This is a genomic window from Vibrio sp. R11-SG3-ISO3-SZ (assembly GCF_059834345.1).
Map to the genome: position 1 here is coordinate 1 of NZ_JCBDGX010000077.1, position 57,671 is coordinate 57,671.

The 57,671-nt window shown below is 49.3% G+C and carries 51 protein-coding genes and 4 tRNA genes (1 of these 55 running past the window's edge); 19 read left to right on the top strand and 36 right to left on the bottom strand.

All coding sequences use genetic code 11. The features are described 5' to 3' along the window. Window positions 1-1,688 (bottom strand): acyl-CoA dehydrogenase (locus AC6R1O_RS09635; RefSeq protein WP_500656930.1); only part of this gene is annotated, 1,688 nt, incomplete at its 3' end. Between the two features lie 321 nt (window positions 1,689-2,009). Here AC6R1O_RS09635 and lpcA point away from each other — a divergent pair. Together lpcA and AC6R1O_RS09645 are read left to right on the top strand one after the other, a co-directional pair. Next, window positions 2,010-2,585 carry a D-sedoheptulose 7-phosphate isomerase gene (lpcA, locus tag AC6R1O_RS09640; RefSeq protein ID WP_334554503.1) on the top strand — a complete coding sequence of 192 codons (576 nt, stop codon included), beginning with the start codon at window positions 2,010-2,012 and terminating at the stop codon, window positions 2,583-2,585. Window positions 2,586-2,620: 35 nt separating this feature from the next. Next, window positions 2,621-3,466, top strand: a complete 846-nt coding sequence (locus AC6R1O_RS09645) for a class II glutamine amidotransferase (protein ID WP_500626565.1) — start codon at window positions 2,621-2,623, stop codon at window positions 3,464-3,466. A gap of 82 nt (window positions 3,467-3,548) precedes the next feature. On the opposite strand, the gene AC6R1O_RS09650 is transcribed toward AC6R1O_RS09645, so the two are convergent. Continuing rightward, complete coding sequence (locus AC6R1O_RS09650) at window positions 3,549-5,264, bottom strand: proline--tRNA ligase (protein WP_500631717.1); 1,716 nt, start codon at window positions 5,262-5,264, stop codon at window positions 3,549-3,551. A 109-nt stretch (window positions 5,265-5,373) separates the two neighbouring features. Continuing rightward, entirely contained in the window at window positions 5,374-6,069 is a 696-nt protein-coding gene (tsaA, locus tag AC6R1O_RS09655; protein WP_500631716.1) for a tRNA (N6-threonylcarbamoyladenosine(37)-N6)-methyltransferase TrmO, read from the bottom strand. Window positions 6,070-6,188: 119 nt separating this feature from the next. Here tsaA and ykgO point away from each other — a divergent pair, with 119 nt between their 5' ends. The 3 genes from ykgO (at window position 6,189) to AC6R1O_RS09670 (ending at window position 8,819) form a co-directional block, all read left to right on the top strand. After that, window positions 6,189-6,314 carry a type B 50S ribosomal protein L36 gene (gene ykgO, locus AC6R1O_RS09660; RefSeq protein ID WP_005380299.1) on the top strand — a complete coding sequence of 42 codons (126 nt, stop codon included), beginning with the start codon at window positions 6,189-6,191 and terminating at the stop codon, window positions 6,312-6,314. Window positions 6,315-6,541: 227 nt separating this feature from the next. After that, complete coding sequence (locus tag AC6R1O_RS09665; protein ID WP_500631715.1) at window positions 6,542-8,128, top strand: AbgT family transporter; 1,587 nt, start codon at window positions 6,542-6,544, stop codon at window positions 8,126-8,128. Window positions 8,129-8,291: 163 nt separating this feature from the next. After that, on the top strand, window positions 8,292-8,819 hold the full coding sequence (locus AC6R1O_RS09670; protein ID WP_500656931.1) for a cytochrome b: 528 nt from the start codon (window positions 8,292-8,294) through the stop codon (window positions 8,817-8,819). A 119-nt stretch (window positions 8,820-8,938) separates the two neighbouring features. Here AC6R1O_RS09670 and AC6R1O_RS09675 read toward each other — a convergent pair whose 3' ends face one another. The 3 genes from AC6R1O_RS09675 to metN are packed head-to-tail and all read right to left on the bottom strand — an operon-like array spanning window position 8,939 to window position 11,478. Continuing rightward, on the bottom strand, window positions 8,939-9,748 hold the full coding sequence (locus AC6R1O_RS09675; protein WP_487901256.1) for a MetQ/NlpA family lipoprotein: 810 nt from the start codon (window positions 9,746-9,748) through the stop codon (window positions 8,939-8,941). A 28-nt stretch (window positions 9,749-9,776) separates the two neighbouring features. Continuing rightward, on the bottom strand, window positions 9,777-10,454 hold the full coding sequence (locus tag AC6R1O_RS09680) for a methionine ABC transporter permease (RefSeq protein ID WP_334554517.1): 678 nt from the start codon (window positions 10,452-10,454) through the stop codon (window positions 9,777-9,779). Then, window positions 10,444-11,478: a methionine ABC transporter ATP-binding protein MetN gene (gene metN / locus AC6R1O_RS09685; RefSeq protein WP_334554519.1), complete on the bottom strand. Its 1,035-nt coding sequence runs from the start codon at window positions 11,476-11,478 to the stop codon at window positions 10,444-10,446. Before metN ends, AC6R1O_RS09680 begins: the two co-directional genes overlap by 11 nt. Window positions 11,479-11,778: 300 nt before the next feature. Between metN and gmhB the strand changes: the two genes are divergently transcribed. The 5 genes from gmhB to treC all read left to right on the top strand — a co-directional run bounded on the left by gmhB (window position 11,779) and on the right by treC (window position 17,151). Beyond that, entirely contained in the window at window positions 11,779-12,330 is a 552-nt protein-coding gene (gene gmhB / locus AC6R1O_RS09690; protein WP_500626569.1) for a D-glycero-beta-D-manno-heptose 1,7-bisphosphate 7-phosphatase, read from the top strand. 73 nt (window positions 12,331-12,403) lie between these two features. Then, entirely contained in the window at window positions 12,404-12,736 is a 333-nt protein-coding gene (locus AC6R1O_RS09695) for an MliC family protein (protein ID WP_334554523.1), read from the top strand. 66 nt (window positions 12,737-12,802) lie between these two features. Then, window positions 12,803-13,750, top strand: a complete 948-nt coding sequence (gene treR, locus AC6R1O_RS09700) for a trehalose operon repressor TreR (RefSeq protein ID WP_500631713.1) — start codon at window positions 12,803-12,805, stop codon at window positions 13,748-13,750. Window positions 13,751-13,959: 209 nt separating this feature from the next. Further along, window positions 13,960-15,384 (top strand): PTS trehalose transporter subunit IIBC, encoded by a 1,425-nt coding sequence (gene treB, locus AC6R1O_RS09705; protein WP_500631712.1) that lies wholly within the window; start codon window positions 13,960-13,962, stop codon window positions 15,382-15,384. Between the two features lie 72 nt (window positions 15,385-15,456). Further along, window positions 15,457-17,151 (top strand): alpha,alpha-phosphotrehalase, encoded by a 1,695-nt coding sequence (treC, locus tag AC6R1O_RS09710; protein WP_500653631.1) that lies wholly within the window; start codon window positions 15,457-15,459, stop codon window positions 17,149-17,151. Window positions 17,152-17,348: 197 nt separating this feature from the next. Here the strand turns inward: treC and AC6R1O_RS09715 are convergent. The 4 genes from AC6R1O_RS09715 to AC6R1O_RS09730 all read right to left on the bottom strand — a co-directional run bounded on the left by AC6R1O_RS09715 (window position 17,349) and on the right by AC6R1O_RS09730 (window position 17,888). After that, window positions 17,349-17,433 (bottom strand) — tRNA-Tyr (locus AC6R1O_RS09715). A gap of 66 nt (window positions 17,434-17,499) precedes the next feature. Beyond that, window positions 17,500-17,584: transfer RNA gene (locus AC6R1O_RS09720), tRNA-Tyr, on the bottom strand. Between the two features lie 67 nt (window positions 17,585-17,651). Beyond that, window positions 17,652-17,736: transfer RNA gene (locus AC6R1O_RS09725), tRNA-Tyr, on the bottom strand. A 67-nt stretch (window positions 17,737-17,803) separates the two neighbouring features. After that, window positions 17,804-17,888: transfer RNA gene (locus AC6R1O_RS09730), tRNA-Tyr, on the bottom strand. A 267-nt stretch (window positions 17,889-18,155) separates the two neighbouring features. On the opposite strand from AC6R1O_RS09730, the gene AC6R1O_RS09735 reads away from it, so the two are divergent. Together AC6R1O_RS09735 and vexH are read left to right on the top strand one after the other, a co-directional pair. After that, on the top strand, window positions 18,156-19,226 hold the full coding sequence (locus AC6R1O_RS09735; protein ID WP_500630696.1) for an efflux RND transporter periplasmic adaptor subunit: 1,071 nt from the start codon (window positions 18,156-18,158) through the stop codon (window positions 19,224-19,226). After that, window positions 19,226-22,336, top strand: coding sequence for a vibriobactin export RND transporter permease subunit VexH (vexH, locus tag AC6R1O_RS09740; RefSeq protein WP_500630695.1), 3,111 nt, complete (start codon window positions 19,226-19,228; stop codon window positions 22,334-22,336). The genes AC6R1O_RS09735 and vexH overlap by 1 nt, the downstream gene beginning before the upstream one ends. 45 nt (window positions 22,337-22,381) lie before the next feature. On the opposite strand, the gene AC6R1O_RS09745 is transcribed toward vexH, so the two are convergent. Beyond that, entirely contained in the window at window positions 22,382-22,981 is a 600-nt protein-coding gene (locus AC6R1O_RS09745) for a DUF6198 family protein (RefSeq protein ID WP_487903187.1), read from the bottom strand. A gap of 438 nt (window positions 22,982-23,419) precedes the next feature. On the opposite strand from AC6R1O_RS09745, the gene glyA reads away from it, so the two are divergent. Beyond that, window positions 23,420-24,670, top strand: coding sequence for a serine hydroxymethyltransferase (glyA, locus tag AC6R1O_RS09750; protein WP_487903188.1), 1,251 nt, complete (start codon window positions 23,420-23,422; stop codon window positions 24,668-24,670). 104 nt (window positions 24,671-24,774) lie between these two features. Here glyA and AC6R1O_RS09755 read toward each other — a convergent pair whose 3' ends face one another. The 13 genes from AC6R1O_RS09755 to leuS form a co-directional block, all read right to left on the bottom strand. Next, entirely contained in the window at window positions 24,775-25,086 is a 312-nt protein-coding gene (locus AC6R1O_RS09755) for a hypothetical protein (protein WP_487903210.1), read from the bottom strand. A 174-nt stretch (window positions 25,087-25,260) separates the two neighbouring features. Beyond that, window positions 25,261-26,226 (bottom strand): lipoyl synthase, encoded by a 966-nt coding sequence (lipA, locus tag AC6R1O_RS09760; RefSeq protein WP_334555136.1) that lies wholly within the window; start codon window positions 26,224-26,226, stop codon window positions 25,261-25,263. A 25-nt stretch (window positions 26,227-26,251) separates the two neighbouring features. Next, window positions 26,252-26,902 (bottom strand): lipoyl(octanoyl) transferase LipB, encoded by a 651-nt coding sequence (lipB, locus tag AC6R1O_RS09765; protein WP_500633905.1) that lies wholly within the window; start codon window positions 26,900-26,902, stop codon window positions 26,252-26,254. Window positions 26,903-27,080: 178 nt separating this feature from the next. Then, entirely contained in the window at window positions 27,081-27,359 is a 279-nt protein-coding gene (gene ybeD, locus AC6R1O_RS09770) for a DUF493 family protein YbeD (RefSeq protein ID WP_334555138.1), read from the bottom strand. A 191-nt stretch (window positions 27,360-27,550) separates the two neighbouring features. Beyond that, the gene (locus tag AC6R1O_RS09775) at window positions 27,551-28,729 is read right to left on the bottom strand and encodes a serine hydrolase (RefSeq protein WP_500626577.1); all 1,179 of its coding nucleotides are present in this window, start codon (window positions 28,727-28,729) and stop codon (window positions 27,551-27,553) included. Window positions 28,730-28,819: 90 nt separating this feature from the next. Next, on the bottom strand, window positions 28,820-29,596 hold the full coding sequence (locus AC6R1O_RS09780; protein WP_334555140.1) for a septal ring lytic transglycosylase RlpA family protein: 777 nt from the start codon (window positions 29,594-29,596) through the stop codon (window positions 28,820-28,822). A gap of 2 nt (window positions 29,597-29,598) precedes the next feature. Further along, window positions 29,599-30,720, bottom strand: a complete 1,122-nt coding sequence (gene rodA / locus AC6R1O_RS09785) for a rod shape-determining protein RodA (protein ID WP_500630692.1) — start codon at window positions 30,718-30,720, stop codon at window positions 29,599-29,601. Then, window positions 30,720-32,606: a penicillin-binding protein 2 gene (gene mrdA / locus AC6R1O_RS09790; RefSeq protein ID WP_500633904.1), complete on the bottom strand. Its 1,887-nt coding sequence runs from the start codon at window positions 32,604-32,606 to the stop codon at window positions 30,720-30,722. The genes rodA and mrdA overlap by 1 nt, the downstream gene beginning before the upstream one ends. Window positions 32,607-32,613: 7 nt before the next feature. Further along, the gene (gene rlmH / locus AC6R1O_RS09795) at window positions 32,614-33,084 is read right to left on the bottom strand and encodes a 23S rRNA (pseudouridine(1915)-N(3))-methyltransferase RlmH (RefSeq protein ID WP_500633903.1); all 471 of its coding nucleotides are present in this window, start codon (window positions 33,082-33,084) and stop codon (window positions 32,614-32,616) included. A 3-nt stretch (window positions 33,085-33,087) separates the two neighbouring features. Beyond that, complete coding sequence (gene rsfS / locus AC6R1O_RS09800) at window positions 33,088-33,405, bottom strand: ribosome silencing factor (protein WP_334555144.1); 318 nt, start codon at window positions 33,403-33,405, stop codon at window positions 33,088-33,090. Between the two features lie 96 nt (window positions 33,406-33,501). Beyond that, entirely contained in the window at window positions 33,502-34,515 is a 1,014-nt protein-coding gene (gene holA, locus AC6R1O_RS09805; protein ID WP_487903192.1) for a DNA polymerase III subunit delta, read from the bottom strand. 20 nt (window positions 34,516-34,535) lie between these two features. Further along, window positions 34,536-35,156, bottom strand: coding sequence for an LPS-assembly lipoprotein LptE (locus tag AC6R1O_RS09810; protein WP_334555146.1), 621 nt, complete (start codon window positions 35,154-35,156; stop codon window positions 34,536-34,538). Between the two features lie 157 nt (window positions 35,157-35,313). After that, entirely contained in the window at window positions 35,314-37,887 is a 2,574-nt protein-coding gene (leuS, locus tag AC6R1O_RS09815) for a leucine--tRNA ligase (protein ID WP_500633902.1), read from the bottom strand. 129 nt (window positions 37,888-38,016) lie between these two features. Here leuS and AC6R1O_RS09820 point away from each other — a divergent pair, with 129 nt between their 5' ends. Then, on the top strand, window positions 38,017-38,487 hold the full coding sequence (locus AC6R1O_RS09820) for a zinc ribbon-containing protein (RefSeq protein ID WP_487903195.1): 471 nt from the start codon (window positions 38,017-38,019) through the stop codon (window positions 38,485-38,487). A gap of 13 nt (window positions 38,488-38,500) precedes the next feature. Here AC6R1O_RS09820 and lnt read toward each other — a convergent pair whose 3' ends face one another. From lnt to miaB, 5 genes are all read right to left on the bottom strand, one after another. Continuing rightward, a complete protein-coding gene (gene lnt, locus AC6R1O_RS09825) occupies window positions 38,501-40,033 on the bottom strand; it encodes an apolipoprotein N-acyltransferase (protein WP_500656932.1) in 1,533 nt (510 codons plus the stop codon). Window positions 40,034-40,050: 17 nt separating this feature from the next. Beyond that, complete coding sequence (corC, locus tag AC6R1O_RS09830; RefSeq protein WP_334555150.1) at window positions 40,051-40,950, bottom strand: CNNM family magnesium/cobalt transport protein CorC; 900 nt, start codon at window positions 40,948-40,950, stop codon at window positions 40,051-40,053. A 108-nt stretch (window positions 40,951-41,058) separates the two neighbouring features. Then, entirely contained in the window at window positions 41,059-41,520 is a 462-nt protein-coding gene (ybeY, locus tag AC6R1O_RS09835) for an rRNA maturation RNase YbeY (protein ID WP_500633900.1), read from the bottom strand. Further along, window positions 41,517-42,629 carry a PhoH family protein gene (locus AC6R1O_RS09840; RefSeq protein ID WP_500633899.1) on the bottom strand — a complete coding sequence of 371 codons (1,113 nt, stop codon included), beginning with the start codon at window positions 42,627-42,629 and terminating at the stop codon, window positions 41,517-41,519. Before AC6R1O_RS09840 ends, ybeY begins: the two co-directional genes overlap by 4 nt. 106 nt (window positions 42,630-42,735) lie before the next feature. Next, the gene (miaB, locus tag AC6R1O_RS09845; RefSeq protein ID WP_500633898.1) at window positions 42,736-44,160 is read right to left on the bottom strand and encodes a tRNA (N6-isopentenyl adenosine(37)-C2)-methylthiotransferase MiaB; all 1,425 of its coding nucleotides are present in this window, start codon (window positions 44,158-44,160) and stop codon (window positions 42,736-42,738) included. A gap of 276 nt (window positions 44,161-44,436) precedes the next feature. On the opposite strand from miaB, the gene AC6R1O_RS09850 reads away from it, so the two are divergent. Next, the gene (locus AC6R1O_RS09850; RefSeq protein WP_500633897.1) at window positions 44,437-45,600 is read left to right on the top strand and encodes a 2-octaprenyl-3-methyl-6-methoxy-1,4-benzoquinol hydroxylase; all 1,164 of its coding nucleotides are present in this window, start codon (window positions 44,437-44,439) and stop codon (window positions 45,598-45,600) included. 56 nt (window positions 45,601-45,656) lie between these two features. On the opposite strand, the gene crr is transcribed toward AC6R1O_RS09850, so the two are convergent. The 5 genes from crr to cysZ form a co-directional block, all read right to left on the bottom strand. Beyond that, window positions 45,657-46,166 (bottom strand): PTS glucose transporter subunit IIA, encoded by a 510-nt coding sequence (gene crr / locus AC6R1O_RS09855; protein ID WP_334555155.1) that lies wholly within the window; start codon window positions 46,164-46,166, stop codon window positions 45,657-45,659. A gap of 174 nt (window positions 46,167-46,340) precedes the next feature. Further along, the gene (ptsI, locus tag AC6R1O_RS09860) at window positions 46,341-48,065 is read right to left on the bottom strand and encodes a phosphoenolpyruvate-protein phosphotransferase PtsI (protein ID WP_500633896.1); all 1,725 of its coding nucleotides are present in this window, start codon (window positions 48,063-48,065) and stop codon (window positions 46,341-46,343) included. 195 nt (window positions 48,066-48,260) lie between these two features. Beyond that, the gene (locus AC6R1O_RS09865) at window positions 48,261-48,518 is read right to left on the bottom strand and encodes an HPr family phosphocarrier protein (RefSeq protein ID WP_334555157.1); all 258 of its coding nucleotides are present in this window, start codon (window positions 48,516-48,518) and stop codon (window positions 48,261-48,263) included. Between the two features lie 297 nt (window positions 48,519-48,815). Next, window positions 48,816-49,784, bottom strand: coding sequence for a cysteine synthase A (cysK, locus tag AC6R1O_RS09870; RefSeq protein ID WP_500628830.1), 969 nt, complete (start codon window positions 49,782-49,784; stop codon window positions 48,816-48,818). Between the two features lie 142 nt (window positions 49,785-49,926). Continuing rightward, window positions 49,927-50,670 carry a sulfate transporter CysZ gene (cysZ, locus tag AC6R1O_RS09875; RefSeq protein WP_500630681.1) on the bottom strand — a complete coding sequence of 248 codons (744 nt, stop codon included), beginning with the start codon at window positions 50,668-50,670 and terminating at the stop codon, window positions 49,927-49,929. A 185-nt stretch (window positions 50,671-50,855) separates the two neighbouring features. Between cysZ and zipA the strand changes: the two genes are divergently transcribed. The 4 genes from zipA to AC6R1O_RS09895 all read left to right on the top strand — a co-directional run bounded on the left by zipA (window position 50,856) and on the right by AC6R1O_RS09895 (window position 56,403). Continuing rightward, window positions 50,856-51,818 (top strand): cell division protein ZipA, encoded by a 963-nt coding sequence (gene zipA / locus AC6R1O_RS09880; RefSeq protein ID WP_500633895.1) that lies wholly within the window; start codon window positions 50,856-50,858, stop codon window positions 51,816-51,818. A gap of 148 nt (window positions 51,819-51,966) precedes the next feature. Next, complete coding sequence (gene ligA, locus AC6R1O_RS09885; RefSeq protein ID WP_500633894.1) at window positions 51,967-53,979, top strand: NAD-dependent DNA ligase LigA; 2,013 nt, start codon at window positions 51,967-51,969, stop codon at window positions 53,977-53,979. 508 nt (window positions 53,980-54,487) lie between these two features. Further along, window positions 54,488-55,561, top strand: coding sequence for a porin (locus tag AC6R1O_RS09890; RefSeq protein ID WP_500630678.1), 1,074 nt, complete (start codon window positions 54,488-54,490; stop codon window positions 55,559-55,561). Window positions 55,562-55,644: 83 nt separating this feature from the next. After that, on the top strand, window positions 55,645-56,403 hold the full coding sequence (locus AC6R1O_RS09895; protein ID WP_500630677.1) for a DUF2057 family protein: 759 nt from the start codon (window positions 55,645-55,647) through the stop codon (window positions 56,401-56,403). A gap of 89 nt (window positions 56,404-56,492) precedes the next feature. Here AC6R1O_RS09895 and AC6R1O_RS09900 read toward each other — a convergent pair whose 3' ends face one another. Together AC6R1O_RS09900 and AC6R1O_RS09905 are read right to left on the bottom strand one after the other, a co-directional pair. Beyond that, a complete protein-coding gene (locus AC6R1O_RS09900; RefSeq protein ID WP_500656933.1) occupies window positions 56,493-57,347 on the bottom strand; it encodes a co-chaperone YbbN in 855 nt (284 codons plus the stop codon). A gap of 132 nt (window positions 57,348-57,479) precedes the next feature. Further along, window positions 57,480-57,671 carry the 3' portion of a type IV pilin protein gene (locus AC6R1O_RS09905; protein ID WP_500630675.1) on the bottom strand. It continues 240 nt past the right edge of the window, so the window shows 192 of its 432 coding nt (coding positions 241-432); its start codon lies off the right edge, out of view; its stop codon occupies window positions 57,480-57,482.

Here is a 57,671-nt window from a genome sequence, read left to right on the forward strand (position 1 = left end):
GTAACACCCAGCCAGACACTGCGCACAAGGTTGCTCAGGGTAAAGCTGACGTGACCGGCAAGCGCGCTATCAAACTTATCAAGCGCATCGGAGGCGTCAGAGTAAGCCGCATTCATCTCTTCCAGCACAAACGGATGGCAACGAATCGCCCCTTGGCCAAAGATGATCATGGAGCGGGTGAGGATGTTGGCCCCTTCTACCGTGATGGCAATCGGGGAGCCTTGGTAGCCGCGCGCGAGGAAGTTCTTCGGTCCAAGACAAATGCCCTTACCACCGACAATGTCCATCGCATCGATGATGCTTTGCTGACCGCGGTGGGTGCAGTGATACTTCACGATCGCTGAGATGACCGAGGGCTTTTCACCCAAATCAATCCCCGCGACAGTCAGGTTGCTCGCCGCGTCCATCACATACGCGTTACCACCTAGACGTGCTAATGGCTCTTCGACGCCTTCCATCTGGCCAATCGGTTGTTTAAATTGACGGCGAATACGCGCGTACGCACCAGTTGCCAAAGCCGCCGTCTTAATGCCACCGGTTGAGTTCGACGGTAAGGTGATCCCGCGACCCACAGACAAACATTCGACCAGCATGCGCCAACCTTGACCGGCCATTGATGGGCCACCAATGATGAAATCTAAAGGTACAAACAGATCATTGGCTCGTGTCGGGCCGTTTTGGAAAGGCACGTTGAGCGGGAAGTGGCGATTGCCTATTTCCACCCCTTTTAGGTGTGTGGGAATCAGCGCGCAGGTGATGCCGAGTTCTTCCGTCTCGCCGAGTAAGCCGTCTGGATCGCGCAATTTAAAGGCGAGGCCGAGAACGGTGGCGACTGGGGCGAGCGTGATGTAGCGCTTGTTCCAAGTTAGGCGCATGCCGAGGACTTCTTTGCCCTCCCATTCGCCTTTACAGACAATACCGAAGTCTGGAATGGATCCCGCGTCTGAGCCTGCTTCTGGGCTGGTCAGTGCAAAACAAGGGATCTCTTTACCTTCGGCTAAGCGTGGCAAATAGTAGTTTTTCTGTTCGTCGGTGCCGTAGTGTTGCAGCAGTTCGCCCGGGCCCAATGAGTTAGGCACGCCAACGGTAGAAGAGAGCACGCCAGAGACGCCAGTGAGCTTTTGCAATACCAGCGACTGAGCGTAGGCAGAGAACTCAAGCCCACCGTACTGCTTCTTGATGATCATTGCGAAGAACTTGTTGTCTTTTAGGTACTGCCAAACTTGCGGTGGTAGATCGGCCAACTCGTGGGTGACCTGATAGTCGTTCACCATCGCACACACTTCATTGACGGGGCCATCGAGGAAAGCTTGCTCCTCGGCACTTAACGTCGGCGCTTTAATGTCGTGCAGCTTGTTCCAGTCTGGTTTGCCTTTAAAAAGCTCTGCTTCCCACCAAACCGTACCGGCATCCAACGCCTCTTTTTCGGTTTGAGACATGGCGGGCAGCACTTTCTTAAAGAGAGAAAGGGCTTTTTTACTGATCAGAGACTGACGAATCGATGGAACGGCCAAAACCGCAGTGGCGGCGATGTACAGTATCCAACTCAACGATCCTGCGCTGCCCCAGATGGAGAGCACGACCATCGTCAGTGTTAACGCAAACAGTGAAAGGATTAAGGAGCTGCGGTGGTATAAGCAGGTCGCCAGTACCACCGTAAAGCCTAATATTGAGAGCAAGATGTCCATGTGTATTTCCTTCTTCGACGCCCCAAAATGTAGGGTTAAGGGTTATACGTCGTTTATCTTATAAGAGGTCTAACCAGTTAGAGTGTAAACAACTCATTAATGAAATGTAAAACCCAATCGTGCTTAAAAAGTGATCTAAGTAGAGTGAAAATTCTAAAATTGTCGGTCCGTGCTGAATTTGTGGGCGAAGTAGGGGGAGGAATTGGCATTAGTTGACGCGCAGCTATCGACACTCTGGATGGTTCGAGTAAACTCGTAAACAATGGTATTTAGCTTTGTGGCTAAATCACCCCATCGAAGATAACAATTAGAGAATTCCCTATGTACCACGATCTGATCAAAAGTGAATTAACTGAAGCGGCGAACGTCTTGAATGCCTTTTTAAGTGATGAGCACAACATTGCTCAAATTGAAGCCGCAGCGAAACTCATTGCCGATTCATTCAAGCAAGGGGGCAAAGTGCTCTCGTGCGGTAACGGCGGCTCACACTGCGATGCGATGCATTTCGCCGAAGAGCTCACTGGACGCTATCGTGAAAATCGTCCGGGTTACCCTGGGATTGCCATTTCAGATCCAAGCCACCTCTCTTGTGTTAGCAACGATTTTGGTTATGACTTTGTTTTCTCTCGTTATGTTGAAGCGGTCGGTTCGGCTGGGGATGTTCTGTTTGGCCTCTCTACCTCGGGCAACTCAGGGAACATTCTTAAGGCGATAGAAGCGGCAAAAGCGAAAGGCATGAAAACCATCGCTCTGACGGGTAAAGACGGCGGCAAAATGGCGGGGGTAGCGGATATCGAGATTCGTGTTCCTCATTTCGGCTACGCGGATCGCATTCAAGAGATCCACATCAAAATCATCCACATTGTGATCCAATTGATTGAAAAGGAGATGGCGTAATTACGCCATCACGTTGACAGGGAGTGGTTTGAAGCATGTGTGAATTGCTCGGTATGAGTGCCAACGTTCCGACCGATATTTGTTTCAGTTTCACTGGCTTAATGCAGCGTGGGGGCAAAACTGGCCCGCACAGTGATGGCTGGGGGATCACCTTCTATGAGGGGAAAGGTTTTCGTAATTTCAAAGACCCTAACCCTAGCTGTCAGTCGAAAATTGCCGAGTTAGTGCAAAACTATCCGATTAAGAGCCGTGCGGTCATCAGCCATATTCGCCAAGCCAACCGTGGTGGTGTGAATCTGGAAAATACCCATCCGTTTACCCGCGAGCTCTGGGGGCGTTACTGGACTTTTGCCCACAATGGCCAGTTGACGGACTACCAACAGATGGACACAGGTCGGCATCGGCCAGTGGGGCAAACCGACAGTGAGATGGCGTTTTGTTGGCTGCTCAAGCAGATGGAAGATCGTTACCCACAACCACCGCACGACATGGTGGGGGTATTTCGCTTTGTGGCCATGTGTTGTGACATGCTCAAAGAGAAAGGGGTCTTCAATATGTTGCTCTCTGACGGAGAGTATGTGATGACGTATTGCACCAATCATCTGTATTGGATCACGCGCCGCGCGCCTTTTGGGCAAGCGACATTGATTGATGAAGATGTGACCATCAACTTTCAAGAAGAGACGACGCCCAACGATATTGTCTCAGTGATTGCTACTCAACCGCTGACGGACAATGAAACCTGGCATCGGATGAAGCCGGGTGAGTTTGGTATTTTTCACTTTGGAGAGCTGATTGATGGCAATGCGGATGCGCTGGTAGATGTGGCTTATGCCGAGAAGAAGGTCGCCAGTCAAGCGCCGACAGAGCCTTTGGAGTAGCGTCGCCATTGAGCAAACATCCAAAATAGAAAAGGTTGACGCTTTCACGTCAACCTTTTTTGTTTGTATCGCTTAAGCGGTATTAGCTAAGTTGTGCCTTGAGGTGCTCAATCACGTCAGCGATAGCGACTGGCGTCTTCTCTCCCGAGCGGCGGTTCTTGTACTCGAAGTTGCCTTCTTTCATTGAACGGTCACCAATCACGATAGTGTGAGGAATACCGATCAGTTCCATATCAGAGAACATAACGCCTGGGCGCTCTTTACGGTCATCGAATAGGACTTCGATACCCATAGCCGTCAGTTCAGCGTACAGCTTCTCAGCTGCTTCTTTCACTTCTTCAGACTTGTGCATGTTCATTGGTACGATCGCTACTTGGAAAGGCGCTAGAGCGTCTGGCCAGATGATGCCGTATTTGTCGTGGTTTTGTTCAATCGCTGAAGCCACAACGCGTGACACACCGATACCGTAACAACCCATCTCCAGGATGACGTTCTTACCGTCAGGGCCCAGCACGCCACAGTTCATCGCTTGTGAGTAAACATTGCCAAGCTGGAAGATGTGACCCACTTCGATACCACGCTTAAGCATTAGGGTACCTTTTCCACATGGGCTTGGATCGCCTTCGACAACATTACGCAGATCTTCAACTTGGCCAAGCTCAACGTCACGACCCCAGTTGATACCGAAGTAGTGCTTGCCATCAACGTTCGCACCCGCACCGAAGTCGCTCATTACAGCAACAGTGCGGTCAACGATGAATGGCAACTCAAGACCCACAGGGCCGAGTGAGCCAGGACCTGCGCCGATCAGGGCGCGAATCTCTTCTTCGCTTGCCATCTCTAGAGGAGCTGCAACTTGAGGAAGGTTTTCTGCTTTCACTTCGTTTAGTTCGTGGTCGCCACGGATGATTAGCGCGATGATGTCTGCGTCTACTTCATCAGAGGCTTTTACGAAAAGCGTTTTCACTGTCTTCTCGATAGGTAGACCGTGTTGCTCTACAAGCTCTGCGATGGTTTTCGCGTTTGGCGTATCCACCAGCGTCATCTCTTGAGTTGGCTCAGCGCGCTCACCAGCAGGTGCGGCCGCTTCGGCTTTTTCGATGTTCGCTGCGTAATCAGACTCAGTCGAGAAGGCGATGAGGTCTTCACCACTTTCCGCAAGTACGTGGAACTCTTGAGAACCACTACCACCAATAGCGCCAGAGTCAGCCAGTACTGGGCGGTACTCAAGACCCATGCGATCGAAGGCTTTACAGTACGCATCGTGCATTGCTTGGTAAGATTTCTCTAGACCTTCTTTGTCGATGTCAAAGCTGTATGCGTCCATCATGCAGAATTCTCGTGCACGCATTACGCCAAAACGTGGGCGACGCTCATCGCGGAATTTGGTTTGGATTTGGTACAGGTTGAGCGGTAGTTGTTTGTAAGAGCTCACTTCGTTGCGCACTAGGCTAGTGATCACTTCTTCCGCGGTTGGGCTTAGAACAAACGGACGCGTATGGCGGTCAGTAAAGCGAAGGAGTTCAGGACCCATCTTCTCGCTGCGGCCTGTCTCTTCCCATAGTTCAAACGGCTGAACAACGGGCATCAAGGTTTCGACGGCGCCTGCATTGTCGATTTCTTGACGAACGATGTTTTCGACTTTACGCAGCACACGCAGACCAGTAGGCAGCCAGGTGTATAGACCTGAAGCCAGCTTACGGATCATACCTGCGCGGAGCATGAGCTGGTGGCTCACGACCTCTGCGTCGTTTGGAGTCTCCTTAAGAGTAGAAAGAAGATAGTTACTGGTACGCATTCAATTTATCCGTTTAGTAAAGTTAGATACTCAAGCCAACGGGCTGAAGTATGAAGATCCCACAAAGGGAAAATGGTTAGCCGCTTATAATATCAGCCAAAGAGTGTTGTCAAAAGCTTTCAATCGCAGTAACTGTTATTAAGTTATCGTGAACGGTGAACTTGACGTTCAGATCGAACAAATTTACCGCATATTCCTTGTCGTCGGGCTTATTCTTTTTGTAGGCCGGACGAGGGTCTTGCGCCAGTACTTGTTCGATAACGGTTTTGACATACTCCGCATCGTGGTGCTTGTTGAGCGAGGCTAGCGCAGTCGAGGAGAAGTGGACTTGAGAGGTTTCAGGCTCTGCTTCCGCGTAGCCTCCTTTGGCCTCAGCCACTGAATCTGAGTAGGGGATATAGGGCTTGATGTCGATAATCGGGGTGCCGTCGACCAAGTCAACGTTGCCCAGATCCAGATAGATCTGATCGCCTTGCCTGCTCACCCCTTTGACTTCGACCGCCGACATGCCGATACCGTTAGGTCTGAATGTCGAGCGCGAGGCAAACACACCAATGCGCTCATTGCCGCCCAAGCGAGGCGGACGCACAGTGGGCTTCCATCCCGCTTGCAGATTCTGATCAAACAAAAACAGCAACCACACGTGAGAAAACTGCTCTAATCCACGCACGGCTTCAGGGCTATTGGCCGCCCCTTGCAGTTTGACGCGTGATCGCGCAGCAGGGACCAAGCGAGGTTGACGAGGAACGGCGAATTTCTCTTTGTAAGGGCTTTCGATAATGCCAATCGGTTCTATGGAATACATGGCTAAGGTCTTCAGTACGGATTGATACGGCAAAGTATCACAAATTTTGCTTGCTTTTCTTATTGATAATGATTATTAATTGACATGTTATAACATAACAATTAATGGAGAATTAAGAGATGAAAGTCGTGAAATCATTAAAGAGTGCAAAAAGCCGTCATCCTGATTGCCAAATCGTTAAGCGAAGAGGGCGCTTATACGTGATCTGCAAAACCAATCCTCGCTTTAAGGCGGTGCAAAAGTAACAAATGATTGATGGTGTTTATTTTATTTGTGGTTTTTTATGTTGTTATTTATCGTTTAATTAGTGATATTTTTCATTGTAAGCTAATTTTTTTGGTTGTTTGTTCTACTGTTTGATACGTTTTGTAACATTTAGGATTTCTAATTGACCTTCTTGTCGAGTACTCTGCCCAAGCTTTTGTGACAGCCCTGTCACAAAAGCGTAGGAAAAACGACAAGGAGGGAACAGATGAGTTCATCTGCTTCAATGAAACAAAGCTCGCCGAAAAAGCCTATTTTTACCCGCTTTCTTGACTCGGTAGAGTATTTGGGGAACCTATTACCCCACCCAATCACACTATTTGCTATTTTCTGTCTCGCGATTCTCGTGCTATCTGGCGTTGCCGGGTACTTCGAAGTGTCAGTCATCGATCCTCGTCCTGAAGGGGCAAGCGGTCGTGCCGCAGATGGAATGATTCATGTGGTCAGCTTACTGAACGCTGAAGGCCTTCAACTGATCGTGACCAACCTGGTGAAGAACTTCGTTGGCTTTGCGCCGCTCGGGACGGTATTGGTCGCCATGTTAGGTGTTGCGATCGCTGAACACTCGGGTCTACTTTCTGCCGCGATGCGCGGTATGGTGATGGGCGCGTCTAAGCGCATGGTTACTGTGACCGTGGTTTTTGCTGGTATCATTTCTAACACCGCATCTGAGCTAGGCTATGTGGTTCTGATCCCACTGGCAGCGATGCTATTCCACTCTTTGGGTCGTCATCCCTTGGCGGGCTTGGCGGCGGCGTTTGCCGGTGTATCCGGTGGCTACTCGGCGAACTTGCTTATTGGTACGGTGGATCCACTGCTGTCTGGTATTACCGAGACCGCCGCTCAGATGATCGACCCAACTTACACCGTCGGTCCTGAGGTGAACTGGTACTTTATGTTCGTCTCCACCTTCTTTATCGCTATTACCGGTGCCTTCGTGACTGAGAAAATCGTTGAGCCAAAACTGGGTAAATACAATGACGAAGAAGCGGCGGAAGATCTGTCTCAAGACAAAATGGGTAGCCTGACGGCTATCGAAAAGAAAGGCTTGAAGTTGGCAGGTATTGCGATCCTAGTGGTATCGGCGCTGCTGGCTTGGACTATCGTTCCAGAAGATGGCGTATTGCGCTCAAGTACAGGTACTGTCGCGGGTTCTCCGTTCCTTAAGAGCATCGTGGCGTTTATCTTTGTCTTCTTCGCGATTCCTGGCTTTGTTTACGGCCGCGTAGTGGGCACGATGAACAATGACCGTGACGTGATTGATGCGATGTCTAAATCCATGTCTTCAATGGGCATGTACATTGTCTTAGTCTTCTTTGCTGCGCAGTTTGTTGCATTTTTCAAATGGACGAACTTTGGTCAAGTGTTTGCCGTAGCCGGTGCCGGTTTCTTGCAAAATATTGGTCTTACTGGCCCAATGCTGTTCTTCGCCTTTATCTTGATGTGCGGCTTCATCAACTTGATGATCGGTTCAGCGTCAGCGCAGTGGGCGGTCACCGCACCGATTTTCGTGCCTATGTTGATGCTGGTTGGCTACGCTCCAGAAACGATTCAAGCGGCTTACCGTATTGGTGACTCAACGACCAACATCATCACACCTATGATGAGTTACTTTGGTCTGATCCTCGCTGTGGCAACTCGCTACATGAAGAATCTCGGTATCGGTACTCTCATCGCGACGATGCTGCCGTACTCAATCTGCTTTATCGTTGGTTGGAGTATACTCTTCTACGTATGGGTGTTCATCCTTGGTCTACCTGTTGGTCCAGGCGCGGCGACCTACTACACGCCGTAGTCGATAGATTCACACTTTCCCTTAGCCGAAGCGTTTGCTTCGGCTTTTTTTTGCCTGCTCTTTACGTTTTTTGCTCTTTACGTTTTTTTACTTAGAAGTCTCTGGATTGATGGCTAGGGTGACCAGATAATAGACAGCATACTTTTAATAAGAGACCGTCATTATGAGCAATCCACATTCTAAACCCACCCTCTTTTTTCACTGGTTAACGGGCCTTGGTTTTATTGGCGTGTTAGGCCTTGGCTTGTATCTTGAGCAAATGGAGCGAAGCCCAGCCAAAGGCGAGTTAATGGGGATTCACAAATCCCTTGGCGTGATTATTTTGCTGATCGCTGTGTTGCGCGTGGCGTGGCGACTCAAAGAAGGGACGATTGAAAGCTCGGCGGTGTTGACCCGAGTTCAAGAGATTCTAGCCAAGTCGATTCATGGCATTTTGATGCTGGCGACACTACTGATGCCTATCTCAGGCATCGCCATGAGCGTCGGCGGCGGGCGAGCACTGGAGGTGTTTGGCGTCGAGATCCTTGCTGCAGGGGAAAAAATAGAGTGGCTGCAATCGCTCGGGGGGGGCGTACATGGGTTTGCCCCTAAGATCATTATTGCGGCCTTGGTGCTCCACATTGCCGCGGCGCTTAAGCATCAATGGGTCGATAAGGATGGTACTTTGAGTCGTATGTTGGGGCGTAAATAATCCACAATGACAGGCTGATGGGAATGCATTTCGATCAGAGAATACCAAGATAGAAGAAGGGTCGACATGAACGTCGACCCTTTTTGGTATTTACTGTGTTATTGAGCGTTTAGGTCAGATTACCAACCTTTAACGACACCACCTTGGAAGATGTCTGAGGCAGCGTTGTACACTTCGTCAGTTTGGTAAGCTTTTACGAAGTTTTGTACATTCTCTGCTGAGACGTTGTTTTCACGCGCAACGATAAGGTTCACGTATGGTGACTCTTTATCTTCAACAAACACACCGTCTTTCTCTGGCGTCAGGTTGATAGAGCTTGCGTAAGTGGTGTTGATGACAGACAGCGCAACATCATCAAGAGAGCGTGGCAGCTGGGCAGCGTCTAGCTCAAGAATTGAGATGTTTTTTGGATTTTCAACGATGTCGCGTACCGTTGCCAGTAGACCAACGCCTTCACGCAGTGTGATCAGACCTTGCTGCTCTAGTAGAATCAATGAGCGACCTAGGTTAGTTGGATCGTTAGGAACGGCGATACGTGCACCCTCTTCGATCTCTTCCACAGAGGTCACTTGCTTAGAGTAACCCGCGATTGGGTAAACGAAAGTGTTACCTGCGATAGCCAGCTTGTAACTACGGTCAGCAATTTGCTGATCTAGGTATGGTTTGTGCTGGAACGCGTTGATGTCGATTGAACCGTCATCCAAGGCTGCATTAGGAGTAACGTAATCCGTGAATGTCACCAACTCTACATCCAGACCGAACTGCTCTTTCGCCACTTTTGCTGCTACTTCAGCAACTTGTGCTTCTGCACCCGCCATCACGCCGACTTTGATTTTGCTGTTGTCCGCTTCTTTTTCGCCACAACCAGACAGAACCAATGCAGATGCCGCAGCGGCAATCGCCAAAAGACCTTTAAGATTAAATTTCATGACCTTCTCCTTGTGAAATTCTTAATGTTTATCTGTGATCCACTCGGCGTACAATCGCATCGCCGATAGATTGAATAATTTGAACCAGTACGATGAGCATCACCACTGTCACAGCCATGATGACTACATCGTAGCGGTGGAATCCGTAACGTATCGCGACATCACCTAGACCGCCGCCGCCCACTGTACCCGCCATTGCTGAGTAGCTCACCAATGTCACCAAAGTGATGGTGACGGAGTTGACGATGGTCGGCATCGCTTCAGGAAGCAATACTTTACTGATGATTTGCATTGGCGTCGCACCCATAGATTGCGCAGCCTCGACCAAACCGCTTGGTACTTCCAGTAGTGCGCCTTCAATCAGGCGAGCGACGAATGGAATCGCACCAATCGTGAGCGGCACGATGGCGGCGGTGGTACCGATAAAAGTGCCCACCAACAGTTTCGTCACAGGGATGATGGCAACCATCAACACCAAAAACGGCACGGAGCGACCAATATTGACGATTGCGCCCAACACACCATTGAGTTTGGTGTTTTCTAGTAGGCCACCTTTTTTGGTCGTGTGTAAGATAACGCCGAGAGGGATACCGACAGCAAAGCCCACGATACCCGCGACGGCGACCATGTAGAGGGTTTCCCACGTCGCGCCAATCAATAGCTTACTGTTAAGCTCGAGCCACTGTGAAATCGTGTTAAAGGACATAGCCAAGCACCTCTACCTTTACATTGTGTTCACGCAGAAATTCGATTGCTGCGTTGTCGTCTTGCTCATTACCAAATAGCTCGGCGACCATCATGCCGAATTTTACGCCACCGGCGTAATCTAAGTCTGAACTCAGAATGCTGACATCGATATTGAATTTACGCGCAATTTGGCTCATCAGCGGAGCATCGACGGTTGCGCCAGTGAATTCAAGGCGTACCAGAGGGTAGCTGCCTTCAACGCGGCTGCTTTGCAAGCGAGCCTCGTAATCTTCTGGGATCGACAAGTCGAGCGTAGAGCGAATAAATTGGTGCGCAAGCTCGGTTTTCGGATGAGCAAAAATATCACCAACCGTGCCTTTCTCCACCAATTCACCACCACCGATGATCGCCACTTGGTGACAAATGCTTTTGACCACGTCCATCTCGTGAGTGATCAAAAGCATAGTAATGTTCAGCTTGCGGTTGATCTCTTTTAACAGCTCAAGAATCGATTGAGTGGTCGCGGGATCGAGCGCGCTGGTCGCTTCATCACACAGCAGCACTTTAGGATCTGATGCGAGCGCACGAGCGATCGCAACGCGTTGTTTCTGACCACCACTGAGGTTTGACGGGTAGCTTTCATGCTTATCAGCAAGGCCGACCAGTTTGAGCAGTTCGGTTACCTTAGTGGTGATGGCGTTTTTGTCTTTGCCCGCCAGTTCAAGTGGCAGTGCGACATTATCAAACACAGTGCGGGATGAAAGCAGATTAAAGTGCTGGAAAATCATACCGATATTGCGGCGTGCTTGGCTCAGCTGTGATTTAGACAGTGTCGTCAAATCAACACCATCAACCTTGATTGAACCTGAGGTGGGCGCTTCCAACATGTTCACGCAGCGAATCAGTGTACTTTTCCCTGCTCCAGAAGAGCCAATAACACCGAAAATCGTTCCTTGAGGAACCGTAAGGTTAATGTCTTTCAGCGCATGGATTTCCTTGCTGCCCTGATAAAACACCTTGTTGACTTGATTAATTTCAATCATCAGTTAACCCGCTTGCAAATAACTTGGTGAGAAGTCGATTATTTTGAACTACCTCTCATTTGGTAGACGATGCTATGGGTTTGCAGGTTTAGTGTCAATAGATATTTTTACGGCTAGACGTCCAAACGCCTTTTTTCACTCTCTTGCGCGGAGATTGTTTCGTCATGAGATAGATAAGAAAGAAATAACGCGGGCAAATGGCCTTATTCACCGGCGCTAAAGCGATAGCGCTCGCCTTGCTGCAATTCGCTCGTTTTAAGGTATAATTCGAGCCAAACACAGCAGACAGAGACACATATTTTGGCAAAACCAGCAGTCTTTCTAGATAGAGATGGCGTCATCAACGTTGACCACGGTTACGTGCATGATGAGCATGATTTCGAGTTTATCGATGGCGTATTTGAGGCGACGAAGCAACTCAAGCAGATGGGCTACCTATTGGTGCTGGTGACCAATCAGTCGGGTATAGCCCGTGGCAAGTTTAGCGAAGATCGCTTCTTGTCGCTGACGCAATGGATGGATTGGAACTTTGTCGATCACGGTGTCGAGTTTGATGGCTTCTATTACTGTCCGCATCACCCTGATTATGGCGACGATCGGGATTGCGAATGTCGTAAGCCAAAGCCGGGGATGTTCCAGTCAGCGCAGCGCTTTCTCGATATCGATATGGCCAAATCGGTCATGGTCGGTGATAAGGCGCAAGATTTGATGGCGGCAGAGGCCGCGGGGGTAGGGCAGAAGATTTTGGTCCGCTCAGGCAAACCGGTGACCGAACAAGGTGAAGCGCTAGCAAGCGTGGTGCTTGATAGTCTTGCCGATGTGCCGCACTATCTAACAAATACCGTTAACTAACAAATACCGTTAACCAATAAAACCATTGATGGGCAACAAGCAGTCATGGGCACAAACACTCAAGGAGTCGAGTATGAACAAGCATTTAGCCTTGTGGGCAGTCGCGGGATTGATGTTGGGCTGCGCGCAAAGCGAGCAGGCGAGCGCGCCAGTAAAATTCCATACCTACCAGTGTGATGAGGGCAAGCAGTTTTCAGCCGCTTACCTTTCTGGTGAAGAGGCAGCACTGGTTAAAGTAGAGGGCAAATCGCTGCGTCTAACCCAGCTACCCTCAGGTTCGGGCAGCCGCTACGCGCTAATGGACGATGGTCAAGAAGTGACGCCGGCTGTCAATTTGGCCATCAAAGGCAACGAAGCGCGTTTGAACTATCAAGATCAGCGCTTTACCCAATGTGTCACTGATTAAATCCAAGTTACCGCACCTCAATAGCCAAGGCCTTCGCCTTGGCATGGCTTTTAATGACGTAGGAACATGAGCAAAAAACTCACCATTGTTGATATTGCCAAGCTGTCTGGCGTCGGAAAGTCGACCGTCTCACGCGTGCTGACCAATGACCCGAAAGTCAAACCGGAAACCCGCGCCAAAGTGGAGCGAGTGATTCAGGAGTCGGGTTATGTGCCGTCCAAATCGGCGCAATCGATGCGTGGTGGGCGACAAAAAGTCGTTGGGGTGATCATCTCTCGTCTTGACTCCCCTTCAGAAAACAGGGCAGTGAGCAGTATGCTTGCCGTTTTGTATCAACAAGGCTACGACGTGGTGATCATGGAGAGCCAGTTTGATCGCCAGATGACCAATGAACACTTAGAGGTGTTGAAAAGACGCAATGTGGATGGCGTTATCGTCTTTGGTTTTAGTGATTTGGACGTCGCGCGTCTAGCGCAGTGGCAGGCGCGCTGTGTGGTGATCGCGATGGAGACGGACGTTGTCTCTTCGATCAACTACGACAACCAAGGCGTCATCACGCACGCGCTCAATCACCTCCATCAACGTGCGTGCCGAAATATCGCGTTTATCGGCGTCGATCCCAGTGATAAAACCACAGGTAAACTGCGTTTGGACGCCTACTTGAGCTGGTGTAAGCACAACCAGATCGCTCCTTGCTATCAAACCGGTCAGCTCAGTCATGACAGTGCTTACGCGTTGGTGGATAAGGTGTTGTCAGAGCGCACCGACGCGATTGTGTGTGCCAGTGACACCTTAGCACTTGGCGTCATCAAGCGTTTGCAAGAGCTCGGTCGTGACTCTGTCAACGTGACAGGCGTAGGCGGCAGCGAGCTGCTCTCTTTCCTATTTCCGAATGTCTTTAGTATCGACCCTGGTTACGCTCAAGCGGGTGAAAAAGCGGCTAACGTATTGATCAATAAGATCAATGGTAGTTCTGATCAGGTTCACATTACTCAACAACCCATCCAAATTTAACTATCTGAATCCGTTGGCAATTTCTTATTTAGTGTGATCATTTTCAATTTATGGGACTGTTCCCATTTTAATGTCATGCGCTTTTTGGGATTATAATGTCGAATTAATGGGAATGTTCCCATTAATATAATAACAATCAAACAGAGTCAGTTTGAATGTCTGCAATCGCAGACTAATATCAATAGAATCCAATTAGGGTGGAAATGGAAATGAGTAAGATAGCCAAGCATGACGTCGAACGTCTGATTGAGCGAGTTGGTGGACGTGACAACATCGCCAGTGTAAGTCACTGTTTGACGCGGCTACGCTTTGTGTTAAACGACACCGGTAAAGCCGATGAAAAAGCCCTTGAAGCGTTGCCAATGGTAAAAGGTTGCTTCACCAATGCCGGGCAGTTTCAGGTGGTGATTGGCACGGAAGTCGATGAAGTCTACAAAGTGTTGATTGAGCTATCCGGTCAATCTGCTGCGTCGAAAGAGGAAGCCAAACTCGCGGCAAGACAGAACATGAACCTGCTTGAGCGTGGCATTTCCCATCTTGCGGAAATCTTTGTTCCGCTGCTGCCTGCGATCATCACCGGCGGTCTGATTTTAGGTTTCCGCAATGTGATTGGCGACATCCGGATGTTTGATGGCCAAACATTGACGCAAATTAGCCAGTTTTGGGCCACGGTGCATAGCTTCCTGTGGTTGATTGGCGAAGCGATTTTCTTCTTCCTACCGGTGGGTGTGTGTTGGTCAACGGTGAAAAAACTGGGTGGTACGCCGATTCTGGGCATCACGCTAGGGGTAACCTTAGTCTCACCTCAGCTCATGAACGCGTATTTGATCGGTAAGCAAGTGCCCGAAGCGTGGGATTTTGGCCTGTTTGTGATTGAAAAGGTCGGGTATCAAGCGCAGGTGATCCCCGCGATGTTGGCTGGTGTCGCCTTGGCGTTGATTGAGACCAACTTAAAGCGCATTGTACCCTCTTACCTCTACCTTGTTGTGGTGCCGTTTGTCTCCATTATTCTCTCTGTCGTGTTGGCGCACTCCCTGATTGGTCCATTTGGCCGCGTGTTGGGTAACGGTGTCGCGTTTGCTGCTAAGGCTGCCATGACCGGCGACTTTGCGGTGATTGGCTCGATGATATTCGGCTTCTTGTACGCGCCTTTGGTGATCACCGGTATCCACCACACCACCAATGCGGTTGACCTGCAACTGATGCAAGAATTAGGTGGCACACCGATTTGGCCGCTGATTGCACTATCGAATATCGCTCAAGCATCAGCGGTAGTGGGCATCATCCTGATCAGCAAAAAACACGGAGAGCGTGACATCTCTGTACCTGCTGCCATTTCTGCCTACCTAGGGGTGACTGAGCCTGCTATGTACGGCATCAACTTAAAGTACAAGTTCCCTATGCTAAGCGCGATGATTGGCAGTGCGGTCGCGGCGGCGATTTGTGGCAGTGCTGGCGTCATGGCGAACGGTATTGGGGTCGGCGGCTTGCCGGGTATTCTCTCTATCCAGCCCCAGTATTGGAGCGTTTACGCGATGGCGATGTTGGTGGCCATTGCTCTGCCTGCCATGCTGACACTCTTCTTCTATAAACGTGCGCAGTCTAAAGGCGAACTTGAGCCTGCGAACGCATAACGCTGACGGAGCGGCCTTGGCCGCTCCTTATTCTCAGCGCCCCTTCTTTGTTACTGAAATTTTAGGCGTGATATGACACGAACAACTCAAGAGGCCAATTGGTGGAAAACTGCCACCATTTATCAAATCTATCCAAAAAGTTTTTGTGATAGCGGGGCGAAAGGCACCGGTGATCTCCAAGGGATCATCGCTAAGCTGGATTACCTCAAACACCTTGGGGTTGACGCCATCTGGTTAACACCGGTTTACCAATCACCTATGGTCGATAATGGTTACGATATTTCTGACTACTACGCGATCAATCCCGAATTTGGCACCATGGCGGACTTTGATGCGTTGCTCGCCAAGGCCCATCAGCGTGGGATTCGAATCATCATGGATATTGTTGTGAACCACACGTCAACAGAGCATGCGTGGTTTCAATCTGCCTTTGGCGATAAACACAGCCCGTACCGAGACTACTATATCTGGAAAGATCCGGTTGACGGACAAGCGCCTAATAACTGGCAATCCAAATTTGGCGGCAGCGCATGGGAGTTAGATGAGCCAACAGGGCAGTATTACCTGCACCTCTTTGCTAAAGAGCAGGCGGATCTCAACTGGGAAAATCCGCAAGTGCGCGCTGAAGTGAAAGAGATCATCAGTTTTTGGGCCAAAAAAGGGGTCGATGGTTTCCGTTTGGATGTGATTAATTTGATTTCCAAGCAGCAAGACTTCCCCAATGATGAGTGTGGCGATGGCCGCCGTTTTTACACCGATGGCCCAAAAGTGCACATTTATCTACAAGAGATCAGCGACGCCGTCTTTAAGCAATATGGCAGTGTGACAGTGGGGGAGATGTCGTCCACCACACTGGAACATTGTCAGCAGTACTCGTCACTCGATGGCCGTGAGTTGTCGATGGTGTTTAATTTCCATCATCTCAAAGTGGACTACCCCAATGGTGAGAAGTGGAGTCATGCACCGTTTGATTTTCTCGCTCTAAAGCAAATATTCAACCACTGGCAAACCGGGCTGAATGGCCAAGGGTGGGGCGCGCTCTTTTGGTGTAATCATGATCAGCCGCGTATCGTGAGCCGCTTAGGCGACGATCGCCGCTATCGAGTCGAGTCGGCAAAGATGTTGGCGGCCTCCATCCATATGATGCAGGGCACCCCTTACATATACCAAGGGGAAGAGATTGGCATGACCAATCCCAACTATGACTCGATCTCTCAGTACCGAGATGTGGAGAGCATCAACATGTACGACATCATGGTCAACCAACAAGGACTGAGCGAGCAAGCCATGTTAGCCATCTTGGCGCAAAAATCGCGTGACAACTCTCGCACGCCAATGCAATGGAATGGTGAGCGTAATGCAGGATTTTCCAAGGGCCAACCTTGGCTCGATATCGCCAGCAACTACCAAGAAATTAACGCCGAGCAAGCTGTCGCCGACAAAAACTCTGTGTTCTACTTCTATCAACGCTTGATTCAACTGCGTAAAGCGATCGCGGTGATCACCGACGGGGATTACCTTGACCTCTATCCTACCCACACTTCCGTGTTTGGTTATCAACGCCGTAATGGCAATCAAACGCTGATTTGTCTGAACAACTACTATGGTGAAGAAACGCAGTGCGAGTTACCCGATGCATTCGAGCTCGACAAGGCGCGTTATCTTCTTGGCAATTATGCCGATCATTCAGCCGATTGCTCACAGCCCGTCACTCGTCATCAGGTATTAAGGCCATACGAAACGCGGATTATTCTCAGCGAAGTGTAGAGCGAGAGATAACCCAAACCGAGCGTTACCCCCGCTTTTTGCCCTGCTTGTCAGGGCATTTTTCTATCGGCTAAATGCGAAGTGAAAAAAAGAAGCGGTGTTTGGAAAGGAACGCGACAGTATAGGAACGAAGAAGTATAGGAGCGCAGAAGTATAGATGCAAAAAAGCCAGCTCAATGAGCTGGCTTTCGTCAATATGGTGGAGGGGGACGGATTCGAACCATCGAAGGCAGTGCCGGCAGATTTACAGTCTGCTCCCTTTGGCCACTCGGGAACCCCTCCAGGTATTTTTATCCTTAACTGATGATTTCCCAACTCATCAATCAAGCGTGCTCGTTAGAGCGAATATGGTGGAGGGGGACGGATTCGAACCATCGAAGGCAGTGCCGGCAGATTTACAGTCTGCTCCCTTTGGCCACTCGGGAACCCCTCCAGGGTGTTTTTATCCTTAACCGATGATTTCCCAACTCATCAATCAAGTGTGCTCGTTAGAGCGAATATGGTGGAGGGGGACGGATTCGAACCATCGAAGGCAGTGCCGGCAGATTTACAGTCTGCTCCCTTTGGCCACTCGGGAACCCCTCCAGGGGTTTTTTATCCTTAACCGATGATTTCCCAACTCATCAATCAAGCGTGCTCGTTAGAGCAAATATGGTGGAGGGGGACGGATTCGAACCATCGAAGGCAGTGCCGGCAGATTTACAGTCTGCTCCCTTTGGCCACTCGGGAACCCCTCCAGGAATTTTTATACTTAACGGATGATTTCCCAACCCATCAATCAAGTGCGGAGCGAATCATAGCAAACTCGCCCAAGCTGTAAAGCCTTTTCTTAGCATTTTGAACTGAATGGTGCCTTTTTGGGCAAAGACGGAATTTATTCACCATAAAGGACACAAAAGTCGCGCTTCTCTTACTGTTTATTTCTCACTCTTTACATTACTTGACGTTGTATCTACGTATAAAGCGCTAGAATAAGTTGGGTTTAATTGGACTGAACTATCATCATGAAAAAGAAAATTTTTGTAAGTCTGTTGTCATTATCGATGTTGGCCAACACATCCGTCGCGTTCGCGCGTGGTCCGAGTATCAGTGTGATCACTGAGCCTGTGGATATTCATCAAGTATCGCAATCTCTTTCTCTGGTCGGCAAACTGAAAGCGGATCAATCGGTCACTATCGCCTCAGAAGTGGCTGGCAAAGTGGACACCATTGCGGTGCTGGCGAATCAAGAAGTTCAGCAAGGGCAACTGCTTGTTAAGCTTGATGACGATAAAGCACGCGCAGCGGTGGTGGAAGCGCAGGCTTACCTCAAAGATGAGCAGCGTAAACTCAAAGAATTTGAGCGTTTGGTGTCACGTAACGCCATTACGCAAACCGAAATCGACGCGCAAAAAGCGAGCGTCGATATTGCCAAAGCGCGCCTCGACGCTGCCAATGCCAATCTGAATGACCTCCATATTAGTGCTCCTTTTTCCGGTACGGTTGGCTTTATTGATTTCAGTCGCGGCAAATTGGTCAGCGTTGGCTCAGAGCTGCTGACGCTCGACGACCTCACCGTGATGCAGTTAGACCTTCAAGTGCCAGAGCGCTATTTATCGCAGATTTCACGTGGTATGAAGGTCAAAGCGACCAACGCGGCATGGCAAGGTCGCGTGTTTGAAGGCGAGGTGATCGGTATCGATTCGCGCATCAATGCGGAAACCTTGAACCTGCGTGTACGTATTCACTTTGATAACCCAGACAACCTGCTCAAACCCGGCATGCTGGTTTCCGCAGAGATGGACTTTCCGCCGATTGAAGCGCCCATTATTCCAGTACAAGCGCTTGAATATTCCGGTACGAAGCGTTTTGTCTACGTCATCGATGAGCAGGGTAAGGCCACCCGAACCGAAGTTTTACTCGGCGCGCGCATTGGCAACCAAGTGGTGATTGAACAAGGACTCGACATCGGTGAGAAGATCGTGGTGCAGGGCATTGTTAACATGCGTGATGGCGTGACCGTGAGTGAGCTTGGGCCGGATGGTAAGCCGCTCAAAAGCCAGGTTGAGCGTGCAGCACAAGAAGGGGCGAACTGATGCTGTTATCCGATGTATCGGTTAAAAGACCGGTTGCCGCCATCGTACTGAGCTTGCTGCTGTGTGTGTTTGGCATTGTGTCGTTTAGCAAACTGGCGGTGCGTGAAATGCCTGACATCGAAAACCCTGTGGTGTCGATCAGCACTCGCTACAGTGGCGCGTCCGCCACCATCATTGAAAGCCAGATTACCTCAGTGTTGGAAGATCAGCTCTCGGGTATTAGCGGTATTGATGAGATCTCCTCGACCACGCGCAACGGGATGTCGCGCATTACTATTACGTTTGAGTTGGGGTATGACCTCAACACCGGGGTGAGTGATGTGCGTGATGCGGTGGCGCGCGCCCAGCGCTCTTTGCCGGACGAAGCCGACGATCCTGTGGTTTTTAAGAACAATGGTTCCGGTGAGGCGTCACTTTACATAAACCTAAGCTCGTCTGAGATGGATCGCACCCAGTTGACGGACTACGTTGAGCGGGTATTGCTCGACCGTTTCAGCTTGATCACAGGGGTGAGCTCGGTCGATATTTCCGGCGGCTTGTACAAAGTGATGTACGTTAAGCTCAAGCCAGAGCTTATGGCCGGACGCGGCGTAACGACGTCGGACATTACCTCGGCGCTGCGCAGTGAAAACATTGAAAGCCCCGGCGGCGAGGTACGTAACGATCAGATCGTCATGTCAGTGCGTACCGCGCGCAGCTACAATCAGGCCGAAGATTTTGAATACCTGGTGGTCAAACGCGCCAGCGACAATACGCCCATCTATCTAAAAGATGTCGCCGATGTCTTTATTGGTGCCGAGAATGAAAACTCGACTTTTAAAAGCGACGGTGTGGTTAACGTCAGCATGGGCATTGTGCCGCAGTCGGATGCGAACCCCTTAGATGTGGCGACTTTGGTCCACAAAGAGGTCGACAATATTCAGCAGTTTCTACCAGCAGGCACCCGTTTGGCGATTGACTACGATTCAACGGTCTTTATTGAACGTTCTATCTCCGAGGTTTACAACACGCTATTTATCACGGGTGGTTTGGTGATTTTAGTGTTGTACATCTTTATTGGCCAAGCGAGAGCGACCTTGATCCCGGCCGTCACTGTGCCCGTTTCACTGATTTCTTCGTTTATCGCTGCGTACTATTTTGGTTTTTCCATCAACTTGATCACGCTGATGGCGCTGATTTTGTCAATTGGCCTGGTGGTGGATGATGCCATAGTAGTGGTGGAAAACATCTTCCACCATATCGAGCAAGGTGAGAAGCCACTGCTTGCGGCGTATAAAGGCACGCGTGAGGTCGGCTTTGCGGTCATTGCCACCACCTTGGTATTGGTGATGGTGTTTTTGCCGATCTCCTTTATGGATGGCATGGTAGGGCTTCTGTTTACCGAGTTCTCCGTGTTGCTGGCGATGTCAGTGATCTTCTCGTCACTGGTGGCATTAACGCTGACTCCGGTGCTTGGCAGCCATCTCTTGAAAGCCAACGTCAAACCGAATCGTTTCAATCTGTTTGTTGATCGCATGTTTGCCCGCCTCGAATCGGCGTACCGTGCTCTGCTGCGTGGCGCATTGAAGTGGAAATGGGCCGCACCTCTGGTGATCATGGCTTGTATTGGCGGCAGTTGGGGCTTGATGCAACAAGTGCCCGCACAGCTCACCCCCTCAGAAGACCGCGGGGTCATTTTTGCTTTTGCGCGTGGCGCGGATGCGACCAGTTACAACCGCATGGCGGCGAACATGGACATCATCGAAAAGCGTTTGCTGCCTCTTCTTGGACAAGGCTTCTTGAAGTCGTTCAGTATTCAATCGCCTGCGTTTGGCGGCAATGCCGGTGACCAAACCGGTTTTGTTATCATGATTCTGGAAGATTGGAATGACCGTGACATCACCGCACAAGAGGCGCTGGGTGAGGTGCGTAAAGCCCTATCAGGAATCGCCGATGTGCGCGTATTCCCGTTTATGCCAGGTTTTAGAGGCGGCTCGAGCGAGCCGGTGCAATTTGTTCTAGGTGGCTCGGATTACTCTGAGCTAAAAACGTGGGCGGAAAAACTGGAAGCGATCGCTGAAGCGTCCCCGTATATGGAAGGGGCAGACATTAACTACTCTGAGCGTACACCAGAGTTGGTCGTCTCGGTTGACCGTCAACGCGCAGCAGAGCTTGGGATCAGCGTTCAGGATATCTCAGACACTCTTGAGATTATGCTGGGCGGCAAAAGCGAAACCACCTTTGTGGAACGCGGCGAAGAGTACGACGTCTATTTACGCGGTGATGAAAACAGCTTCAACAATGCCGCGGATTTGAGCCAAATCTACATGCGTACCTCGGGCGGTGAGCTAGTGACGCTCGATGCCTTGACTAAGATTGAAGAGGTGGCGTCATCCACACGCCTGTCTCACTACAACAAGCAAAAAGCAATCACCATCACTGCCAACCTCTCGGACGGCTACACCTTAGGTGAGGCGCTGGACTTTCTTGATCAGCAAGCGGTAGATCTGCTGCCTGGGGATATTTCGGTCAGCTACTCGGGTGAGTCAAAAGACTACAAAGAGAATCAGTCGAGCATATTGATGGTGTTCGGTTTGGCTTTGCTGGTGGCGTATCTGGTGTTGGCGGCGCAGTTTGAAAGCTTCATCAACCCGTTGGTTGTGATGTTTACCGTACCGATGGGCGTGTTTGGTGGCTTCCTTGGTCTGGTGATTATGGGCGAGGGGATGAACATCTACAGCCAGATTGGCATGATCATGTTGATAGGTATGGTGACCAAAAACGGCATTTTGATCGTCGAGTTCGCGAACCAGCTTCGAGACCGCGGGTTTGAATTTGAGCAAGCGATTGTTGATGCGTCGGCGCGTCGACTTCGCCCGATTATGATGACGGCGTTCACCACGCTAGCGGGCGCTATCCCATTGATACTCTCGACAGGCGCTGGCTATGAAAGTCGCGTTGCGGTCGGTACGGTGATCTTCTTTGGTATGGCGTTTGCCACCTTAGTGACCTTGTTTGTCATTCCGGCCATGTACCGATTGATCTCGGCCAACACGCGATCACCGGGCCATGTTGAAGCGGAGCTCAACAAAGAGCTCAGCCAAGACGTCACGGTGCGTAAAGCGCATTAATGATTCAGCCCGCACGTTCGCGGGCTGTTTTTTTAGCGGTATTTTTTAACGGTATTGAACGGTGTAGCGCGTCGGTTTGTGGTTCATGGCGAGCACGAGGTTGAGTAAAAAAGCGCCCAGAATCGACAAGCCAATAATGTAAGGCGTCACAAAGAAGAACGAAGCGACTAAAATCAGCACATCAATCGCCAACTGAGTTTTACCCACTGAGATGGCGAAACGATCTTGAATCCATAAACAGAGCACGTTGAAACCGCCAAGGCTTGAGCGGTGACGAAATAGGATCAGCATCCCGAGCCCCATCAGCAAGCCACCCGCCAGCGCACAGTAAATCTCATTAATGGTCTCCAGTTTTATCACTAAATAGAGGTGGTCAGCGAAAATGGAGACCAGAGCACCTGAAATGGCACTATTGACCGCAAACCGAGCGCCAAACCGCTGCCAAGCGAGCGCGTAAAATGGCAGGTTCATGGCAAAGTAGAGTGTACCGAATGACCAAGTGCTGAATTGGCTGACCAACAGAGCGAGACCTGTTGTACCGCCAGTGAGTAGCTGAGCGGATTGGAGAAAGAATACCCCTTGAGCGACAAGAAATGTCCCGGTGAGAATCGCGATCCAATCTTCTTTACGTGAGTGTTTTTCCATCAATTTGAAACTTTCATCGGAAATAATGGCGCGCATACTAGTGAAAAAATTAGGTTTTCGGTAGCTTGAGAAGGAAATTTAAGGTAAACCTATGTAATCACTGTTTTACGGGGTGTAAAGGAGAAAATTGACACTCATTGATCGACGTTAACTGGGTTGAGCATCGGTGGCTGAGATCTCTGTGTATTGTGCAAGCAGAGCAGGATTCAGACAAAGTGATTGATTGACGTTATGTCGCGTATGAGAATCTTCGTAAAACATTATGAAAAAACTGCATGAGAAAAAGTGTATTTTTCTCTTTATGACCCAGATCAAATTATGTAGAATGCGCGTCATTAACCCGATGCAAACGTTTGCGTCAGCGTAAAAACGTTATTCTCAGGGTCGTAAGTCGGTTTTTTTGCCAATTTAAGTCTTAATCTGAGTCAGGAGATACAGATGCTAAAGCGTGATATGAACATCGCAGATTACGATGCGGAACTGTTCGCAGCTATCCAAGAAGAAACTCTTCGCCAGGAAGAGCACATTGAACTGATTGCTTCAGAAAACTACACCAGCCCGCGTGTAATGGAAGCTCAGGGCTCTCAGCTCACCAACAAATATGCAGAAGGCTACCCAGGCAAGCGTTACTACGGTGGTTGTGAGTACGTCGATAAAGCAGAAGCGCTAGCGATTGATCGTGCTTGTCAGCTATTTGGTTGTGAGTACGCGAACGTACAGCCTCACTCAGGTTCACAAGCCAACAGTGCTGTTTACATGGCGCTACTTAACCCAGGCGATACGGTCTTGGGCATGAGCTTGGCACACGGTGGTCACCTAACGCACGGTTCTCCTGTTAACTTCTCTGGTAAGCACTACAACGTCATTCCTTACGGCATTGATGAAGCGGGCCAAATCAACTACGACGAAATGGAAGCGCTAGCACTTGAGCACAAGCCTAAGATGATCATTGGCGGTTTCTCTGCGTACTCTCAAATCGTTGATTGGAAACGCATGCGTGACATCGCAGACAAAGTGGACGCGTACCTATTTGTCGACATGGCGCACGTAGCGGGTCTGATTGCCGCGGGCGAATACCCAACGCCAGTGCCTCACGCGCACGTTGTGACGACCACGACACACAAAACCCTAGCGGGTCCACGCGGTGGCCTTATCCTTTCTAACGCTGGCGAGGAGATGTACAAGAAGCTGAATTCAGCGGTCTTCCCTGGTGGTCAAGGTGGTCCTCTAATGCACGTTATCGCGGGTAAAGCGGTGGCGTTTAAAGAAGCGATGGAGCCTGAATTTAAAGCGTACCAAGGTCGCGTGGTGAAAAATGCCAAAGCGATGGTGGCTCAGTTCCAAGAGCGCGGTTACAAAATCGTGTCTAACGGTACAGAGAACCACCTGTTCTTGGTCGACTTGATTGACAAAGACATCACAGGTAAAGATGCGGATGCGGCACTAGGCGCAGCCAACATCACCGTCAACAAAAACTCAGTTCCGAATGACCCTCGCAGCCCGTTTGTGACCTCGGGTATTCGTGTGGGTACACCAGCGATCACTCGCCGCGGTTTCAGTGAAGAAGATGCGAAAGCGCTCGCGAACTGGATGTGTGACGTACTGGATAACATCGGTAACGAAGAAGTGATTGAAGCGACGAAAGCGAAGGTGCTAGAGATCTGTAAGCGTCTACCTGTTTACGCGTAATCTCACCGTTCGATATCGAGCCTGTTTTGCTGAGCGACGGCTGAGCGAAACAAAGAAAAACGCCCTTTATGTAAATACATAAAGGGCGTTTTTGCGTTTAGGGATTATTTAGAGATGCTGAGCAGGGTGCCAGATTTACACTTGAAGGAGTAATACTTGCTGCTTTCGCTGAACTTGCCGAGCCCTTCACCGTCGCAGTAATCAATGTTGATGTCGCGCATGGTTTCCAGCGTGTTCTCGCTGTCTAGCGCAAATTTAGACCCGTCGGAACAAATAATACGTACACGGCCGTCATCGCTGACTGAATAGAGATCGACTTCGGTATTGCACAGCTCAAAGGAGGCTTCACGAAAGTTGTCTTGTTTGGTATTGGAGGCGCAGCCAGAGGTGATTGTGACAACGGCAATCGCGGCCATGCTAAGTGCAGTTAGTTTCATCGTGTTCCCTTTGATTCATAATCTTTTCATTAGCTTAGAGAATCTCTCTTAGGCATTCAAGCTTTGGGGTGATTATTTGAGGCAATAAGTTGGACTAATAAAAAGGCTGACCTATCGGCCAGCCTAGATAAATTCGATGGGTTTTACGCTTTGTTAGCTGACTTCAATGCCTTGCGCTTGAAGGTCGGCATGGTAGGAAGAGCGAACAAAAGGACCACACGCTGCGTGAGTAAAGCCAAGCTCTAGAGCGATCTCTTTCAACTCATCAAACTCTGATGGTGGCACGTAACGTTCCACTGGTAAGTGGTGGCGGCTTGGTGCAAGGTACTGACCTAGCGTGAGCATGGTCACGCCGTGCGCACGTAAATCTTTAAGTACTTCGACGATCTCTTCTTTGGTTTCACCCAATCCCATCATCAAGCCTGACTTAGTCGGGACATCTGGATGCTGCTCTTTAAACTTGCGTAGCAGCTCAAGTGACCACTTGTAATTCGCACCCGGGCGCGCTTTACGGTACAGACGTGGCGCGGTTTCAAGGTTATGGTTGAAAACATCGGGTGGATTGTCTTTGAGTAGATCCAGCGCGACATCCATGCGGCCACGGAAATCCGGCACTAAGGTTTCAATACGAATGTGCGGATTGAGTGCGCGAATCTCGCGGTTACAATCGGCAAAGTGCTGAGCACCACCATCACGCAGATCATCGCGATCCACCGAGGTGATCACCACGTATTTGAGTTTCATGTCGGCGATGGTTTTCGCTAATTTTTTCGGTTCTTCGGCTTCTGGCGCGAGAGGTCGACCGTGGGCCACATCGCAGAATGGACAGCGGCGAGTACAAATCGCGCCAAGAATCATAAAGGTGGCGGTGCCGTGGTTAAAACACTCGGCCAGGTTTGGACACGAGGCTTCTTCACAAACGGAGTGCAGGTTGTTTTTGCGCATCGCTGACTTGATGTCTTGAATTCGTTGACTGTCTGAAGGCAGCTTGATCTTCATCCACTCAGGCTTACGCAGGACTTCCTTCTGCTCAGTCGGCATGTTCTTGACAGGGATCAGGGCCATTTTGTCAGCGTCGCGATACTTAACGCCTTTTTCCATTTGAATCGGTTTACTCATGCTTCTCTTTACTTCTCTTTACTTTTTATGGCGTTACTCGTGTGGTGCTAAATTCAACTTGATCATAACCAAGTAAAGTAACGAGCTCTTTTATCAGCGACTCTTCAACGTTAGGGAGAGAGGCCGCTGTGTTTAGCTGACGAACCTGCACCATTTCCATTCCGGCATAGCCACAGGGGTTAATGCGCAGGAAAGGTGACAAATCCATATCGACATTGAGCGCTAGGCCATGAAACGAGCAGCCTTTGCGGATTCGCAGTCCCAACGAACAGATTTTACGTCCGTCGACATACACGCCAGGTGCATCAGGGCGCGCGTTGGATTCAATGTTGTACGCTTTGAGCGTTTGGATAACGAGGTTTTCGATATGTGTGACCAAATCACGCACGCCGAGTTTTTTGCGCCGTAGGTTAATCAGAAAATACGCCACTAACTGACCAGGGCCATGGTAGGTCACTTGCCCGCCACGATCGCTTTGCACCACAGGAATATCACCGGTACTGAGCAAGTGCTCTGCTTTTCCCGCTTGTCCTTGAGTAAACACAGGATTGTGTTCAACCAGCCACACTTCATCTTGGGTGTCGTCGTTTCGGCTGTCAGTGAAGTCATGCATTGCGCGCCAAATCGGCTCGTAATCTTGTCTTCCTAGTCGTCTGACCACCAACTGGTTGTGCATAGCTGTGCCCGTTATCCATTAATAAAGTCGAAAGATTATAAACTGCTTCTGCTAAAGGCACTACAACCTAGCCACACATTTTTAACCTATCAGTTTGGTTAGAATAATTATCTATCTGATATTTAAAAAGAAAGCAGCTTGCGCTGCTTTCAAAAAAATTTTAATAAATCAAAAATAATTACAGAACCATGCGAACAATGTCGATCTCACCCAGTTCTTTGTACAGGGTTTCGACCTGTTCAATTGAGGTGGCGGTGATGTTGACGGAAACCGAGTGGTAGTTGCCTTTGGCGCTCGGTTTCACACTTGGGCTGTAGTCACCAGGAGCATGACGCTGGATGACTTCCAGTACTTTCTCTGGTAGCTCAGGTTTAGCGTGGCCCATGACTTTGTAGGTAAATGAGCAAGGGAACTCGAGTAAATCCTTTAGCTTTGCATCCGAATTAATAGTCAGCATATTGTTACTCCAAACTGGACTGTCGATTTTTGCAGCGGTGCATAGTACTGCGAAAATCATCAAACCTCAACCGAGCCTAATTAACGGCCACGTTAGGCGGTTGGCGTACCGACCGCGGGCACATTAGACTGCAGTGATAAAAATAGAAAAGCCGCCCTTGGCGGCTTTAAGCATGACAGTAGGGTTAGCCTTTATAGGAAGCTTTTAAAAAGCATCACTATGTAGTCCCACATGCGGCTGAACAAACTGCCTTGCTCGACACTTTCCAGTGCCAGCAGTGGGTATTCAGCCACATCTTCGCCTTCAAGTTGATAGTATAGCTTACCAACGACGTCACCCTTGTTAATGGGGGCTTCAAGCTCTTTTTCAAGGACAAAGCTGGCTTTCAGCTCTTTCGCTTGACCACGAGGTAGAGTCACAAAGGTGTCTTGATCGAGACCGAGCTTCACGGTGTCTTTGTCGCCCATCCAAATCTTCTCTTCGACAAAGGTTTCCCCAGCCTGGTGCGGCGCGACGGTTTCAAAGAAGCGGAAACCGTAGCTCAATAGCTTTTTGCTCTCCGATTTGCGCGCATTGGCACTTTGTGTGCCCATCACTACAGCGACAAGTCGCATTTTTCCTTCGGTCGCAGAGCTCACGAGGCTGTAGCCTGCGTTGCTGGTATGGCCGGTTTTAATGCCGTCCACGCTCATACTTTTATCCCACAGCAAGCCGTTTCGGTTGTACTGAGTAATGCCGTTGTAGGTGTAGCTCTTCTCTGAGTAGATGCGGTACTCTTCCGGAACATCACGGATTAGGGCTTGGCCCAATAGCGCCATGTCATACGGTGTGGAGTAGAGATTTGGGTTATCGAGGCCGTGAACGTTAGCGAAATGCGTGTTGTCCATGCCCAGTGAGTTTGCCCAAGCGTTCATCAAGTCTACAAATGCATCCTCAGAACCTGCAATGTGCTCGGCCATCGCGACACAGGCGTCGTTGCCCGATTGAATAATGATGCCACGGTTCAGGTCTTCCACTTTGACTGTGGTGCCGACTTCGATGAACATTTTTGATGACTCAGGGAAGTTCTTCGCCCAGGCGTTTTCGCTGATGGTGACGTCATCATTGAGGTTGATGTTGCCACGTTCAAGTTCTTGACCAATCACATAGCTGGTCATCATCTTGGTCAGGCTTGCCGGTGAAAGCTTGGTATTCATCTCTTTCTCAGCAAGGATTTTGCCTGAATGGTAATCCATCAACACGTAGCCCTTAGCGGCAATTTGCGGCGCGTCAGGCACAACAATCGGCGAGGCAATCGCTGAATTCGCGAGGGTTGCACAAAGTGCAACGGAAGAGACAAAAACAGATTGAGTTAGCGTTGTTTTTTTCATATCAAAGTCAGAATTATTTTTCACTGTCCATATGTTAACAGAAACAATCACTCAAACCAGTGCAAGGACGACCACACACTGGGTTGAGGACTACTGGTTGCGAATAAAGGCGCTGGAGTAACCCAGCTCTTTCACTTGTTCTAATGTTTGCTCTGTGAGCAAGTAGTCTTTAAAAGGACCTAAAAAGACACGGTGAATTTTATCGCCCGAGGTGACGTGGCTTTTCACCGACAGTTTTTGACTCAGATCTTGCGCTAAAGTTCGCACGCGATCTTCATGTTGTGAAGAGGCGACCTGGACAACATAACTGGGCTGACTTTTTTTCTTCAGCTCTGAGTCCGGCTTTTCTGAGGTGATCACTTCGATCTCCACATTGGCCACACCCGTTTTCACCACGTCTAGTTTGACCGCCGCCGCGTAACTGAGGTCGATAATTCGTCCCTGATGAAACGGTCCACGGTCATTGACGCGGACGATGGTGGTTTTGCCATTGTCTAAATTGGTCACTTTGACGTAGCTCGGCAGAGGCAAGGTTTTATGGGCCGCCGTCATTGAGTACATATCGTACACCTCACCATTGGAGGTGAGATGACCATGAAACTTTTTGCCGTACCAAGAGGCTTGTCCCTTTTGCTTAAAGCCTTCGGGCTCTTTGATGATCGAATAACTTTGGCCGCGCAGGGTATAACTTTTATTGCCGCCTAAGCTGTAGGGCTCATATTGCGGGTGTGCATCCTCAATATGGTCGACAGAAATTGGTTTCGATGGCGCGACGTCATCCTCGATGCTGTAGCGTTTGGAGGATGAACAGCCTGCAAGCACCAGGAGCGATGCCAACATGACGAAAATAGGGTGCGTAATGGCCATGATTAGGTTGCCTTTGAAAATGCTTTTCTATGGGTATGGATCGACATCAATATGCCAAAACCCGCCATGAGCGTCACCATCGAGGTGCCACCATAGCTGATTAACGGTAACGGCACGCCAACCACGGGCAAAATGCCACTCACCATACCAATATTGACAAATACATAGACGAAGAAGCTTAAAACGATACTGCCTGCCATCATACGACCAAAGGCGGTTTGGGCTTTACTCGCTAAAAACAGACCTCGACCAATAATAAACAGATAGAGACTGAGCAGTACTAAGATGCCGATCAATCCCCACTCTTCGGCGATCACCGCAAAAATAAAGTCGGTGTGGCGCTCGGGTAAGAACTCTAGCTGAGATTGAGTACCTTGTAACCACCCTTTACCGTTAATTCCGCCTGAGCCGATGGCTATTTTACTTTGGATTATGTGATAGCCAGCGCCAAGTGGATCGGATTCTGGATTGAATAGGGTGCGCACGCGAACTTTCTGATACTCGCGCATGAGGAAAAACCACAAGATCGGTAAAAAACCACCAACGGCGCACAGCGCGGCGAAAATAATGCGCCAACTGATCCCGGCAAGGAAAATCACGAAAATCCCCGATGCTGCGATGAGAATCGAGGTGCCAAGGTCGGGCTGTTTAGCGATCAAAATCGTTGGCACGAACACCATCACCAGTGATGCAACCAAGGTTTGAAAACTCGGTGGCAGGGCGCGTTTACCGATATAGCGGGCCACCATCAGCGGCACCGCCAATTTCAGTAACTCTGAGGGCTGAAAACGCACAAAGCCCAAGTTGAGCCAGCGCTGCGCGCCTTTAGAGGCCTCGCCAAAAAACAGTACGCCAAACAAAAGGATGACGCCACCGATAAACATGACAGGCGCTAAGGCTTCATAGGTTCTGGGCGGCACTTGAGCGAGCAGCAACATCACACCCAGTGACAGCGCCATGCGCATCGCTTGGCGGTCCATCATTGCCAGGTTTTGACCACTGGCGCTGTACATTACCACTAAGCCAAAACCCATTAAGACGAGTAGACCAAGTAGCAAAGGCAGATCGAGGTGAAAGCGCTCAAAGAGCGCCCGGTTTTGACCGGTGGCTGGATTGAAATCCATTATTGTGCCGCCTCCTGTTTTTTCTCAACGAGAACATGATCAAACACGCTACGGACCACAGGTCCCCCTTGTGATGAGCCGCCGCCGGCATTCTCTAGCACTATGGTAACAATCACTTCAGGATCCTCCAGTGGCGCAAAGCCAGTGAATAAGGCATGATCTCGCAGGTGCTCGGCCAGCTCTTCTGCGTTGTACTCTTGATCTTCTGCAAGCCCAAACACCTGCGCGGTACCGGATTTACCCCCACTGACGTACTCTGTGTTGGTAAAGGCGCGTCGCGCGGTGCCTTTCTTACCGTGGTTTACCAAACGCATCCCTTCAATCGACATCTCCCAAAATTTGTCCTTCACGCCGGTGATGGGTGGGTAGGTGTCGATGTCGGCCAGTTGACGTTTTGCAAACTCCTCACCATTGTCAATGGTGGCACGCAATAGGTGCGGGGCGATGACTTTTCCACGGTTAACCAGCACAGACGTCGCCTTGGCAATTTGCATAGGCGTTGCGGTCCAGTAGCCTTGACCGATACCAACAGGAATCGTATCCCCTTGATACCAAGGCACGCGATGCCGTGCCATTTTCCATTCCCTGGTTGGCATGTTCGCTTTGCTCTCTTCGTGAATATCGATGCCGGTATAGTCGCCAAAGCCGAACATCATCATCCATTGAGAGATGCGATCTATACCCATGTCGTAAGCGATTTGGTAGAAGAACGTATCGACGGATTCTTCTATCGATTGCACGATGTTCACGCGGCCATGTCCCCAACGCAACCAGTCACGAAAAGGTTTCGTCTTCGAATTGGGTATCTTCCAGTAGCCAGGATCGTTGCGGGTGGTGTAGGGGGTGACGACACCCTCTTGCAGCGCCGCGACAGCCATAAATGGTTTGATGGTAGATGCTGGCGGGTAGATACCCAGCGTCGCGCGGTTGACCAACGGACGATTCTTATCGGTCAATAGCGCGTTGTAATTTTTGCCTGAAATACCATGCACGAAGGCATTAGGATCGTAACTTGGGCTTGAGACCATAGCGAGCACGCCATTGTCGTGTGGATCAAGCACCACGGCACTGCCACGTCGGTCAGCGAGTAACTCGTGGATGTAGAGCTGCAAGTCGATATCAAGGTTGAGCACGATGTCTTTGCCGGGCTCAGGTGGCACGTATTTCAAAGTACGAATTACGCGCCCACGGCTGTTGACTTCCACCTCTTGGTAGCCGGCAATACCATGCAGTACGTCCTCATAGTAGCGCTCGATGCCGAGTTTACCGATGTCACGAGTGGCTTGGTAATTGGCGTCTTTCTCTTCACGTATCAAACGCTGCATATCACGATCGTTGATTCGAGAGACGTAGCCAATCACGTGAGTGAGCACTTCTCCATAAGGGTAGTGACGTTTGAGCGCCGCGTTCACGGCGACACCAGGAAACTTGTGCTGATGCACGGAAAACTTAGCCACTTGTTCTTGAGTGAGCTGAGTAAGAATCGGCACTGATTTGAAGCGGCGAGTTTGACGACGCTCGCGCTCAAAGCGTTCAATCTGATCGTCTGTGATGGTGACGATGCTTTGTAATCGACTCAGGGTATCTTCCATATCGTCGATTTGCTCTGGGGTGATCTCGAGGCTAAATACTGGGCGGTTTTCTGCCAGCAGCTTGCCGTTTCTGTCATAGATCAAACCACGATTGGGGGCGATCGGCACCACTTTGATGCGGTTGTCGTTAGATCGAGTTTTGTAATCTTGGTATTGATTGATTTGGATGTTGTAGAGGTTACCAACCAGTAGCCCCATCATGACAACAATGCCTAAGAAAGCGACAATAGCACGGCCTTTGAATAGCCGCGCTTCTTCCTGATAATCCCTAATTTGGCTACGCTTTCGCAACATCTATTGGTTATTCTCGATGATATGGGTGGTTGGCGGTAATGCTCCACGCTCGGTACAGGCTTTCTGCCATCACAATGCGTACCAGAGGGTGAGGCAAGGTTAACGCGGACAGTGACCAGCTTTGATCCGCGGCGGCTTTGCACGCAGGGGCTAAGCCTTCTGGGCCACCGATCAAAATCGATACGTCACGACCATCTAACTTCCAACTCTCCAGTTGTTCTGCAAGTTGGGGTGTGTCCCATTTTTTACCAGGAATATCGAGAGTAACAATTCGGCTGCCTTTTGGCACGGCGGCGAGCATGGCTTCGCCCTCTTTTTGCAAAATCCTTGCAATGTCGGCGTTTTTACCTCGTTTTACTGCTGGAATTTCCACCAACTCTAAAGGCATATCGTGAGGGAAACGGCGGCGGTACTCTTGAAATCCCTCTTCTACCCATTTGGGCATTTTGGTGCCGACTGCGATGAGTTGAAGTTTCATCGATCAGCTCCAGAGTTTTTCCAGTTGGTAAAGCTCGCGCTGCTCTTCTTGCATGACGTGAACAATGGTTGAACCCATATCCAGCACCACCCATTCACCTAGATCTTGGCCATCAATACCGAGTGGCACTAGGCCGGCCAGTTTGGACTCTTTTGCAACGTGATCAGCGATGGACGAGACATGACGCTTCGACGTGCCTGTGCAGACAATCATAAAATCGGTAATGCTAGATTTTCCTTGTACGTCGAGCACAGTGATGTTTTGCGCTTTCATGTCGTCGGCTTTGTCGACAAGAAACTCGTTAAGCTGTTCTAGTTGCAAGTGTTGTTCCTCTCTTGTTTGGATGAGCGTATGGCTAGCGGCGATGACAGGGTTCTGCACGGCCTATTCTGTTGGGGCCGAAGTATACCACGCATTTCAAATGTGCACTTGTGGCAAGCAAATTTCCAGACTCAGTTGATGTATTTGTGGCCAAGGGCTCTGCTCATATTGCGTTTTGGCAGTCAGTTCAATCTGGGCCAGCAGTTGCAGGAGGCGCATAAGGCGCGCAGTATCCAACCTTTGCAAAGCGCTAGAATAGAGCGGACGTTTGGAGGACCAAACTTTGTAGCGTTCCAGCACTTGCGCCAATGGCAGGGTTTGCATCAGAGATTTCATCGCCAGTAGTTGCTCAAGCTCTTTTTGAACCGTGCGGACAAGGATCACAGCCTCGACGTCTTCCGCTTCAAGCTGGCGCAAAATACGATCGGCGCGATTGGCCTTGCCTGCCAGCAGGGCATCAATCCAATGAAATGCAGTGAAGTGATTGTGACGGCTCAGCGACTCTTCAAGTCGTACTAAGGTCAGCTTGCCATCGGGGTAGAGCAGAGCAAGTTTCTCTAGGCTTTGCGTCAGAGCGAAGAGGTTTCCCTCGTGCCACTGAGCAAGCATCTTGGTCGCTTCGGCATCCGGCTGCAAGCCTAGGGCGCGGCAGCGAGTTTGGACAAATTGGGGCAATCTGGCTAAATCAGGCGTGACGCAGCTGACCCAGCATCCCTGTTGGTTGAGCGTCTTAAACCACTTGGCGTTTTCTTGGGCTTTGGTCAGTTTGGTGCCGATGATGATCAACAACAGATCGCTGTGAAGAAGCTCGGCAATGGCCAGTAGTTCTTTGGCCATTGCGGCATTGACACCCGACTCTGGAAGTTCCAGCTCGATCACTTGCCGGGCGCTGAATAGGCTCATCGCTTGGCACGCATCATAGACGGGCGCCCAGTCAAAGCGGCTGTCGACCGTATAGCGGTGACGCTCTTCAAAACCCGCTTCACGGGCTTTGGCGTGTATGGCTTGGCGAGACTCTTGAATCAGCAGCGGCTCGCTGCCGAATATCAAAAACAGCGGATCAAGTTGGTGGTTTAGGTGCTGAGCTAACCTATCTGCAAAAATTCTCATGCGCGATAACGAACTCGGGATTACTCAGTGACCGGAGCGGGCGCATCATCGCTGTAAAAGGTCTTGACGCGATATTGCTCTTCTTGCGCTTTGAGTTGTACTTGTTCTTCGTTCTCTAGCTCGATTTCGTTGGCTTCGATATCGGCTTTAAGGCGTGCCATTTGGCGAATGATTTGGGTGGCTGCGAGTTTGCGCATCTCATCTTCGATCATGTCGCGTTCAACCGATTTCGCTAGCGCTGACAGCGGGTTATCCAGGTAGCTACGGGTGACGCTCGTAGAGAAGGTTTTGGTGCCAAGATCGGGCACGGTAACGCGATAGGAGGCACGGAAGGTGAGCTCTTTCTCCGCCGCACGCGTGTTTTGGTAAAGCGAGAGGGTGCGCTCGCCAACGCCTTCACTGATCAGGTGCAAATTGGCGATGTTTTCCGCCGGTGGCACGATCTCGATTTCACTCATGCGTAGCTGCGCTTTCATCATGCGGGTAAAGGTGCTGTATTTGTCGTAACTGGTCAATGACATCTTATCGAGCTCCTCTGGGACCGAGTAATCACCACGTAAGTGGAAACCACAACCAGCAAGAAGCGAGGCAACCAACAGTGCGCTGGTTAGCTTAACGGATGAGATTGAAAATAGACGCATGAGTGAACGGCTCTTTGGTTGAGAATACTAATAGTATGAACGAAAGTGTTATAGACCACAGTGGTTGGATAACTTCGGTGAGCGCTCTGTCAAAAATAAAACGCTCATCGAAGTTAAGCAGGGCACTAGGCCCTGCTTAAGACTCGAACTAATGGGATTAGTTCGCCACGATGTTGAGAAGTTTGCCCGGGACGTAAATCACTTTACGAATCGTCAAGCCTTCTGTGAACTTGGTGACGTTCTCATCACCTAAACCGAGTGCTTCCACTTCTTCTTTGCTGGCATTGGCCGCCACAGTGAGTTTGGCACGTAGTTTACCGTTGACCTGAACGACGATCAGTTTCTCGTCTTCAACCAGTGCTTTCTCGTCATGTTGTGGCCAAGCCGTGTTGTCGATGTCTGTGATGTTGAGCGCATTGCCCATTTCAAAACAGATGTGCGGAGTGATAGGGTAAAGCATTACGACCACGGCTTTCAGTGCTTCATCCAAAATCGCACGATCTTGCGCTGAGTCTTGTGGCGCTTTTGATAGCTTGTTCATCAGCTCCATGATCGCCGCAATAGCGGTATTGAAAGTTTGACGACGTGCAACATCATCGGTCACTTTAGCAATGGTTTTGTGGACATCACGACGCAATGCTTTTTGGTCACCCGACAAGGAAGACGCATCCACTGCTTCAGCTGCGCCTTTTGATGTGTGCTCATTGACCAGTTTCCACACGCGTTTCAGGAAGCGGTTCGCGCCTTCTACACCAGACTCTTGCCATTCCAATGTCATATCGGCTGGCGAGGCAAACATCATAAATAGACGTACAGTGTCAGCGCCGTACTTGTCGACCATCTCTTGTGGGTCAATGCCGTTATTTTTCGATTTAGACATCTTAATCATGCCTGAGTGCGTCACATCACGGCCCGCGTTGTCTTTGGCTGAAATAATGCGACCTTTACCGTCACGTTCGACAGCCACATCGGTCGGCGCTACCCACTCTTTACCACCTTTTTCGTTCTCAAAGTAGAAGGCGTCTGCCAGTACCATGCCTTGACATAGCAGTTGCTTGAACGGCTCGTCAGAGGTGACGTAACCAGCATCACGCAGGAGTTTGTGGAAGAAGCGAGAGTAGAGAAGGTGCATACACGCGTGCTCGATACCACCAACGTATTGATCAACTGGTAGCCAGTAGTTGGCTTTTTCAGGATCAAGGATGTCGTCCGCTTGTGGTGAACAGTAACGCGCGTAGTACCAAGATGATTCCATAAAGGTATCGAAGGTGTCTGTCTCACGCAGCGCAGGTTCGCCATTGAATGTGGTCTTCGCCCACTCTTTGTCGGCTTTGATTGGGCTTGTTACGCCGTCCATGACCACGTCTTCTGGAAGAATGACTGGCAGTTGGTCAGCAGGGACAGGGTGAACTTCGCCATCTTCCGTGGTGACCATTGGGATTGGTGCGCCCCAGTAACGCTGACGAGATACACCCCAGTCACGCAGACGGAAGTTAACAGTTTTAGTCCCTTTGCCTTCAGCTTCTAGTTTCGCTGCGATTGCGTCGAATGCCGCTTGGAATTCTAGACCGTCGAATTCACCAGAATCGAACAGTACGCCTTTTTCTGTGTAGGCCGCTTCAGAGATGTCGAGCTCACTGCCATCAACGGGTTTGATAACCGGTACGATATCGAGACCGTATTTGGTCGCAAACTCGTAGTCACGTTGGTCGTGCGCCGGTACCGCCATAACTGCACCTGTACCGTAATCCATCAGGACGAAGTTCGCCACAAAGATTGGCACTTCACGACCGTTCAATGGATGAATAGCAGTAAGGCCCGTCGCCATACCTTTCTTCTCCATGGTCGCCAGTTCCGCTTCCGCGACTTTGTTGTTCTTACACTCATCGATAAACGCAGCAAGCTCTGGGTTGGTTTGAGCCGCCAGAGCAGCAAGAGGGTGACCTGCCGCGATGCCCACGTACGTCACACCCATGAGTGTGTCAGGGCGTGTTGTGTAGACTTCTAGGTCTTGTTGACCCTTGACTTTAAATTTGAGTTCAACACCTTCAGAGCGACCGATCCAGTTGCGCTGCATGGTTTTCACCATTTCAGGCCAGCCGTCTAGATTGTCGAGATCGTCTAGTAGCTCTTGAGCGTATTCAGTGATCTTGATGAACCACTGTGGAATTTCTTTTTGCTCTACAGGCGTGTCACAACGCCAGCAGCAGCCATCTTCAACCTGCTCGTTGGCAAGAACGGTTTGGTCGTTTGGACACCAGTTAACAGAAGAGGTCTTCTTGTAAACGAGGCCTTTTTGATAAAGCTTAGTGAAGAACTCTTGTTCCCAACGGTAGTACTCTGGCGTACATGTCGCGAACTCACGGTTCCAGTCATAACCGAAGCCAAGAAGCTTAAGCTGGTTCTTCATGTATTCGATGTTTTCGTAAGTCCAAGGCGCTGGTGCCGTGTTGTTTTTCACCGCCGCGTTTTCAGCCGGAAGACCAAATGCATCCCAACCGATAGGCTGCATGACGTTTTTGCCTTGCAGACGTTGGAAACGAGAGACCACATCACCGATGGTGTAGTTACGCACGTGACCCATGTGTAGACGACCACTTGGGTAAGGGAACATAGACAGACAGTAGAATTTTTCTTTATTTGGGTCTTCACTTACAACAAAGGTCTTGTTGTCATCCCAGTGCTTTTGAACTTTCTGTTCAATATCTTGCGGGTTGTATTGCTCTTGCATCGATGATATCCGGTTATCTTGGAAATTGTGAGTTCAGTTCGAACAGACATAAATAGATCGTCATAGAATACCTAAAGGAGAGGTGCACAACAATAGCGGAAATTCTGGATTATTCCTAAGGAGGTCACCATGGCAAAACAGAAAGCCGGTTATGAGGAGATGTTTGAGGATGTTCTCGAAGCCCTCAAACATAGCCCGGAAGAAGTCAACCATGTGCTAGAGACATCAGGTAAGGTGGTCGAGGCGGCGAACGATTTAACTAAAGACGAATTGGCGCTGGTTTCCGCCTATGTCAAATCAGACTTGAAGGAGTTTGCCGACAACTATGACCGCTCGAAAAGCAGCCCTTTCTATCTGATGATTGCAGACTCGATTTGGCAAGGCTTGCTTGAGATAACCGATCGAACCAAAGTGGAGTGGGTGGAGCTATTTACAGACTTGGAGCACCAAGGACTTTATCAGGCCGGTGAGGTGATAGGGCTTGGGGTGTTGGTCTGTGACGATTGTGGCCACAAAACCGAATACAACCACCCCACTACTATCATTGCTTGTACTAAATGCGGTTGCAAAGGCTTTACGCGGCAAGCGCTACAACCTTAACCGCGTGGTTGTTTTACTGAGTGATGGGGCGTTCGCCCCGTCTTGAAGACAGAAATGCCCCCAACAGACTCAATGCCGCCCAGCAATACAATGGCCACGTACCCCATTGATGATACGGCGTTTGCCCTGTGGTGGAACCCACTTGTGTAGTGAGCACTGCGGTTTCAAACTGCGGGATTTGCGCGGTGATCTTTCCTTGATAGTCTGTTACCGCCGTGACGCCATTATTGGTCGAACGAATCACAGGCTTACCCAGTTCTAACGCACGCATTCGTGCGATTTCCATGTGTTGCAGCGGGCCAATCGAGTGACCAAACCAGGCGTCATTGGAGAGAGTCAAAATGAAGTCGGTCTCATCGTTCACGTTTTGCCTTACTTGGTCGTTAAAGATGATCTCATAACAGAGCGCGGGCGCGAAATGGCGACCGTTGGCGTACACGTTGGGTTGGATAAACGCGCCGCCACTGAAAGAAGACATCGGCAGATTAAAAAAAGGAGCCAGTGGGCGTAGTATCTCCTCAAAAGGCACGAACTCACCAAAGGGTAGAAGATGATGCTTGTGGTAGCGATCGCTGAGATCATAACGGTACTCATCACGCCCAGACTTACCTAAGGTCAAGATGCTATTGAAGAACTGACGCTGCTCACCCATATTGACAACGCCGGTGATCACGGCGCTGTCGTTCATCTTCGCCGCTGAGTCTAAGTTGGAGAGAAAAGAGGCGATTTCAAATTCAAACGCAGGAATCGCCGCTTCTGGCCAGATGATGATATCGGCATTCCAGTTTTCACGGGTCAAATCGGTGTACTTCATCATGGTCGGCCAACGTTGACTCGGAACCCATTTGATTGCTTGGTCAATGTTGCCCTGAATCAACGCAAAACGAGTGCTGCTATCTGGATTTGGCGTTACCCACTGTGCACTGCGCAGACCGAAGCCTGTTGCGAGAATGACAAAGGGAACCCACAGGATTGACCATTGGCGGCGAAGCCACGCAAAGGCTAGGGCACTCGCGCTTAACACACACAAAAGGGTAATCAGCTCAACGCCACCTAGCGGGGCGAACTGGGCAAGCGGGCTATCGATTTGACTGTAGCCGAGCCACAACCATGGAAAGCCAGTCATTACCCAGCCTCGTAACCAATCCATAATCAGCCAAAGAGCCGGAAAGGCAAAGAAATAGCGGCGCCTTGAGAGTGCAGGAAACCACTTATTTATCAGGTAACAGGCGAGTGCCGAATAGAGAGCGAGATAGCCGACCAACAGCGCCATTAAAAACAGACTGGCGATTTTGGGCATGCCGCCGAAGGTATCAATACTGACATGCACCCAGCTGATGCCGGTGGCAAATTGACCAAGTCCCCAAGCATAACCAATCGCAAAACTGCGTTTACTCGACTGCTGGTGGATGAGAAGCAGCAGCAGTGCAGGGCTGATAATCGCTAAGGGCCACAGTTGATAAGGTGCAAAAGCAAACGTGGTTGCGGCGCCAACAAAAACGGCCGCGAACGGCCGTTTTAGGCGATGAATGAGGGGATTCATCATGGATGTGATCTCTAATACTACTCTTGAGTAGGCTCAGGTTGAGCGTCTTCTTCTGGGATAGTCACTTGAAGTTGCAGTACGCGGCGGTTGTCCGCGGCGGTGACTTTAAAGCTGTAGTTGTCGATTTCCAGCACTTCCCCTCGTGAAGGCAAGTGACCGAACGCCGTCATGACTAAGCCTCCTACAGTATCGACTTCCTCATCGCTGAAAGAAGTGCCGAATGTGGTGTTAAAGGTTTCGATCGTTGTCAGCGCCTTCACCGCAAAGGTGTGTTTGCTTAACTTGCGGATATCGATCTCTTCCTCATCGTCGAATTCATCTTCGATTTCACCGACGATCTCTTCCAAGATGTCTTCGATCGTCACCAATCCAGACACACCACCGAATTCGTCGACGACAATCGCCATGTGGTAACGCTCTTCACGAAACTCTTTAAGGAGTCGGTCAACGCGTTTACTTTCAGGAACAACCACCGCAGGGCGGATCACTTCCTCAATGTTAAATGGCGAGCTGTCAGAGCCTAAGTATTTTAATAAGTCCTTCGCTAGTAGGATGCCTTCAACGTGGTCTTTGTCTTCACTAATGACAGGGTAGCGAGAGTGCTGCGCATCGGTAATCAGCATCACTAGCGCATCCAAATCGTCATTGCGGTCAATAGTGACCATCTGAGAGCGAGGCAGCATGATATCACGCACTCGCATCTCGGAAATCTCCATGACACCTTCGAGCATGTCGCGGGTGTCATGGTCAATTACGTCGTTTACTTCCGAGTCGCGGAATACTTCCACTAACTCTTGGCGATCTTTTGGGTCGCCCTGGAAGATTTGGCCCAGGCGTCCGAAGAAGGACTTTCTACTCGGACCTTCAGATTTTTCTTTCTTACCTTCTAAGGCAGAGGGAGAATTGTCGTCGTTCATTGTTTCTCATTTTAGTCACGCTACCAAAGTGTGGTAGCTCACATGGCACTCGCGCTCATGGAGGTGATTGAGCGTCGAGTGACGATGCTGAGTGCCGAAAGCCGACACTCAATCTTCCATTTCATAAGGATTGGCGATGCCCATTTTGTCTAGAATTTCAATTTCCAGTGACTCCATTTCTTCGGCTTCGTCATCCTCAATATGATCATAACCTAGCAGATGCAAGCTACCATGTACAACCATATGCGCCCAATGTGCCATCAAGGGTTTACCTTGTTCATTGGCTTCTTGTTCAACCACTTGGCGACAGATAATCAGGTCGCCCAGCAAATCCATCTCGATACCCGGTGGTGCTTCGAAAGGAAAAGACAACACATTGGTTGGCTTGTTTTTGCCGCGATATTCGTGATTGAGCTGTTGGCTCTCTTCACTATCTACGATGCGAATCGTCACTTCCGCATCCGGTTGAAAAAGGGTGACCGCGGCGTTTAGCCATTGGCTAAACTGCTCGAATGTCGGTAGACCCGTTTCTTGTTCGACCGCGAGTTGCAGATCGAGTTCGATACTCATGACTCTTTACTCTCAGTCGAAGGGGTAATGTGCGCCTGTGGCGCAGACGCGACCTGAGTTTCGAGCAGTTTCGCTTCGCGCTCTTCACGGCGACGCTTTTCATACTCTTTGCGCTCTTTTTGATCTTGCGCTTCCCATTTTTCATAGGCGTTGACGATACGAGCGACGACAGGGTGGCGAACCACGTCATCAGACTGGAAGAAGTTAAAGCTGATCTCCTCAACGTCACTGAGCACTTCAATCGCATGACGCAGGCCAGACTTCGCGCCGCGTGGTAAGTCGATTTGCGTGACATCACCGGTGATCACAGCCCGTGAGTTAAAGCCGATACGAGTCAAAAACATTTTCATCTGTTCGACTGTGGTGTTCTGGCTTTCGTCGAGAATGATAAACGCATCATTCAAGGTTCGGCCGCGCATGTACGCAAGCGGCGCCACTTCAATGACATTACGTTCAATCAGTTTCTCGACCTTCTCAAAACCGAGCATCTCAAACAGCGCATCGTAAAGTGGGCGCAGATAAGGGTCGACTTTTTGGCTCAAATCACCCGGCAGGAAACCGAGCTTTTCACCGGCTTCGACCGCAGGACGCGTGAGTAGAATACGGCGAATTTCTTGGCGCTCTAATGCGTCGACTGCAGCGGCGACCGCAAGGTAGGTTTTACCCGTACCGGCAGGGCCAATACCAAAGCTGATGTCGTGCGTCACCATGTTGACGAGATACTGGGCTTGGTTTGGCGTACGTGGTTTGATTACGCCCTTCTTCGTTTTGATGAAGACTTCTTTGCCATGCTCAATATTCGACTCAAGATTTTGCTCAAGGACGCCCGTTTCTTTGATCGCAAGATGGATTTCGTCAGGCTCAATATCAGGAATGGTGCCACGTACTGGCGCCGTGTTGACGTAGAGTGTTTTGACGATTTCAAGCGCTGCCGCGGCAGTATGAGGCTTACCTACGATGGTAAAAAAGTTGCCTCGGTAGCTGATCTCTACCCCTAAACGTCGCTCAAGGTGTTTGATGTTGTCATCGAATGGACCGCATAGACTGGCGAGTCGGCGGTTATCTGAAGGTTCTAGATCGATTTCTAGCGTAACGATTTTATTGCTCAAAGTTGCCTCACATAATTGGCCATTTAAGAAAGCCCGATTGAGACCGGGCTTCCAATGGCGACAGTTCCTATTACTAAGATGGCTACTTAGTTAGGCATTTTCAAGACTAAGGCGTAAAGGTTGCTACACCTAGCTCATCTTCGCGTTTGGTTTTTGCCATCATCTGTGTCGGTGAAATGACGCTGCGCAGATCCATCTCTTTCTCTGTGCGGATGATTTCACCACGTAGCGAGTTGGCAAACACGTCAGTGATCTTAACATCAACAAACTGACCGATCAGTTCGGCGTTGCCTTCGAAGTTCACCACTCGGTTGTTCTCTGTACGAGCGCGAAGCTCCATTAGATTCTTTTTCGATGGCCCTTCAACTAGCACACGTTGCTCAGTGCCAAGCATCAAACGCGAATAGCGCATCGCTTGACTGTTGATCACTTGCTGCAATTCGTAGAGGCGCTCTTTCTTCTCTTGCTCGGAGATATCACACGGGTAGTCCGCCGCTGGTGTACCAGGACGTGGTGAGAAGATAAAGCTAAAGCTCATGTCGAAGTCGACATCTTTAATCAGCTTCATGGTGTCTTGGAAGTCTTTGTCTGTTTCACCTGGGAAGCCGACAATGAAATCTGAACTGATTTGAATGTCAGGACGCGCTTTACGTAGCTTGCGAATGATCGATTTGTACTCGATAGCAGTGTGCGGGCGCTTCATCATCGTCAAGATACGATCGCTGCCGCTTTGCACGGGTAGGTGCAAGAAGCTAACAAGCTCTGGCGTGTCTTCATAAACCGCGATAATGTCATCGGTGAACTCGAGCGGGTGGCTGGTTGTAAAGCGGATGCGATCAATGCCATCGATCGACGCGACCAGACGGAGCAATTCAGCGAAGCTGCAAATCTCACCATCATGAGTAGGGCCACGATAGGCGTTTACGTTTTGGCCAAGCAAGTTGACTTCACGTACGCCTTGCTCCGCTAACTGGGCGATTTCAAACAGCACGTCATCCATAGGACGGCTGACTTCTTCACCACGGGTGTATGGCACCACGCAGTAGGTACAGTATTTCGAGCAACCTTCCATGATAGAGACGAACGCCGTTGCCCCTTCAGCGCGAGGCTCAGGCAGACGGTCAAATTTCTCAATTTCTGGGAAGGAGATGTCCATCACTGGCGCATCATCGGATTGCGACTGCTTGATCATTTCTGGCAAGCGATGCAGAGTTTGCGGGCCAAAAATGACGTCAACGTAAGGAGCACGCTCACGGATGTGGTCGCCTTCTTGAGTGGCAACACAGCCACCAACGCCAATCACCACATCTGGCTTTTTATCTTTCAACGTTTTCCAACGGCCGAGCTGGTGGAAGACCTTTTCTTGCGCCTTCTCACGGATAGAACAGGTGTTCAGTAGCAACACGTCTGCTTCGTCTGGTTCTTCTGTGAGTTCATAGCCGTTTGCGGCATTCAGGAGATCGGCCATTTTTGATGAATCGTACTCGTTCATCTGACAGCCCCAGGTTTTTATTAGCAGTTTCTTACTCATGTTGTTCGCTCGATCGTTAGTTTAAATTAAGGGAGCAAATCGCCCATTGGTTCCAGTTGGCCAAGGTATTGAGTGACTCAATTGGCCGATTTTTCACCGCTTGTGCGGCGTTAAGCGGCGTATTGTACTGCTTTCAATGGCGAGTGACCAGAAGCAATTCTAGCCTAGTGGTTACAAGGGTTTGCCCGTATCCCCATCAAGGTTTTTAGTTACAAATTGGCACTCAAACCGTACAATCGAAAATAGCCTTTGAATCAATACGATGAAGTACAAACTATGAACAAGTATGATGTGGCCGTGATTGGCGGAGGAATGGTAGGCGCAGCTGTCGCGCTCGGGTTTGCGGAGCAAGGTCGACGTGTCGTGGTGATCGAAGGGAAGGCACCGACACCGTACGCACCGCAACAAGCGATGGATGTCCGCGTCTCCGCGATATCGAATCATTCGGTTGCCCTGCTTGAATCGCTAGGGGCATGGCAAGCCATTCAGTCGATGCGCGCCTGTCCTTACAAACGTCTAGAAACGTGGGAGCATCCCGAATGCCGGACCCGCTTTCACAGTGACGATGTCGCTTGTGATCAATTGGGCTACATCGTTGAGAACCGCATCATTCAATTGGGGCTCTGGTCGCAGTTCTCTGCATGGCCGAATCTGGCGTTGCGCTGCCCCGTGACGGTCGAGCACATCGAATATGGCCCAGTGAATCAAGTGACGCTATCAGACGGTGAGGTTATCGAAGCCGGGCTGATTGTCGGGGCCGATGGTGCTCATTCTCGCGTCAGACAGAGTGCAGGCATTGGCATCACTGCTTGGGACTACAGGCAGCATTGCATGCTGATTAATGTCAAAACCGATCTCCCTCAACAAGACATCACTTGGCAGCAATTTACGCCGTCGGGACCGCGCTCATTTTTACCTCTATGTGGTCATCAAGCCTCTCTGGTCTGGTACGACACACCAAAGCGTATTCGTCAGTTAAAGGCGATGACGCCGCTTCAACTTGCCAGCGAAATAAAGACTCATTTTCCTGCTGAGCTTGGCGGTATTGAGGTGATCCAGTCTGGCTCATTCCCGTTAACTCGCCGCCATGCACAGCGCTACTATACGCCCCACTGCGTCCTGGTTGGGGATGCCGCGCACACCATCAATCCACTGGCAGGGCAGGGGGTGAATCTCGGCTTTAAAGATGTGGAGGCTTTGCTGAACGTGACGCGCGATCATGAAGAGATTCTTTTGTCGCACTTAGCGCAATATGAACGTCGTCGTCGACCTGATAATTTGCTGATGCAAACCGGGATGGATCTGTTTTATAAAGGGTTTAGCAATGACAAGGTACCGCTTAAGTGGATAAGAAATGCGGCGCTGAAAGTGGCAGAACACTCTGGTCCCATCAAACATCAAGTATTGCGTTATGCGTTGGGTATGGACGCTTCACTCTAGCGCAGAAAACAAAAAACGCAGCGTAAAGCTGCGTTTTGTTATTCTCGTGACGCTAATTACTTAGTCACACGTAGAACAGGTGTTTCACCAACAGTGACAGAACCAGACAGTTTGTTCAACTCTTTGATTTCATCCATGTTAGAAATAACAACAGGTGTTAGCGTTGATTTTGCTTTTTCTTCTAGAAGTGCTAGATCGAACTCAATGATAGTGTCACCAGCTTTCACTGTTTGACCTTCTTCAGCGATACGCTTGAAGCCTTCGCCTTTCAGTTCAACGGTATCGATACCGAAGTGAACAAAAAGCTCAACACCATCGTCAGACTCGATAGAAAACGCGTGGTTTGTTTCGAAGATCTTACCGATAGTACCGTTTACAGGAGCAACCATTTTGTCGCCTGCTGGTTTGATTGCAATACCGTCGCCAACGATTTTCTCAGCGAAAACCACATCAGGCACGTCTTCGATATTTACGATTTCACCAGAAAGTGGCGCGATGATCTCGATTGCACCAGCGTCAGCGCTGTCATCTGATACTAGCTTCTTAAGTTTGTCAAACAGACCCATTGTGTCATGCTCCTAACGTTTAATTTAATTCTGTCGAATTATAGTATACCAATCTCACGAGATAGACGACTATTTTTAGTCGTCTATCTCCTTCTTACCTAAACAGATTCGTTCATTACAAACGCCTGATTAGGCAACAAGGCTCCCCCCAGATCGGAGATTGGTATTAGCCGGTTATAGTGATTTTTCAGCGATGAACTTATCAACTACCGCTTCAATTTCAGCCGCTGTTGGTAGAGACAGTGCCTCTTCCGCCATTGCTTTCACTTCCGCGTAGTTTGAGTTACGAATCACTTTCTTCACTTTAGGAATAGAGATGCCGCTCATTGAGAACTCATCCAGCCCCATACCTAATAATAGTAGCGTTGCGCGCTCATCGCCCGCTAGCTCACCACACATACCTGTCCATTTGCCTTCCGCGTGCGATGCATCAATGACTTGCTTGATGACCGTAAGAACCGCTGGTGACAGTGGGTTGTATAGGTGAGAAATCATTTCGTTACCACGGTCTACCGCGAGTGTGTACTGGGTAAGATCGTTGGTACCGATTGAGAAGAAGGCCACTTCTTTTGCAAGGTGTGGTGCAATCGCTGCCGCTGCTGGTGTTTCCACCATGACACCGATTTCGATCTCTTCATCAAATGCCAGACCTTCTGCACGAAGCTCTGCTTTGTATTCTTCAATCGCCGCTTTCAGTTCACGAATCTCTTCTACAGAGATGATCATTGGGAACATGATGCGCAGCTTACCGTGTGCAGATGCACGTAGGATGCCACGCAGCTGGTCGCGTAGGATTTCACGACGGTCTAGGCTGATACGTACAGCGCGCCAACCCAAGAATGGGTTCATCTCTTGTGGGAGATCCATGTACGGTAGGTCTTTGTCGCCACCGATATCCATAGTACGGATGATAACGGCTTCGCCGTTCATCGCTTCTGCCACTTCTTTGTACGCTTGGTACTGCTCTTCTTCTGTTGGTAGCGCATCGCGGTCCATGAACAAGAACTCAGTTCGGTACAGACCAACGCCTTCACCGCCATTGCGCAGTACGCCATCACAGTCTTTCACTGTACCGATGTTGCCGCACACTTCGACGCGGTGACCATCTAGAGTTTCAGCGTGAAGATCTTTCAGTTTTGCTAGCTCTTCTTTTTCAGCAAGGAATGCGGTTTTAACGGCTTTCGCTTCTTCTAGCTCAGCGTCAGATGGGTTGACGACAATCTTGTTGTTCATTGCGTCAAGAATCAGCATGTCGCCGTTCTTCACTTTCTTGGTAATGTCGTTGGTGCCCACGATCGCTGGCAATTCAAGTGAACGTGCCATGATTGAAGTGTGAGAAGTACGACCACCGATATCACAAGCAAAACCCAGTACGTAGTTAAGGTTGATCTGTGCTGTTTCTGATGGAGTCAGATCGTACGCAACTAGGATGACTTCTTGGTCAATATCGCTAAGAGAGACAATATTGATGCCCAGCGCGTTTTTCACAAAACGTGTACCGATATCACGGATATCTGTCGCACGCTCTTTGAGGTATTCGTCGTCTAAAGATTCAAGTGCTGCAGCTTGCTCTTCAATCACAGTGTGAATGGCATTGTCTGCATGCATCTTGTCATTTTTGATCAGCGCTAGGATTTCTTCTTCTAGCTCTTCGTCTTCAAGAAGCATGATGTGACCTTCAAAGATCGCTTCTTTTTCTTCACCGAAGGTTTCTAGTGCTTTCTGCTTGATGGTTTCAAGCTGAGCCGCTGATTTGTCACGTGCTTCAAAGAAACGTTTTACTTCAGCGTCGACTTGATCGTCAGAAATAGTGTGAGTGTTTAGGACAATTTCATCTTCTTGAAGGAGTAGTGCTTTACCGATAGCAATACCTGGAGATGCTAGGATGCCTGAAATCATAGCCTTACCTTAAATTGGTCAACTTTTAAACGGGAGAAATGGGTGCGCTAACGTTTATGTGTAGCTTAATCTTGGTGCTATTTCCAATATGATGGGATAGTTCGGCGCAAACGAGGTGGCCTGTTCATCGACCGGATCAAATTGGTATAAAGCCATTTTGCGTTGGCAAAATGGCTTTAATCAATAGCAGACCGATTAGTGTAGTTGGTCCATTAGAGCAACTAGGTGGTCAACTGCTTTCTGAGCCTGTGGGCCTTCAGCAGAGATAGTGACTACAGTACCTTTCACTAGGCCTAGAGTTTGTAGCTTAAATAGGCTCTTAGCGCTTGCACTTTTACCGTTAGAAGTCACAGTGATGTCCGCGTCAAATGCTTTTGCTTCTTTCACGAACTGTGCAGCTGGACGAGTGTGAAGACCGTTTTCTGCTGTGATTTCTACTTGCTTCTCGTACATGTTGTATACCCCAATTGATTTATTTTTAGATAGTTTATTAATTAGAAACAGCTTAACTCGGATTAAACGGTTGCGCTAGGCGACAGACGTTGTTTTCGTGTCAGAACTGATACTAATTGTATACTAGGTGCCGCGTGGTCAGTCTTTGCTGTTTTTCGCCGCAACTATAAAATCGTTTTAATGTTTTATTTTGATGCTAGAAATAAAACATCCCGATATTACCAAAGGTGGAGCCAGGATCAACAAAAAAGCCCCTGAACGGGGCTTTTTTAGACGAAAAATTGATTTCACCACATATTACTGTTGGTTCTCTTTCTCGGTGAAGATGCCTGCAAATAGCGCTGAGCTTAGGTAACGCTCACCCGAGCTTGGCAATACAGTAACGATGGTTTTGCCTTCAAATTCAGGAAGTTGAGCAAGGCGGTTTGCTGCAACCACTGCCGCGCCTGACGAGATACCCGCAAGGATACCTTCCTCTTCCATAAGACGACGAGCCATCTCAATTGCTTCTTCAGAAGTCACGGCTTCCACGCGGTCAATCAACGCTAAATCGAGGTTGCCTGGAATAAAGCCAGCGCCAATGCCTTGGATTTTGTGTGGTGCTGGTTTGATTTCTTCACCCGCGAGCGCTTGTGCAATCACAGGCGATTCCGCTGGCTCTACCGCTACGGAAACAATGTTTTTACCTTTTTCGCCTTTGATGTAGCGGCTTGTACCTGTGATGGTACCGCCGGTACCTACGCCTGCAACGAAGACATCGATTTCACCGTCTGTCGCGTCCCAGATTTCTGGACCAGTGGTTTTTTCGTGAATCTGTGGGTTCGCTGGGTTGTTGAACTGCTGAAGAAGCAGGTACTTGTCAGGGTTGCTCGCCACAATCTCTTCAGCTTTGTTGATTGCACCTTTCATGCCTTTCGCTGCTTCAGTTAGCTCTAGGTTCGCACCTAGGGCTTTCAGCAGTTTACGACGCTCTAGGCTCATCGACTCAGGCATCGTTAGGGTTAATTTGTAACCACGCGCCGCCGCGACGAAGGCAAGAGCAACACCGGTATTACCACTGGTTGGTTCAACAAGTTCAACGCCCGGCTTTAGCTTGCCTGCTTTCTCAGCTTCCCAAATCATGTTCGCGCCGATACGACACTTAACACTGAAGCTTGGGTTACGCGCTTCGATTTTAGCCAAGACTTTGCCGTTGCTCACTTTGTTAAGGCGAACAAGAGGGGTATTACCAATAGTCAGTGAATTATCTTCGTAGATTTTGCTCATGATGTAGTCCTTCATCGAAATATTGGCAGCGTGTTTGTCACGCCACCAATCATGTTCTATTTAAGTTTGACCCGATAGAGATTAGGTCAGGGTAAAAAACTAGAAAAGGATTAAAAAGTTATATGATATGAACTTGATAAACTCAGTTTCTTGCTTTGAACTCGGTCACCCACATCGATGTCGCACCGCACACCGCGACAGGCATAACGATCAGGTTCAAAATAGGAATGGTGGTGAACACGGAGACCAGCGCACCAAAGGTATAGGCTTTGCTTTGTTTTTGTTTCAAATTGTGTCGCATGTCATTAAACGGCACCTTGTGATTATCGAACGGATAATCGCAGTACTGAATCGCCAGCATCCAAGCGGTAAACACAAACCACAGAATGGGGCCGAGCGTCTGGCCTAAGGCTGGAATGAGCAGCAAAATAAACAATCCAATGGCTTTGGGCAGAACGTAGAGCAGTTTGCGCCATTCTCGTGCCAATACACGCGGCACATCCTTGATAACGCTGAGCATGCCATCGTCACTGATCTTTTGCCCCGTTAGGTGCTCTTCCACCTTTTCCGCGAGCAGGCCATTGAACGGCGCTGCGATAAAGTTCGCTAAGGTGCTAAAGAAGTAGGAGAAGGTCGCCAAAATCGTGAGCACCAGTAACGGCCACAGAAGATAACTCAACCAAGAGAGGAAATCGGGTAGCTGACCAATCCACTCTGCAATCCAACTATCCAGATGAGAGAAGAGATAAAAGAGCGCGCTTCCGACCAAAATAATGTTGGCGAGGAGAGGTAAAAGGACAAACTGACGAATGCCGGGTTGCAGAGTGAGTTGCAAACCGTGGAAAAAATAACCAAATCCGGTTTTTGACTGTTGAGTGTTGTTCATGAAAATGTGCCTAACAGGGTTTTATGGTGTGTTAACAAGGAAAAGCGTGTTCAAAATCACATCATTATGGGAACTTCTAACATTAAGTTGTTCTAAAACCTATGAGAGTTTTGGTAGAGTAACTCAAATCAGATTATTTGAAACCAGTTTGGCTGATTTAGCAGCTGAATGATTGAGAGTGAAAGATGCAGGAATTGCGATTTGTACTGATCATTGTGGGCGCTTTGGCCATTGCCGCGCTGCTGTTCCACGGATTATGGACAAGCAAAAAAGAAGGCAAAACAAAATTTGGCAACAAGCCAATTGGAAAACTGTCGACGCCAGAGCAAGACGAATCCGTACCCGAGCGCTCTTTTGCTCCCGAAGATGATTTTGAGATTGTGCGTGTGACTAAGACCAGTCGCAACACCAGCAATAAATTTGCTTCAGACTCCGGTGAGACAATGGATGATCCTCTGCTAAGTGACCCGCTTCTCGACGCATCCATCAGTGACTCAACGTTTTCAAGCGATTCCACTCGAGATGAGCCAACCTTTAGTGAGTGGAAAGACGATTTGGTAGAGGAGTCTCAAACCACTCCGCTGCAAGATACTCCCCGTCAAGCGTCATCGGAAGAACTAGACATTCCCTCTATGTCTGCAAACCCTCAAGAGCCCCGTGATGTGAGCTCTGTCTCCACCACAGAATCCGCGCCGACCGAGATTGATGATAGTGATGACGAAGATGAGATGCAGGTGATTGTCATCAATGTGCATTGCGCTGGAGAGACGCCATTTGTGGGTACCAAGCTGTTTGATAGCATGCAGCAAAATGGGCTGATTTACGGTGAAATGGACATTTTCCATCGTCATGCGGATCTCTCTGGTACCGGCAAAGTGCTGTTTAGCGTTGCCAACATGATGCACCCTGGCACACTCAAGCATGATGATCCTGCAACATTCACCACTAAAGGGATCTCATTCTTTATGACATTGCCGTGCTACGGTGATGGTGAACAAAACTTCAAGTTGATGCTGAAAACCGCGCAGCAAATTGCCGATGATTTAGGTGCCAACGTGCTGGATGATGCGCGTAATCTCATGACGCCGAACCGACTTGATGCGTATCGCGCTCAAATCAAGGCGTTTAAGCTCGCACAGCAACCCTAGTCAGCAAAACAAAGCGTGCTACCATAAAGGCTCCTGATGCGGAGCCTTTTTCGTTTTACCTTATTTGCTTTAGAGTCACTGATTCATATTGGATTAAGATCAAAGGCAAAGGCCCTGCAAGTGGCCAAGATATAGAGCAGAGAGACTGATGTCCCAAGAAATCGAACAGAAAATTGAGGCCCTTCGTAGTGCGCTTCATCATCATGGCATTAAGTACTACGTAGAAGATAGCCCGGAAATCCCCGATGCAGAATACGATCGTATGATGCGTGAGCTTATAGAGCTAGAGCAACAGCACCCTCATTTGCGAACACCCGATTCGCCGAGCGCTCGGGTAGGGGGCATGGCCTTATCTCAGTTTGAGCCTGTGACTCACGAGATCCCAATGTTGTCGCTCGACAATGCGTTTGATGACAGCGAGTTAGATAGTTTCTACAAACGCATGACAGATAGACTGGCGGGCCAGAGCGTGGCTGCGTTTTGCTGTGAACCAAAATTGGATGGCTTAGCAGTCAGTTTGTTGTATGAAAATGGCGTGCTAACCCAAGCAGCGACGCGGGGCGACGGTGCGACGGGGGAAAACATCACCGACAACGTTCGCACCATCAAAGCGATTCCACTTAAACTGCGTGGTGAAGGTTGGCCTGCGCGTATTGAAGTTCGTGGTGAGGTGTTCATGCCTACCGCTGGTTTTGAGCAGTTCAATGAGCAGGCGAAAGCCAAAGGGGAGAAAGTGTTTGTCAATCCGCGTAACGCGGCGGCAGGCAGTTTACGCCAGTTGGACTCTAAAATCACCGCGACCCGCCCTCTTAGTTTCTATGCCTACAGTGTCGGTGTGGTGCAAGGTGCGACCCTGTCTTCAAGTCACTACCAGCGCTTTATTCAACTCAAGGAGTGGGGCCTACCCATGTGCCCTGAGGTGCGTTTGGTAGAGAGCATGGAAGAGGTGAAAGCTTACTATCATGACATTCTCACTCGCCGCCAAACCTTGCTGTATGAAATCGACGGTGTGGTGATCAAGGTCGATGATGTGGCGCTTCAGCAGAAACTCGGTTTTGTCGCACGTGCGCCGCGTTGGGCGATCGCCTACAAGTTCCCGGCGCAAGAAGAGATCACGGTGCTCAATGACGTTGAGTTCCAAGTCGGGCGAACGGGCGCGATAACACCCGTCGCAAAGCTTGAACCTGTATTTGTTGGTGGCGTGACGGTGAGCAACGCTACTCTGCACAATGCCGATGAGATCGCGCGTCTTGGTGTCATGATTGGTGATCAGGTGGTGGTTCGCCGCGCTGGGGATGTGATTCCACAAATCGTCTCTGTGGTCGAAGCTAGCCGCCCTCTTGATGCAAAAGTGATCGAGTTTCCGAGTGCTTGCCCTGTGTGTCACTCCCATGTTGAGCGCGTGGAAGGCGAAGCGGTAACGCGCTGTAGTGGCGGATTGGTATGCCAGGCGCAGCGCAAAGAAGCCTTGAAGCATTTTGTCTCACGTAAGGCTTTGGACGTCGATGGACTTGGCGTCAAGGTGATTGAGCAGTTGGTTGACAAAGAGATGGTGACAACGCCTGCTGATCTGTTCAAGCTCTCTGCTGGTGTACTGACAGTGCTGGATCGCATGGGGCCTAAATCAGCGCAAAACGTGGTCGACGCACTGCAAAAATCGAAATCCACCACATTACCAAGATTCCTCTATTCACTGGGGATTAGAGAAGTGGGGGAAGCGACGGCTGCGAACCTAGCGATGCATTTTAAAACGCTACCCGCGATCAGCGAAGCCACCTTGGAACAGCTGATAGAAGTCCCAGATATTGGCCATATTGTCGCGAGTCACATCTTGGCGTTCTTCTCTGAGGAGAAAAATCAGCAAGTGGTCGAGGATTTGTTAGCGCAAGGGATACATTGGCCGGATATCGCTGAACGTGACGAGGATGCGCCCGCGCCTCTGGCCGGTAAAACCGTTGTGCTAACTGGGTCACTTTCTCAGTTGACACGCAGTGATGCAAAAGCGGCACTGCAAACGTTAGGCGCGAAAGTGACCGGCAGTGTGTCTAAAAATACCGATATTCTGTTTGCTGGTGAAAACGCAGGATCTAAGCTCGCCAAAGCACAAGATTTAGGTATCGAGATCAAAACAGAACAAGACTTACTTGATTTGATGAAATAACCTCGCACAGCCAAGCACCTCTTTATTGAAGCCCTTAGTGATTTCGCTAAGGGCTTTTTGTTTGTCTCGTATTATCTACCTTCCGCCGACTTCAATAATCGCAATAATTAGTCAGTGATCTTGTTCATAGTCTTATGTTCGAATCTTACAATGAAGATAATTTGCGAGTGATCTCACGCCTATTGATGTTGTTTTTTATTTAACTTGTTGATTTTATTTGGTTTTATTAATTTCGACTGAAAAAACAAAAAATGAGAGGTGGATCTTGTCTATTAATGGAACTTTGCTATTGCTCATATTTTTTTAGAAAAAAATTAAGTTCCATTTGGATATTTTTAGTCGCGAAGTTAGCCTGAGTTCATGGATACACAGTGTGTATGCAGGAATAGAAAATCGGATGCGAAAGGTTTGCAGAGGGTTTTCAACATAGGAAATGATTTCTCCCTTCGGCGGCCAACTTAAGGTGAGAAAACAAAAGACAGCTATATCCATTTTTAGGAGTTTTTCCATGGACAAAATGTTTAAACGTTCACTCGTAGGTGCTGCAGTTGCTGCTGTAGCGATGTCAGGATCTGCAAATGCAGCGATTCAACTTGCGGGTGATGCCGTTCAGTTTTACGGTCAAGCTGCGGGTAACATTACTTTAATCGATGCTGGTGATACGACGAGCATTGGTACAGAAATCGAATCTCGTATTGGTTTCCGTGGTGTTGTTGAGTTTGATGACATTGCGCCAAACTTTATCTGGCAGATCGAAGGTGGGAATGCTAATAACGGTACGAACACTGGAGGCTTAGGTGCTCGTGATACTTATCTTGGTCTTGATTTTGAAGGTGTTGGTCAATTCAAGTATGGTCGTCAGCTCGTGGCAGCATACAACTACGTTGACTGGCCACACTCAAACCCTGGTTTAGGTAACGTCTTCGACTGGAACAATGACATTGATGGTGGTTATCAAGATCGCGCGGACAGCGTTCTTCGCTTTGATTCCGCAAATTTTGGTGGGTTTAACTTCCAAGCTACGTTAAGTGGAATGACCAAAGATACCGACCAAATGGTTTCAAGCATCGGTACCTCTTACTCAACAGAGAAGTTTAGTGTTCACGCAGGTTACTACCATCAAGGTTCTTACGAACAAGGTGTTGGTGAGCCGGAGAAGTTTACTGTTGACGGTAATGACAACGTTATCCTGAACCCTGAGTGGGTGGCATGGCGTGATAACGGTGGAGAAAATCAAAGAGAGACCGTTGAAAGTCGCAATTACGCAATTGTTGGTGGCTCGCTATTTTTGGGTGACTTGACACTAACTGGTGCATATAAAGCTATGGAAGTGGGAAGTGTAGGTCAGAATGCATACTCAGCGACAGCTCAATATGTTATTGATAGTAAGTACGTTTTAAAAGCTGGCTACGCGGCAACAGATGATGCAGATGGCACCACAGATACTGCTGACCAAGCAATTACTGCGAGATTTGGTTACTTGCTACCTAGTTCATACTGGTACATCGACTCACGCAACTATGAATTCGATGGTGGTGACTGGGCGCACCGAATCCTGTTAGGTATGGAATACTACTTCTAATCTCAAGTTGTTTTGAGTACAGTCTTTAACCATCGTTTGAAGAGCATTCTGTCTAGAATGCTCTTTTTACTAAGGAGATAAAAATGAAAGTAATGAAAGCGTTGTTGGTTGTTGGGTCTATGGTTGCTTCATTTGCTCCTAGGGCTGAGGTCACTGTGGATTTTCACTCGGATATCAACCCTGTCATGGTTGCAGGCGAAGAAATTCCTTATTCTTTTTTTTCAAAGTCGTCGTTCTCGCTTCCTGATGGTAAGAACCAAGTCGTTCTTAGAATGTCGAAATTGGTTGAGAAACTGGGAGAAAAGGAGAAATTCAACTCTAAAACGTTTGTGCTAACGTTTAGTTCAGAAAATGCTGTCCTATTTATCGAACCTGGCTCAAAAGTTGTGAGAGTTGAACAAGCGCAACGCTTTGATAAAAGTCCTAGTTTTATTATCTCTGATAAGAAGGGCAACCAATTAGCGCATGAGGTCGCCGAGTTACCGAATCTTGGTGGAATCAAAAGAGACTATGAAAAAGAACTAGCAAAGTTTAATGCTGAGTATTACCCGGATTTATTGACGTCAACCTTAGCCGTTACAGAAGTCAGCAGTGCTGCCAATATCAAAGTTGATGCTCACGCTAATGAAAACACCGAGCCTAATATGTTCAAATATTGGCTAGAACAAGCAAATCAAGAAGAAATCGAACAGTTTACTGATATTGCCTTGAGAGGCAGAAAAGACAATACAATAGTGATGCCTGAGTCGGCGAGTCAACCTGTTCAGATGTTAGGGTATTGGTATAACAAATCTAACAGTGAAGAAAGAAAACAGATACTGTCTCATTTAGTTGGCCTCTAAATCGCAACTCAAAATAAAATCGCACCTTATAGGTGCGATTTTTCGATGCTTTTTATAAAAATCAAAAATCAAAAATCAAAAATCAAAAATCAATACAACACCGAATACAATTGGCGGCGGTACTGACTGGCGATCGCGTTTCCTTGGCCTAATGCCGACAGGATATCCATAAAGATCTTTTTCAGATCACCGCCTTCGGTGTTGAGGTCTTTCTTAAGAAATGTCCAAAGTAGCGCAAGGGCTTCTTCATCGCGCTTAACTTGGTGGTAGCAAAGTGCCAATTCGGATGCCAATTTGGCGTTGCCTGGGTCATTCGCTAAGTCGGCTTCGAGAGATTGAATCTCTGGGCTGTTGGCGGATTGCTCATACAACTCTAATTTTGCGACTAAGCCTTTGTAGTAGTTATCCTGATACTCAAGCGGAATATGGCTCAGCATGGCTTTTGCCTCATCAAACGCTTGGGTCTCGAGTAAGCAGTCTGCGATGGCGAGTTTCACCTCACCTTTTTGTTGCCACTCTTCACCGAGACTTTGAAGAATCGGCAGTGCTTGAGTGTACTGCTTTTGTTCAATCAGAGTCAGCGCTTCACTGAGCGCCAACTCTTCTTGGCTTGGCAAATGCTTGCTCAGCATGGCTTGAATCGCTTCAATACCCTGCGGGCCACCTAAGCCGTCGACGGCTTGACCATTCATAAACAGGGCAATGGTCGGGAGCGCTTGCACGCCAAATTGCGAGGCGATCATTTGCTCTTGTTCGCAATTGAGGAGCGCTAAGGTAAAGGCGCCGTTGTACTCCTGGGTTAGCGACTGAAGTTGCGGAATGATTTGCGCACTCTCTTGGCTCATCGATGCCCAAAAGTGAATTAACACCGGCGTTTGCATTGAGCCTTCCAATACTTGTCGAAAGTTATGCTCATTTAATTCAACGATATAGGGTGATTGCATGTGATCATTCCTTGCTGGTAGATGATGTTCGTAGTGGCGATGTCTATAGGCAACATATGGGCGAAAGCCAAAGAGTTCAAGCACGCAACGCCATTCTGTGCTCTTTATGCCTTTGAGTTGCAAACATTGCCCTTATTTCCAGCAGCTAGCGGGTGAGCGCAGACCCAACTGATTGAGTGTCAGCGCGGTGTAAGTTGCACCGCCACATGCATCGCTCGCTTGTGCGCCACTGGGCGTTGCCGTAATCGTATAGGAGGCGGCGCTCGCGACAATGCTGAGTGAGTAACGTGCTGTGTCGGACTCGCACACCGTACAGCTCGACCC

What these genes read in the sequence shown, in the direction of transcription:
- AC6R1O_RS09650 (WP_500631717.1), bottom strand. Translation starts at nt 5,264, where the DNA reads ATGCGTACCAGTAACTATCTTCTTTCTACTCTTAAGGAGACTCCAAAC.
- treB (WP_500631712.1), top strand. Translation starts at nt 13,960, where the DNA reads ATGAGTAAGATAGCCAAGCATGACGTCGAACGTCTGATTGAGCGAGTT.
- lpcA (WP_334554503.1), top strand. Translation starts at nt 2,010, where the DNA reads ATGTACCACGATCTGATCAAAAGTGAATTAACTGAAGCGGCGAACGTC.
- lipB (WP_500633905.1), bottom strand. Translation starts at nt 26,902, where the DNA reads ATGCACAACCAGTTGGTGGTCAGACGACTAGGAAGACAAGATTACGAG.
- AC6R1O_RS09735 (WP_500630696.1), top strand. Translation starts at nt 18,156, where the DNA reads ATGAAAAAGAAAATTTTTGTAAGTCTGTTGTCATTATCGATGTTGGCC.
- AC6R1O_RS09695 (WP_334554523.1), top strand. Translation starts at nt 12,404, where the DNA reads ATGAACAAGCATTTAGCCTTGTGGGCAGTCGCGGGATTGATGTTGGGC.
- leuS (WP_500633902.1), bottom strand. Translation starts at nt 37,887, where the DNA reads ATGCAAGAGCAATACAACCCGCAAGATATTGAACAGAAAGTTCAAAAG.
- AC6R1O_RS09745 (WP_487903187.1), bottom strand. Translation starts at nt 22,981, where the DNA reads ATGGAAAAACACTCACGTAAAGAAGATTGGATCGCGATTCTCACCGGG.
- AC6R1O_RS09780 (WP_334555140.1), bottom strand. Translation starts at nt 29,596, where the DNA reads ATGGCCATTACGCACCCTATTTTCGTCATGTTGGCATCGCTCCTGGTG.
- tsaA (WP_500631716.1), bottom strand. Translation starts at nt 6,069, where the DNA reads ATGTATTCCATAGAACCGATTGGCATTATCGAAAGCCCTTACAAAGAG.
- lnt (WP_500656932.1), bottom strand. Translation starts at nt 40,033, where the DNA reads ATGATGAATCCCCTCATTCATCGCCTAAAACGGCCGTTCGCGGCCGTT.
- ybeY (WP_500633900.1), bottom strand. Translation starts at nt 41,520, where the DNA reads ATGAGTATCGAACTCGATCTGCAACTCGCGGTCGAACAAGAAACGGGT.
- glyA (WP_487903188.1), top strand. Translation starts at nt 23,420, where the DNA reads ATGCTAAAGCGTGATATGAACATCGCAGATTACGATGCGGAACTGTTC.
- AC6R1O_RS09890 (WP_500630678.1), top strand. Translation starts at nt 54,488, where the DNA reads ATGGACAAAATGTTTAAACGTTCACTCGTAGGTGCTGCAGTTGCTGCT.
- AC6R1O_RS09850 (WP_500633897.1), top strand. Translation starts at nt 44,437, where the DNA reads ATGAACAAGTATGATGTGGCCGTGATTGGCGGAGGAATGGTAGGCGCA.
- rodA (WP_500630692.1), bottom strand. Translation starts at nt 30,720, where the DNA reads ATGGATTTCAATCCAGCCACCGGTCAAAACCGGGCGCTCTTTGAGCGC.
- AC6R1O_RS09680 (WP_334554517.1), bottom strand. Translation starts at nt 10,454, where the DNA reads ATGTCCTTTAACACGATTTCACAGTGGCTCGAGCTTAACAGTAAGCTA.
- holA (WP_487903192.1), bottom strand. Translation starts at nt 34,515, where the DNA reads ATGAGAATTTTTGCAGATAGGTTAGCTCAGCACCTAAACCACCAACTT.
- AC6R1O_RS09755 (WP_487903210.1), bottom strand. Translation starts at nt 25,086, where the DNA reads ATGGCCGCGATTGCCGTTGTCACAATCACCTCTGGCTGCGCCTCCAAT.
- AC6R1O_RS09895 (WP_500630677.1), top strand. Translation starts at nt 55,645, where the DNA reads ATGAAAGTAATGAAAGCGTTGTTGGTTGTTGGGTCTATGGTTGCTTCA.
- miaB (WP_500633898.1), bottom strand. Translation starts at nt 44,160, where the DNA reads ATGAGTAAGAAACTGCTAATAAAAACCTGGGGCTGTCAGATGAACGAG.
- cysK (WP_500628830.1), bottom strand. Translation starts at nt 49,784, where the DNA reads ATGAGCAAAATCTACGAAGATAATTCACTGACTATTGGTAATACCCCT.
- AC6R1O_RS09670 (WP_500656931.1), top strand. Translation starts at nt 8,292, where the DNA reads ATGAGCAATCCACATTCTAAACCCACCCTCTTTTTTCACTGGTTAACG.
- AC6R1O_RS09900 (WP_500656933.1), bottom strand. Translation starts at nt 57,347, where the DNA reads ATGCAATCACCCTATATCGTTGAATTAAATGAGCATAACTTTCGACAA.
- AC6R1O_RS09645 (WP_500626565.1), top strand. Translation starts at nt 2,621, where the DNA reads ATGTGTGAATTGCTCGGTATGAGTGCCAACGTTCCGACCGATATTTGT.
- ykgO (WP_005380299.1), top strand. Translation starts at nt 6,189, where the DNA reads ATGAAAGTCGTGAAATCATTAAAGAGTGCAAAAAGCCGTCATCCTGAT.
- ligA (WP_500633894.1), top strand. Translation starts at nt 51,967, where the DNA reads ATGTCCCAAGAAATCGAACAGAAAATTGAGGCCCTTCGTAGTGCGCTT.
- rlmH (WP_500633903.1), bottom strand. Translation starts at nt 33,084, where the DNA reads ATGAAACTTCAACTCATCGCAGTCGGCACCAAAATGCCCAAATGGGTA.
- cysZ (WP_500630681.1), bottom strand. Translation starts at nt 50,670, where the DNA reads ATGAACAACACTCAACAGTCAAAAACCGGATTTGGTTATTTTTTCCAC.
- AC6R1O_RS09665 (WP_500631715.1), top strand. Translation starts at nt 6,542, where the DNA reads ATGAGTTCATCTGCTTCAATGAAACAAAGCTCGCCGAAAAAGCCTATT.
- metN (WP_334554519.1), bottom strand. Translation starts at nt 11,478, where the DNA reads ATGATTGAAATTAATCAAGTCAACAAGGTGTTTTATCAGGGCAGCAAG.
- AC6R1O_RS09865 (WP_334555157.1), bottom strand. Translation starts at nt 48,518, where the DNA reads ATGTACGAGAAGCAAGTAGAAATCACAGCAGAAAACGGTCTTCACACT.
- treC (WP_500653631.1), top strand. Translation starts at nt 15,457, where the DNA reads ATGACACGAACAACTCAAGAGGCCAATTGGTGGAAAACTGCCACCATT.
- crr (WP_334555155.1), bottom strand. Translation starts at nt 46,166, where the DNA reads ATGGGTCTGTTTGACAAACTTAAGAAGCTAGTATCAGATGACAGCGCT.
- zipA (WP_500633895.1), top strand. Translation starts at nt 50,856, where the DNA reads ATGCAGGAATTGCGATTTGTACTGATCATTGTGGGCGCTTTGGCCATT.
- ybeD (WP_334555138.1), bottom strand. Translation starts at nt 27,359, where the DNA reads ATGCTGACTATTAATTCGGATGCAAAGCTAAAGGATTTACTCGAGTTC.
- treR (WP_500631713.1), top strand. Translation starts at nt 12,803, where the DNA reads ATGAGCAAAAAACTCACCATTGTTGATATTGCCAAGCTGTCTGGCGTC.
- corC (WP_334555150.1), bottom strand. Translation starts at nt 40,950, where the DNA reads ATGAACGACGACAATTCTCCCTCTGCCTTAGAAGGTAAGAAAGAAAAA.
- AC6R1O_RS09820 (WP_487903195.1), top strand. Translation starts at nt 38,017, where the DNA reads ATGGCAAAACAGAAAGCCGGTTATGAGGAGATGTTTGAGGATGTTCTC.
- ptsI (WP_500633896.1), bottom strand. Translation starts at nt 48,065, where the DNA reads ATGATTTCAGGCATCCTAGCATCTCCAGGTATTGCTATCGGTAAAGCA.
- AC6R1O_RS09810 (WP_334555146.1), bottom strand. Translation starts at nt 35,156, where the DNA reads ATGCGTCTATTTTCAATCTCATCCGTTAAGCTAACCAGCGCACTGTTG.
- lipA (WP_334555136.1), bottom strand. Translation starts at nt 26,226, where the DNA reads ATGAGTAAACCGATTCAAATGGAAAAAGGCGTTAAGTATCGCGACGCT.
- vexH (WP_500630695.1), top strand. Translation starts at nt 19,226, where the DNA reads ATGCTGTTATCCGATGTATCGGTTAAAAGACCGGTTGCCGCCATCGTA.
- mrdA (WP_500633904.1), bottom strand. Translation starts at nt 32,606, where the DNA reads ATGTTGCGAAAGCGTAGCCAAATTAGGGATTATCAGGAAGAAGCGCGG.
- AC6R1O_RS09775 (WP_500626577.1), bottom strand. Translation starts at nt 28,729, where the DNA reads ATGAAAAAAACAACGCTAACTCAATCTGTTTTTGTCTCTTCCGTTGCA.
- AC6R1O_RS09675 (WP_487901256.1), bottom strand. Translation starts at nt 9,748, where the DNA reads ATGAAATTTAATCTTAAAGGTCTTTTGGCGATTGCCGCTGCGGCATCT.